This window comes from Catellatospora chokoriensis (genome assembly GCF_011297315.1).
Taxonomy (GTDB): Bacteria; Actinomycetota; Actinomycetes; order Mycobacteriales; family Micromonosporaceae; genus Catellatospora; species Catellatospora citrea.
In genome coordinates, this window is the sequence record NZ_JAAOTI010000013.1 from 114,776 (window position 1) to 172,446 (window position 57,671).

The following is a 57,671-nucleotide window of genomic DNA, read 5'->3' on the forward strand; positions in this document are numbered from 1 at the left end:
ATATCGCTTTCCATCAGCGGCGCCAGGTCGGCGGCCCGACGGGGTCGAGGTCGACTCAGTCGAGGCCGGCGAGGTGCCGGGCCTGGCTCAGCACGTCGTCCAGCATGGCGGGTGTGAGCCGCCCGGTAAAGGTGTTCTGCTGGCTGACGTGGTACGAGCCGAGCAGCGCCGGTCCCCGCTCCGAGCTGCCGGCGCCGCCCTCCGGGAGGAAGACGGCCCCGTGGCCGAATGTGGGACGCGGCACCGGCGGCTTGACGCCGTACACCGTGGACAGCGTAGGCCACCACGCCGCCCACGCGAACGCGCCGAGCGCGATCACCACGCGCAGAGTGGGCCGCAGCAGCGTGACCTCGCGATGCAGCCACGGGGCGCAGGTGTCGCGCTCGACCGGCGTCGGCTTGTTGTCCGGGGGCGCGCAGCGCACCGCCGCGGCGATCCGCACGTCGGCCAGCTCCAGCCCGTCGTCGCGAGACACGCTGGTGGGCTGGTTGGCCAGGCCCGCCCGGTGCAGCGCGGCGAACAGCACGTCGCCACTGCGGTCGCCGGTGAAGATGCGGCCGGTGCGGTTACCGCCGTGCGCGGCCGGGGCCAGCCCGAGGATGAGGATGCGGGCGTCGGCCGCGCCGAAGCCGGGGACCGGACGGCCCCAGTACACCTCGTCGCGGAACGCGGCCCGCTTGGTCGCGGCGACCTCCTCCCGCCACGCCACCAGCCGGGGGCAGCGGCGGCAGCGGGAGATCTCCGCATCGAGGGCGGCCAGCTCGGCCGCCCTCGCGGACCGCCCACGGGCCGTCCCGGCAGGCCGCCGGGACGAGCCGTCGGCCGAGGTCACAGCGTGGTACGCAGCAGCTCCACCGTGCGCGCCCAGGCGCTGGCCGCCGCCGAGGCGTTGTAGACCTCGGGCCGGTCGTCGTTGACGAACGCGTGGTGGGTGCCGGGGTAGTCGTGCACGATGCAGGTGCCGCCGGCCGCCTCGATGGCGGCCCGGGCGGTCTTGATGCCGGGGGCGGCCGAGGTGCCGTCCTCCTCGCTGCAGTGGATCATCGCGGTCTTGCCCTGGTAGTTCGACCACTGCGGAGCCATGCGCTCCCACGGCAGCGCCGGGTAGAAGCCGACCGCGGCCGTGATCTCGTCGCTGACCGTGGCGGACCACAGCGCCAGGCTGCCGCCCATGCAGAAGCCCACCGCGCCCACGCCACCGGTGGTCTCCGGGCGGCCGGCCAGGTATGACGCCGCTCCCGCGATGTCCTTCGCGGCCTGGTCCATGGCCAGGCCCATCATCAGCTTGCCGGCCTCGTCGGGCTCGGTGGTGTGCGCGCCGTGGTACAGGTCGGGCGCGAGCGCCACGAACCCGGCCTCGGCGAATCGGTCGGCCAGCGAGATGATGTGCGGGACCAGGCCCCACCACTCCTGGATCACGATGACCGCAGGTCCACTGCCGCTCTTGGGCAGCGCGAGGTAGCCCTCACTGGTCCCCCCGTTGCTGGGGTAATCCACCATTTCACCCATCGGTCGTCCTCCTGACGGTCAGTCGTCATTGGCTGGTCGCACAGTCGTGGCGTTCCGGGTAGCCAACCACACCGGACGGTACCGGGGAAGACAGCGGCGGCGTGGCGAAAGTTACGACTTATGGTCGTAACTCACCACGCCGCCGCGCAGGCCGTACACCGAGCGTGAGGTCACCTCACGTCACGGTGAGCCGGCTCACTTCTTGAGGGGCTCCAGGCACCAGCTGTCACCGGTGCCGCCCTTCTTGCCGATCCACACGATCGTGTCCCACGTGGGGTACGCCTCGCACAGCGACTGCTCCTTGGCCGTGAAGTCGGCCTCCGACACGCCGTCGATGACGCCGACGACCTTGTTGGCGGCGTCGGCCGAGGTGCAGTCGACGACCTTCGCGTCGTCGACCTTGTCGAAGGCGTTCACGCAGTCGCCGACCTTGGCGATGGCCAGGTCGCCGGACAGGTACTGCCAGGCCAGACCGCCACCGGCGACGACCGCGAGGCCGACGCCGTAGCCGAGGATCTTCTTGCCGAAGCCGGCCGCGGCCGACTTCGCCTTCGAGGGCTCCGCGGTCTCCTGCTCCTGCACCGCCGGGGTTACCTGCTCAGTCATGTAGGTCTTTCCTTCCGAGGGGTGCCCTCGTCCGGAACGAGTCGCGGCGGGGGCGTCTTCTTCTCACGTACGGTCACGGAGACCGCGTCACCTTAGCGTTAGCTGAGAGTCTTCGCGACCCCACAGGTGAGCGCCGTTCGCATGCCATCCGGACGGGCGAGCGCGACCGCCGAAACAGCATCGTGACCTCAGCCGTACAGCGACCGGCGCACCGCCACGGGCTCAGCTCTTGAGCGGTGCCAGGCACCAGACGTCGCCGTTGCCGCCCTGGCGGCCGATCCACACGATCTGATCCCACGTGGGATAGGCCTCGCACAGCGTCTGCTGCTTGGCGTCGAACTCGGACTCCCGCACGTCCTCGACGACGCCGACGACCTTGTTCGCCGCGTCCGTCGACGCGCAGTCGACGACGCGCGCGTCCTCCACCTTCGCGAAGTCGTTGACGCAGTCGCCGAGCTCCGCGTTGGCCACATCGCTGTTCACGGCGTCCACGATGTCCTTGGCGAAGCCGCCCAGCGCGTCCGGCTTGAGCGCCGCGAAGAGCCCGCCGCCGCAGCAGCACAGCAGGAGCACCGCCGCCACGACGATCGCGACGGTCCGGCCGGTCCGGCGCGGCGGGGGTCCCGGGAACGCGTACGGGGCGGGGGGCACCTGCGGGCCTGGCTGCTCGTACATGGGAGGCCTTCACGATCGAGGGGTGGGCGGTGCGGACATTGTGCCGCAGCCGCCCACCCCTCGCAGCCCCTCACCTCATCCGACGAGCTTCGGCCCTGCCGACGCGCTCGGGGACGGTGCCGCCGACGGGGACGGCACCGCCGAGCCGGACGGCGTGGGCGTGGGCGTGGCGGAAGGCGACGGCGTGCCCCAGGGCAGCGGTGCCGGCGACACCGCCACCCAGGGCAGCTGCGGCGCGCTGAGGTCGGGACAGGACGGGTACACGACCCGCCACTCCCAGCCCCGGCCGCCCCCGCCCGGACCCTCCCAGCCGAAGCGCTGCGCGCAGTAGCCGAGCACCACCGGGCTGCCGTCCTGGTCGACCAGCCGCGCGCCCTGGATGATCTGCCCGTCCGGACCCAGCACGAAGATGTCGTTGACCTGGTTGTACGGATCGTTCACCCAGGACGTGGGCGTCGACTCCTGCCAGAACGAACCCATCAGCCGGTCGTCCGCAGCGGCCCACAGTCCCAGGCCGAACACGACCACCACCGCCGTCGCCGCGCCCAGCGCCACCCGCGTCCGGCGGCGGGCCGGCGGGGCGGCGGCGGTGCGCCGGCCGAGCCAGATCGAGCCGACCACGAACGCGATCAGCACCAGCAGGCCGAGCAGGGTGCTGCCCTCGAAGCGCGGCAGCAGGCCCAGCCCGTCGCCGTCGCGCCACAGCTGCGCCACCAGCATCGCGACCAGCCAGCCGCGCAGCACCCACCAGGCCGGACGCAGCAGCGCCAGGAACTCGCCCAGGCGCTCGTAGCCGATCACCGGACCGAGCCGGCGGTCCAGCCCGTCCCAGCGCGCCCGCACCCGGGACACGGCCCGCCCCGCCCAGGCGCTCGTCCGGCTGTGGCCCCCCGGGTGGCCCAGCGTGGCGCGCAGCTCGGCGGCGTACGCGCTGGGCGGCCCGAGCCGCTCGGCCAGCGTCGCGCCGCCGCCCTCGGCCTCGATCTCGGCCGCCACCTCGGCCAGGTGCGCCGGCAGGTCTTCGAGCAGGTCGTTGCGCGCGTGCTCGGGCAGGTCGGACAGGGCCGCGCCGACCTGCGCCGCATACTGTGCGATCTCGACGTTCATGCCCTCTCCTCGCAGTGCTCGTCGACGGCATGGCCCAAGCTCATGACTCGCTCGCGGTGCTCGCTCATGCCCTCTCCTCGCGGTGCTCGCTCATGCCGGCTCCCTCAGCAGGGTGTTCATCGTGGAGGCGAACTCGCGCCAGACGTCGCCACCCTGCTTGAGCTGGGTCCGCCCGGCCGGGTTGAGCGCGTAGTACTTGCGGTGCGGGCCCTCCTCGGAGGGCACCACGTAGGTGGTGAGATAGCCGGCCGCGAACAGCCGGCGCAGGGTGCCGTAGACCGAGGCGTCGCCGATCTCGGTCAGCCCGGCGGTGCGCAGCCGGCGGAGGATGTCGTACCCGTAGCCGTCGTCGTCGCGCAGCACGGCGAGCACGGCCAGGTCGAGCACCCCCTTGAGCAGTTGGGTGGTATCCACGCTGAGCACAGTAGTGTGCGATGCGCAGTACTGCAAGCAGCGCGCTAGCTTTCGATGTGGAATGTCCTGCTCAGTGGCTGATGGAGACGGCGATGCCGTCGAGGATGTCGTGTTCGGAGACGACGATCTCGCGGAAGCCGGTCTGCCGCATGATCTCCCGCAGGATCAGCCCACCCGCGATGATCACGTCGACCCGGCCCGGATGCATCACCGGGATCGCCGCCCGCGCGTCGTGGTCCATCGCGGACAGCTGCGCGGCGAGCCGCTCGACCGTCGCCGCGGGCAGCACCGAGTGGTGGATCCGGGCGGGGTCGTAGCGGTCCAGGCCCAGCGCGATGCCGGCCAGCGTGGTGACCGTGCCCGCCACCCCGACCAGCGTGGCCGGGCCGGTGCCGACGTGGGCCAGGGCCCGCGACACGGCGGCGTCGATGTCGCGGGTCGCCGCGTCGAGCTGCGCGGGAGTCGGCGGGTCGGCGGGCAGGTGGCGCTCGGTCATGCGTACGCAGCCGATGTCCATGCTGATCGAGCTGTCCACGGCGCGATGGCCCCGGACGAACTCGGTCGAGCCGCCGCCGATGTCCACCACGAGGTAGGGGCCGGTGCCGTCCAGGCCGGTCACGGCACCGCCGAAGGACAGCGCCGCTTCCTCGGTGCCGGTGATGACCTCGGCGGGCCGGCCCAGCGTGGCGCGCACCATGTCGTGGAAGTCCGCCGCGTTCGCCGCGTCGCGGGTGGCGCTGGTGGCGACCATGCGGATGCGGGTCACCCCGTGCGACTCGATGAGCGTGCGGTACTCGTCCAGCGCGGCCCGGGTGCGCTCGATCGCGGCCGGGTCCAGGCGGCCCGTGCGGTCCACCCCCGCGCCCAGGCGCACGATGCGCATCAGGCGTTCGACGTCGCGGCCGTTCTCGGTGATCAGCAGGCGGATCGAGTTGGTGCCACAGTCGATCGCGGCGACGGCATCTCCCACGTCACCACCCTACAGGCGTTGAGAAGGTGCCCTTCCGCTACGCATAGCGATGGGAAGGTGCCCTTCCTTTCACAGGTGGAGGAGCATGCGGGTGTTGCCGAGGGTGTTGGGTTTGACGCGTTCCAGGCCCAGGAATTCGGCTACGCCCTCGTCGTAGGAGCGGAGGAGCTGCTCGTAGACGGGCGGGGGGACGGGGGCGCCATCGATCTCGGTGAAGCCGAAGGAGGCGAAGAAGCGGGTCTCGAAGGTGAGCACGAAGACGCGGCGTACGCCCAGCTCGCGGGCGTCGTCGAGGAGGGCTTCGACGATCTGGTGGCCGACGCGGCGGCCGCGCCAGGTGGCGTCCACGGCGACGGTGCGGATCTCGGCCAGGTCCTCCCAGAGCACGTGCAGCGCGCCGCAGCCGACGACCGCGCCGTCGTCGTCGACGGCCACCCGGAACTCGGGCACGTCCTCGTATATCGCGACGGTGGCCTTGCTGAGCAGGCGGCGCTCGCCGCTGTACGTGTCGATCAGCCGGCGGATGCCGCGCACGTCGGCGGTGCGGGCCTTGCGTACGGTCAGCTCACTCAACGCACGGACCCGCCGTCCACCACGGCTCGACCAGCGCGATGACCTCGTCGCCGAACGGGTTGACCCCGGGACCGGCGGCCAGCGCGTGGCCCAGGTGCACGTGCAGGCACTTCACCCGGTCGGGCATGCCGCCCGCGGAGACGTTCTCGATCTCCGGCACGTGCCCGATCGCCTCGCGGCGGGTCAGGTAGTCCTCGTGCGCCTTCAGGTAGGCCGCGCGCAGCTCCGGGTCGGTGCGCAGCTGCTCGTTCATCTCCTTCATCAGCCCGGCCGACTCCAGCCGGCTGCACTCCGCGGTCGCCCGCGGGCAGGTCAGGTAGAACAAAGTCGGGAAGGGCGTGCCGTCGGGCAGCCGGGGCACCGTCTCCACCACGTCGGGCTTGCCGCACGGGCAGCGGTGCGCCACCGCCCGGGTGCCGCGCGTGGGCCGGCCGAGCTGGGCCCGGACCGCGGCGAGATCGGACTCGGTCGCCTCCTGCCGCGTCGGCGCGGGCACGAGGTCGCGATCCATCTGTGCTCCTAGTTCTTCTGCTCCTGCTCCGGGTCCAGGCGGGTCCAGAGCTTGCCGTACCAGCTGTCGGGCTCGGCGGGCGGTGGCGGTTTCGGGGTCTGGTCCTGGTCGGTCTTGCCGTCCGGGTCCCAGATCGGCATCAGCGGGGTCTGCCCCGGGTAGACCCAGAAGAAGCGGCGGCGGACCTGAGCCTTGATGTACTCGTCGTCCTTCCACTTCTCGGCCTGCCGCTCCAGCCCCGCGATGCGCTCCTGCTGTTCGAGCTGCGACTGCCGCATCGCGTCGATCTCGGCGAGCTGGGTGAGGTAGACGCGCACCGGGTAGGCGTAGCCCAGCGCCAGCGCCGCGAGGATCACCAGCAGCGCGGTCGCCCGGCCGGTGAGGCCGTGCGGGTTCGGGGCGCTGGTGCGCTTGGCCGCTCCGGCGGCGGCGGCGCGGCGGGCGGCCGCGGGGCGGCTCAGCGAGCGGTCGCCCTCGCGGGTGCGGACGGCGGCGGTGCCGCGAGCGCCGCGGGCGCCGCCCTGGGGGCGACGCACCGGCCCCTGCCCTCCAGGCTGTCGCCGCTGCATCACCCCTCCCCCCTGCGCGATGACCGAAGCTCCCTCCACGTCGTACAGGTGGCATGAAAGGAGCTTCGATCACATGCTAGGCCCTGCGACGGGACACCGTCACGAACCCGCGCAGCCGCTCGAAATCCGGCTGTTGCTTACTTTCCCGCGGTGAACCGCGACAGAATCACTTTCCCGCGGTGAACCGCGGGAACGCGGCCGCGCCGGCGTAGCGGGCCGCGTCGGCCAGCTCCTCCTCGATGCGCAGCAGCTGGTTGTACTTGGCGACGCGGTCCGAACGGGCCGGCGCGCCGGTCTTGATCTGGCCACAGCCCATCGCGACGGCGAGGTCGGCGATGGTGGTGTCCTCGGTCTCGCCCGAGCGGTGGCTCATCATGGTGCGGAAACCGCTGCGGTGGGCCAGCTCGACGGCGTCGAACGTCTCGGTCAGCGAGCCGATCTGGTTCACCTTGACCAGCACCGCGTTGGCCGCGCTCTCGGCGATGCCGCGGGCGATGCGGGTCGGGTTGGTGACGAACAGGTCGTCACCGACGATCTGAATCTTGCCGCCGAGCTGGGCGGTCATCGCGCTCCAGCCCGCCCAGTCGTCCTCGGCCAGCGGGTCCTCGATCGACACGATTGGGTACGACTCGGCCAGCTTGGCGTAGTACGCGATCATCTCCTCGCGCGACTTCGCGACACCCTCGAAGGTGTACACGTCGTTGTCGAAGAACTCGGTCGCGGCCACGTCCAGCGCCAGCACGATGTCGCTGCCCAGGGTGTAGCCGGCGGCCTGCACGGCCTCCGCGATCAGGTCCAGCGCCGCGGCGTTGGTCGGCAGGTTCGGCGCGAAGCCGCCCTCGTCGCCCAGGCCGGTGGACAGGCCCTTCTTCTTCAGCACGCTCTTGAGCGCGTGGTAGACCTCCGCGCCGGAGCGCAGCGCCTCACGGAAGCTCGGCGCGCCGATCGGCGCGATCATGAACTCCTGGATGTCCACGTTGGAGTCGGCGTGCGCGCCGCCGTTCATGATGTTCATCATCGGCACCGGCAGCAGGTGCGCGTTCGGGCCGCCGAGGTAGCGGAACAGGCTCAGCTCCGCGCTCTTGGCGGCCGCCTTCGCGATCGCGAGCGAGACGCCCAGGATCGCGTTCGCGCCCAGCACGGACTTGTCGGGGGTGCCGTCCAGCTCCAGCATCTTCTGGTCGATGAGGCGCTGCTCGCTCGCCTCGTACCCGATGAGCTGGTCGATGATCTGGTCTTCGATGTTGGCGACGGCCTTCTCGACGCCCTTGCCCAGGTAGCGGCTCTTGTCGCCGTCGCGCAGCTCCAGTGCCTCGTAGGCGCCGGTGGAGGCGCCGGAGGGCACCGCGGCGCGGGCGATGGTGCCGTCGTCGAGACCGACCTCGACCTCGACGGTCGGATTACCGCGGGAGTCGAGGATCTCCCGGGCTACGAAGCCTTCAATGGTGGCCACGTGTGCTCCCTCGTTCGTGTGCGCTCACTGGCGTGGTCGTCGGCAATGACATCCCCTGGCCGGAGCGGCCGGTGCGTACCAGGGCAGCCTATCGACCCGTCACGGCGCCGGGGTCTTCGGCCGGTGGTCCACCACCCGCGCCCCCTCGGGCAGCGCGAAGACCGCCGCCGGGGGCGACGAGGAGACCCGGGTCAGCGCCTGGTCGACGTCCACCCCGCCGATCACGCCGGTGAAGCTGGCCAGCACACCCGCGGCGGTGACGCAGACGGTGAAGCCGCCCGCGTCGGCGTCGGTCAGCCCCGACACGTCCAGGCAGGTCGCCTGCTGTCCGGCCAGGGTGACGTCGTGCGCCTCCACCTCGGCCTGCGACTGCAGCTGTGCCGCCTGCAGCAGCTCGGTGACGATCGGTGCGGTGACCAGTCCGTGCCGGGTCACCTCGCTGTAGCCGGTGAGCGCGGCCGGGCCGGGACCGGGCAGCGGCCGGATCTGGCAGCGCGCCGGGCGCACCGCGGTCACGCAGGAGGTGTGCCCGTTCGGGTCGACCATGAGCCGCCCGCCGGGGTAGGCGTACACCGCCCGCGCCGGGCCGATCTGCTGCGAGATCTCGCCCCGCGTCCCCTCGGCCAGCAGATACTCCGCGTGGTACGGCCGCTGGGAGGCGCGCTGCAGCTGCGCCGTCATGTCCCCGAGCAGCCGGACGCGACCGGGCGCGACGCCGTCGTCGGTGATGGCCTGGCAGCCGGTGAGCACCAGCAGCGCGCCCAGCAGGGGTGCGAGCACGGCGCGGCGGAACACGGGAGGTCGCATGGCACGCGGCGTGCCGGGACGAGCCGTGTTTCGCATGGGCGACAGCCTCCCCCATCGCCCCGGTGCGGCGCAAACCCTCACAGGCCGAGCAGTGTGCGCAGGTGGCGGGGTGCGGGCGAGCCGTACGAGAGCATGCGATCGTGCCATTCCCGCGGGGTGACCCCGGCCGGCCGCAGCCGGGCGATCTCGGCCACCTCCGCCCAGCCCACGAAGTACGTCGACAGCTGTGCCGAGGACAGCAGCGCACGCCGCCACTTGCCGGCCGCCTCGCCCTCCTCCTGGAAGCCGCGCTCCAGCATGAGTGCCATGCCGTCGGCCTCGCTCAGGTCCTCGCAGTGCACGAGCTGGTCGAGGATCGCGTTGATGCTGGAGCGCAGCTGCATCTTCAGCTGCGTCGCGCGCACCGGCAGGCCGCCGTACCCGCGCTCGACCATCGCCTGCTCGGCGTAGACGGCCCAGCCCTCGATGAAGGTGCCCGAGCGGCCCAGCGCCCGCACCCGGGTGCTGCCCCGGTAGCGGCGGGCGTGCGCCAGCTGCAGGAAGTGCCCGGGCATGGCCTCGTGCACGGTGAGGTTGCGGATGGCGTGGTCGTTGTACTCGCGGTAGAACGACTCGACCCGCTGTGCGGGCCAGCCCGCCGGGGTCGGCGCGATGCAGTAGAACGTGGGCACCACCGCCGTCTCCAGCGCGCCCGGCGGGTCGCAGTAGGCCACCGCCACGCCCCGCGAGAACTCCGGCATCTCCTCGATGACCAGCGGGTCGTCGATGAGGGTGAGCAGGTCGTGCTCGCGTACGAACGCGGTCGTCTCCTCGACCGCGTGGTAGGCCAGCCCGACGATGGAGGCGTTGTCGGGGTGCTCGGCGGCGATCAGGTCCAGCGCCCGGCGCACCGTCTCGTCGTCGGCCCTGCCGCCGACCAGCTCGACGGCGACCTCGCGCAGCTCGGCGGTGACCCGCTCGACGTTGTCCTGCGCCCGCTTGAGCACCTCGGCCGCGCCCAGCTCGGTGTCCAGCGTGTGCCACAGCTTGGCCTCCCAGAGCCGGCGGCCCAGCCGCGGGTCACGGCCCTCGCCCCGCTCGGCCTGGGTGGCGCACCACGCGGCGAAGTCGTCCAGCGCCAGCACCGCCTCCGCGGCGACCAGCTGCATCTGCTCGGCCAGGCCCGGCTCCTGCAGCAGCAGCCGGGGCAGTTCCTCGCGCACCAGCGCGGCGGTGCCGGCGAACTGGCCGGCCGCGGTCTCCAGGTGGATGCGGGGCGCGTCGCGCAGCACCGTGCGTGCCGTGGCCAGCGCGTCGGGCACCTGCAGCAGCCGTCCCGCCAGCGCGTGCAGGCGCTGCTCCACCGGCGCGAACGGCCGCGCCATCAGCGCGTGCAGCAGCGCGCCCGGGTTGTGCCGCAGCGGGTTCCACTGGTGCGAGCGCACCTCGGTCAGCTCGAACAGCTGCCGGTCGACCAGCGAGCTGAGGATGGCGTGGTCGACCCGCTCCTCGTCGTCCAGCAGGTCCGCGTCCACCTGTGACAGCGCCCCGGCCGCGTCGCGCAGCATGGCGACGTCGGCGGTGGTGCCGTCGGGCGACAGGTCCGGCAGGCGGTCGTCGAAGCGGTGGTCCCCGGCCGAGGCGGCCAGCTCGGGCGACGACTCCAGCAGAGCGTCGGCGATGTGCTCCGCCAGCGGGGCGAACTCCAGCATCATCGGCTCAACGTACCCGGCGCCCTCATGGTCGCTCGACTTGCCGGGCAGGTGTGCGTATCTCGGCCGCGCTTTCGCCCACTTGCCAGGCAAGTCGGACGATCAAGCCCCACCCCTGCCGCAACTCTTGAAAAGTTGCGGTCTCCTGAAGCGGGCAAGCCGCGAGTCCTTGAGAGTTGCGCAAGGGGGCGGCGGGCCGCGACGTCGTCAGGGGGTGACGGAGGCGGCGTAGCGGTGTAGTTCCTCGCGGAGGGCGGCTTCGGCGTCGGGGTCCTCGCCCGCCGCGGCGACCAGCGCCAGCAGGCGGCCGCCGAGGGTGTCGGACGGGTCGGGCTCGGGCAGGCCGTGGCGGCGGGCGCGGGCGAGCAGCTTGGCGGCCAGCGTCAGCGAGGGCAGCGACCAGGTCACCCCGTCCAGCGGCGAGCGGGCGCCGCCCTTCTCCTCGGCCTTGACGCGCTCCCAAGTGGCGATGATCTCTTCGATGTCCTCGGTCGGGGTGTCCGCGAAGACGTGCGGGTTGCGGCGCACCATCTTCGCCACGAAGTCTCCGGCCACGTCGTCGATGGTCCAGCGCTCGTCCTCGGGCAGCTCCTGGGCCAGCTGGGCGTGGAACAGCACCTGCAGCAGCACGTCGCCCATCTCGTCGCGCACCGCCGCGTGGTCTCCGGCGACGATCGCGTCGTAGGCCTCGTACGCCTCCTCGAGCAGGTATTTCGCCAGGGTGCGGTGGGTCTGCTCGCGCCGCCACGGGTCGCTGCTCTGCAGCCGGTCGGTGACCGCCACCGCGTCGAGCAGGCGCGCCCCGGGCGGGTCCCAGGAGCCGTACATCAACTCCAGCTCGGCAAGGCCGGGTTCGCGGGCCAGCCGCAGGCCGAGCTCGCGGGCGAGGAACTCGTCGCCGCTCGGCCCGGCCAGCCACACGGCCACCGGCTGCGCGGCGTCGAGCAGGGTCGCCGCGGTCGCGTCCGGCACGACGGTGACGGTCGCGCCTGCGGCGCGCAGGGCGACGATCTGCTCGCCGTCGGCTCCGGCCAGCACGGGATGGGCCCGCACCACGTCCCACGCGGCTGCCGTGAGCAGCCCCGCGGGCATCCGGGGCGAGGTGACGAGCAGAACGATCCGGCGGGTCACCGTCAGCTGTTGGAGACGCCGGGCTCGTACTGGCCGAACGGCGCGCTGAGCACCGCCCCGCGCTCGCCGGCGCTCAGCACCGGCAGGTCCAGCGGGCGGTAGCGCGGGTTCACCGTCACGTCGGCGGACTTGGCGGCGTCGGTGAGCACCCGGTACACCGCGATCGCTCCGGCGACCTGCGGGTCGCCCGCCAGCTGCGGCTTGATCTGATCGAACGACTGCTTCGGGTCGAGCACGCCGATCTCCACGCCGTTGTCGTAGACCTTGCGGAGGTCCTCGTCCGACGGCTTCATCTGGTCCAGCGGCAGCGCCTGGACGCAGGTCTGCGACTCCTGGCGGATCGTCTCGTACTCGCTCGGGCCGGCCGCCACGGCGGGCAGCTTGATGCCCTTCTCCGCGGCGATCCGCTTGCACAGGGCGTTGTAGATGAGCAGCTGGACGACCTCGGTGCGGATGGCGGCGGTGTCACCCGGCTGGGCCGTCTGCTGGACCTTCGCGGCCTGCTCGGTGAGCTGGTCGACCTTGGCCTCGGTGAACGACTCGTCGCCGACGTATGCGGCGACGCTCGGATTCGACCGGCAGGCGGTCAGGGCCAGCAGGGCGACGGCGATGCCGGCCGCGGCGGTCAGACGGCGCACGGAATCCTCCAGTGACAGGCGCTTACGCCGCCACTCTCTCACGAACGGCGACTCGGGGAGATCTCAGGGTGGATTCAGGTGTTCGAAGGACGCGTGAACACCCTCCGACACGGCAGAATTCCGCCCGTGACGACGCAGACGCTTCCTCGTACCACCTCGGGCTGGGTGGGCCTGGCCCGCAGCGGGCCCGACGCAGCTCAGGGCCCCGCGGTGGTCGCCGCCGTCTACCGGCTCTGGCTGATCGCCTTCGCGCTGAAGATGCTGGGCTCGACCTGGGACATGTCCTGGCACTTCAAGTGGCTGCGCGACGACCTGGCCCCGCCGCACCTGCTGAACACGGCGGGCACGGTCATCGTGGTGGCCCTGGTGCTGTTCCAGGCCTACCACAACGTGGGCGTCGACAAACTCGCGAAGCGTCTGATGGTGGGCGGCACGGCGACGTTCCTGGTCGCCATCCCGATCGACATCCTCAACCACAAGATCAACGGGCTGGACATCACCGCCTGGAGCCTCAGCCACGCCCTGCTGTACCTCGGCACCGCGTTCATGCTGCTCGGCGTCGCCCGCGGCTACTGGATCTCCACCCCGCCCGGCCGCGCCCGCACCCTGATCAGCGCCGCGATCTGGGGCTTCTTCCTGGAGAACGTCCTGTTCCCCAGCCAGCACCAGGAGTACGGCGTGCTCTCGCTGGAGTCGTGGCGGGCCGGCACGCCGACCGCCGAGCCGATCCTGCTCAAGTTCGCCGCCGACCAGATCGGCCGCCCCGTCGACGACATCGCGGTGCAGGGCTTCGCGCTGCCGGTCGACGCCTGGGTCTACCCGGCCTGGATCACCGGCGCGGCCCTGCTGACCCTGGTCGCGGCCCGCGCCTTCGTGGGCGCCCGGTTCACCGCCACCGCCATCGCCGCCACCTACCTGGCCTACCGCCTGGTCGTCTGGGGCCTGCTGGCCGGGACGGGCTTCCCGAAGTCCATCCCGCCGCTGCTGCTGCTCGCCGGCGCGGTCGCCATCGACCTGGTCTTCCTCGCCTTCGCCGGCACCCGCAACCGGAAGTCCCTGATCCCGCAGCAGACCGGCCCGGAGCGCGTCGCCGTCCCGAAGGGCTCCTCCGGGCTCGGCCTGGCCCTGGTCGCCGCCGTCTTCGGCGCGGCCGTCGCCACCGCCGCCACCGCGGGGGCCACCTGGCTGCAGGACTTCTTCATCGGCGCCCCGCCGATCGACTACCCGGCCTTCGGCTACGGCTTCGCCGCCCTCGCCCTCGGCTGGGCCGCCATCGCCGCGGTCACCAGCCGCAAACCGGCCTGACCCGCACTCGCATGCCCGAAGGGGCGGCCCGGACACCGTCCAGGCCGCCCCTTCCGCGTTCCCCGGTCCTTGATCGCTCGACTTGCCAGGCAGGTGGGCGAAAGCGCGCCCAAGATACGCACAGGTGCCAGGCAAGTCGAGCGATCATGAGGCGGGCGAGGCGGCGAGGCGGGGGTCAGGCGAGCCAGTCGTGTTCCATGCGGACTCGGGCTTCGAGTTCGAGGAGGTGGCGTTTGCGGGGGAGGCCGCCGCCGAAGCCGACGAGTTTGCCGCCCGCGCCGACCACGCGGTGGCACGGGACCACCACGGCGACCGGGTTGCGGTTGCAGGCCACCCCGACCGCGCGGGCCGCGTCCGGCTCCCCCACCGCCCGCGCCACCTCGCCGTACGTGTGCGTCTCGCCGTACGGGATGCGGGACAGCTCGGCCCAGACCGCCCGCTCGAAGTCGCTGCCGCGACGCACCGACACCGGCACGGTGAACTCCACCAGCTCGCCCGCGAAGTAGGCGCGCAGCTGCCCGGCGACGTCGTCGAGCAGCGGGTCGACGTCCTGCACCACGTCGAGCGCGCCGAACTGCAGCGCGCACAGCCCGATGTCGTCGACAGCGCAGCTCAGCGGCCCGATCGGGGTGTCCACCACGGTCCAACGCACCGTCACGCCGCCTCCTCGCCGCGTCCGTCCCCGTTCGTCAGCCCCGGAAATCGCATCAGCCCAGCACGTCCTTCAGCAGCTGGGCGCACCAGTCGAGCAGCGCCTGGTCGCGCAGCGGCTCGCCGCCGACCCGGCGGGTCATCGGCGTCGGCACGCTGACCTGCGAGTTCACCGTCTTGTAGACCGAGTCGGGGTGGTAGCGCTTGAGCCGCAGTTGCTTGGAGTCGGCCAGTTCGAGCGGGCCGAAGCGCACGTGCTTGCCCTGCAGCGAGATCTCGGTCAGGCCGTACGACCGGGCCGTCATCCGCAGCTTGGCGACCGCGACCAGGTTCGCCACCGGGGCGGGCGGCTCGCCGTAGCGGTCGGTCAGCTCGGCGACGACCTCCTGCAGCGCGACCTCGTCGCGGGCCGAGGCGAGCTTGCGGTAGATCTCCAGGCGCAGCCGCTCGGAGTCGATGTAGTCGTGCGGCAGGTGCGCGTCGATCGGCAGATCGATCTTGACCTCGGGCACCTCCTCAGCCGCCGCGCCGCCACCCTTGAACTGCGCCACCGCCTCGCCGACCATGCGCACGTACAGGTCGAAGCCGACGCCCTCGATGTGGCCGGACTGCTCCCCGCCGAGCAGGTTGCCCGCGCCGCGGATCTCCAGGTCCTTCATCGCCACGTACATGCCCGCACCCAACTCGGTGTGCTGGGCGATGGTGGCCAGCCGCTCGTGCGCCTGCTCGGTGAGCGGCTTCTCCGGCGGGTAGAGGAAGTAGGCGTACGCCCGCTCGCGGCCGCGGCCCACCCGGCCCCGGATCTGGTGCAGCTGGGCCAGGCCGAGCAGGTCGGCCCGCTCCAGGATCAGCGTGTTCGCGTTCGGGATGTCGATGCCGGACTCGATGATGGTGGTGGCGACCAGGACGTCGTACTCCTTCTCCCAGAAGCCGACCATCACCTTCTCCAGCGCGTCCTCGCCCATCTGCCCGTGCGCGGCCACCACCCGGGCCTCGGGCACCAGCTCCCGGATACGGCGCACCGCCTTGTCGATCGTCTCGACCCGGTTGTGCAGGTAGAACACCTGCCCGTCGCGCAGCAGCTCGCGGTGGATCGCGGCGGCGACCTGCTTGTCGTCGTACGCCCCGACGTAGGTGAGCACCGGGTGGCGCTCCTCCGGCGGCGTGGTGATCTGGGACATCTCCCGGATGCCGGTGATCGACATCTCCAGGGTGCGCGGGATCGGCGTCGCGGACATGGTCAGCATGTCCACGTTGGTGCGCATCTCCTTGAGGCGCTCCTTGTGCTCGACACCGAAGCGCTGCTCCTCGTCGACGATGACCAGGCCGAGCTTGTTGAACCGGGTGCTCTTCTGGATCAGCCGGTGGGTGCCGATGACGATGTCGGCGCGGCCCTCGGCGGCCATGTTCAGCGTCTCCTCGGCCTCCTTCGGGGTCGCGAACCGCGACAGCTGCCGCAGCACCACCGGGAACTGCGCCATCCGCTCGGAGAACGTGTTGTAGTGCTGCTGCGCCAGCAGCGTCGTCGGCACCAGCACGGCGACCTGCTTGCCGTCCTGCACCGCCTTGAACGCCGCCCGCACCGCGATCTCGGTCTTGCCGTAGCCGACGTCGCCCGCGATCAGCCGGTCCATCGGGACCGGCTTCTCCATGTCGTACTTGACCTCCTCGATCGCGGACAGCTGGTCGGGCGTCTCCTGGTAGGGGAAGGCGTCCTCCAGCTCGCGCTGCCAGGGGGTGTCCGGGCCGAAGGCGTGGCCCGGCGCGGCCTGCCGGGCGGCGTACAGCTGGATCAGCTGCGCGGCGATCTCGCGGACCGCCTTGCGGGCCCGCGCCTTGGCCTTCTGCCAGTCCGCGCCGCCCATCTTGTGCAGCGTGGGCTGCTCGCCGCCGACGTAGCGGGAGAGCTGGTCGAGGGCGTCGGTCGGCACGAACAGCCGGTCACCCGGCTGGCCGCGCTTGCTGGCGGCGTACTCGATGACCAGGTACTCCCGGTCCGCGCCGTTGACCTTGCGCTGGACCAGCTCGACGTACTTGCCGATGCCGTGCGCCTCGTGCACCACGAAGTCGCCCGCGCGCAGCTCCAGCGGGTCGATCGTGTTACGCCGCCGCGACGGCATGCGCCCCAGCTCGCGGTTGCCGGTGCCGCGCCCGCCGGAGATCTCCGCCCCGGTCAGCACGGCGAGCTTCGCGGCCTCGTCGACCAGGCCCAGCCGCAGCCGGCCGCAGCTCACCACGACCTGGCCCGGCTCGGGCAGCTCGGCGATCTGCTCGGCGAGCGTCGCGCCGACCCCGGCATCGCGCAGCACCTCGACCGAGCGCTGCGCCGGCCCGTGGCCCTCGAAGATCAGCGCGACCCGCCAGCCCTCGGCCAGCCAGCCCTTCACGTCGGCGATCACCTTCGCGGTGTCCCCGTGGTAGACCGGCGGCTGGGTCGCCGACCAGGTCAGCACCGCGCCGGTGTCCGGGGCCACGTGCACCTCGGGGGTGTCCAGCCACGGCTCGTCGGCCGCCTTCTCGGTGGCGACCAGGCCGAACGGCGACGTCGTCCACCAGGGCAGATCCAGGGTCGCGGCGTGTCCGCGCACCTCGGCGAGGGTCTTGAACGCGGCCGCGCCGAGGTCGATCGGGGCCTTGCCGCCGACGGCGGCCGCGGCCCAGCTCGCCTCCAGGAACTCCTCCGAGGTGCGCACCAGGTCGTGGGCGCGGGTGCGGATGCGCTCCGGGTCGGCCAGCAGCACCAGCGTGTCGCCCGGCACGCAGTCCAGCAGCAGCTGCATCGAGTCCCGGCCGTGGTGCAGCGCCGGGGACAGCGACTCCATGCCCTCCACCGGGATGCCCTCGGCCAGCTTGGTCAGCATCTCCTCCAGCGCCGGGTGCTCGGCGGCGAGCTGCGCCGCGCGCTCGCGCACCTCGGGCGTGAGCAGCAGCTCCCGGCAGGGCGGGGCCCACAGCCGGTCGACCTTGGCAATGGTGCGCTGGTCGGCGACGGCGAAGGTGCGGATCTCCTCGACCTCGTCGCCCCAGAACTCCACCCGCGACGGGTGCTCGTCGGTCGGCGGGAAGATGTCCAGAATCCCGCCGCGCACCGCGAACTCGCCGCGCTTGGTGACGAGATCCACCCGGGCGTACGCCAGATCGTGCAGCGTGTGCGTCAGCTCCTCCAGCACCACCACCGTGCCCTGGCGCAGGTCGATCGGTTCCAGGTCGCCGAGGCCCTTGAGCTGGGGCTGCAACATGCTGCGCACCGGCGCGACGACCACCCGCAGCGGGCGGCCCTCGGGGTGCGCGAGCTGGCGCAGCACGGCCAGCCGCCGCCCGACGGTGTCCGAGCGCGGCGACAGCCGCTCGTGCGGCAGCGTCTCCCAGGCCGGGTACACGGCCACGGTGGCCGGATCGAGGAACTCGCCCAGCGCCTCGGCCAGGTCCTCGCCCTCGCGGCTGGTCGCGGTAACCACCAGCACGGGGCGCTGCCGGGCCGCGCTCGCCACCAGGAACGGGCGGGCCGAGGCGGGGGCGGTGAGGTCGAGTTGGGGTTCGGTGCGGGCCAGCTCGGTGGCCCGGGCCAGCGCGGGATCGGCCGACGCCGCTTGGAGGAGTCCGGTGAGGTTCACGGGTAAGCGCCTTCCCGCCCGGTAGGCACGGACCATGGGCACGCCACGGCGAAAGCCCCGCAACCAGGCAGGTACGGGGTTTCGCCGTCGAGCCTACTCCTGCCCGCCGACCGGTTTACGCGCCTGACGCGCGGCGTCCGGACCTCCGCGTCAACAGCCATGCCCGTCAGACGCGAAACCGCGCCCGTCCAGGTGCGGACAGGCGCGGTGCACGGCAGCGCCCGGCGCGGGCCGGGCGTAGCCGTCAGGCGCAGTACTTGTCGAGCTTCTCGCCGGCGGAGGTGACGGCGGCGGCGTCCATGACCTTGTCGGCGTCGTCCACCTTCACGATCTTGGCGACCTCGGCCTTGAGCGCGTCAGCGAAGCCCTTGACGTCGGCCTTGAACTGCGGGTCCTCAGCCTTGGCCCCCTCGGCCTCGATGCCGGCCGCCCACTCGGTGAAGATGCCCTGCATGACCTCGATCGAGGCCTTCTCGATCTCGGCCAGGGTCTTCTTGTCCTTGAGCGCCGTTGCCAGCGCCTCGTCGGTCTTCTTCTGCAGGGTCTCGCCGGAGAGCACGCTCTCCAGCGCAGTGCAGACAGTCTTGGTGTTGGCCGAGTAGTCCGGGGCCGGGGCCGAGGCTGCGGCCTGCGGCTCCGCCTCGGCACCGCAGGCGGCGACGGCGAGCAGCGCGCCGCTCAGGAAGACGGCCGCGAATACACGACGCATAGGGTTCCTCTTTCTTGCACGAAGCATTCGCTCGGCGACCGTGAGCGCCGGAGGCGCCCGGTCGGGGCGGGTTACGACGACGATGGTCCGGCATCACCCGGCCCGACCGGTCGCGCACCCGTTGCGGATCAGCACCGAATCCCTGACGTAGACTGCCGAACTTCAAGAACACGAGCCGTGTCGGCGGAACCGCCCGGCCGGCCGCCACCTCACTGCCAAGTTATGTAGATTGCATCTACGTAGATGCAATCTACATAACTGCGCGTCAATCGCGTTGCCTGTCTCGACCGGTCCTCTTACTGTCGTCCCATGACTGACGATCTTGACTACCTGCCTGTCGCACTGGTCACCGGTGTCGGGCGGAGCACGAACATCGGTGCGGCGGTGGCGCGCAGGCTGGTCGGCGACGGGTATCGGGTGCTGCTGACCGGCCACCCGGCGTACGACGCCGAGCAGGGGCTCTCGGGCGGCGATCCGGCCGCGCTCGCCGCCGAACTCGGCGACCACGTGCACTGGCAGCCGTTCGACCTGACGGCGCCCGGCGGGCCGGAGGCGCTGGTCGCGGCCGCCGTCGAGCGGTTCGGCGGGGTCGACACGCTGGTGTCCTGCCACACCTACTCCACGCACACGCCGCTGGGCGGGCTGGACGCCGCCGAGATCGATCGGCACCTGACCGTGAACGTGCGGGCAAACATGCTGCTGGTGCAGGCGTACGCCGCGGCGCACGACGACGCCCGGCCGGGCCGGATCGTGCTGTTCACCTCGGGGCAGCGGCTCGGGCCGATGACCGGCGAGCTGGCGTACGCCGCCGGCAAGGCCGCGATCGAGTATCTGACCCGGGACTTCTCCGTGCTGCTGGCCGGGCGTGGCATCACCGTGAACGCGGTCAACCCGGGCCCCAACGACACCGGCTGGGCGGACGCCGAGACCCACGCCTGGGTCCGCGACCGCTTCCCGACCAAACGCTGGGGCACCCCCGCCGACACGGCGAAGCTCGTCGGCTGGCTGTGCTCCCCCGACGCCGAGTGGATCACCGGCCAGATCGTCGACTCCGCCGGCGGCTGGGGCACGCACGTCGCCTGATCCGCGCCCACGGTCCGACATGATCGCTCGACTTGCCCGGCATATGGGCGGAAGCGGATGCAAGATACGCGCAGGTGCCAGGCAAGTCGAGTGATCAACGGGGGGCTGAGCTGGGGCGGGAGCCGATCGCGGAATTTGGGATGGCCCGCGTCACACCGCCGCATAGGCCACCAGGGCAGTAGCATCCACCGCAGGACAGCGCCGTCCTTCGTACCCACGGAAGGAACAGCGCGGTGAGCGAGCTGACCTATCACCCCGACGTCGACGGTGCCTCCGGCGACGCGGACGGGGCCGACGCCGCGCTGCGGGCGGACATCCGCCGGCTCGGCGGCCTGCTCGGCCAGACCCTGGCCCGCCAGGAGGGCCGCGGCCTGCTCGACCTGGTCGAAGAGGTGCGCGCGCTGGTGCGCAGCGACGCCGACACCGCCGCCGTGAAGCTCGGCAGCCTCGACGTGTCGACCGCGACGCTGCTGGCGCGGGCCTTCTCCACCTACTTCCACCTGGCCAACATCACCGAGCAGGTGCACCGGGCCCGCGAACTGCGCCGCCGCCGCGCCGTGCACGGCGGCTGGCTGGACTCCACCGCCAAGCTGATCGCCGAGCGCAACGTGCCCGCCAGCGAGATCGCGGCGGCCGCCCGGCGGCTGGCGATCCGGCCGGTGTTCACCGCGCACCCGACCGAGGCGGCCCGCCGCTCCATCCTGACCAAGCTGCGCGGCGTCGCCGACCAGCTCGACGGCGAGTTCGCCGCGTCCGCGCTGTACGGCGAGACCGCGCTCAACGACCGCCGCCTGTCGGAGCTGCTGGACCTGCTGTGGCAGACCGACGAGCTGCGCCTGGACCGGCCGGACCCGACCGACGAGGCCCGCAACGCCGTCTACTACCTGCGCGACCTCTACGACGACGCGGCCCCGCAGGTGCTCGACGACCTCGCCGAGACGCTCAAGCGGCTGGGCGTGGACACCGCGCCGACCACCCGCCCGCTGACCTTCGGCACCTGGATCGGCGGCGACCGCGACGGCAACCCGTACGTCACCCCGACGGTCACCCGCGACGTGCTGCTGCTGCAGCACGAGCACGGCATCCGGGCGGTGGAGAACGCGCTGGAGCACCTGATCAACGAGGTGTCGGTGTCGCGCCGGCTGCGCGGGGTGTCCCTGGACCTGTCCGCCAGCCTGGCCAAGGACCTCGACGCGCTGGGCGAGGTCAACGAGCGCTTCCGCCGCGTCAACGCCGAGGAGCCGTACCGGCTCAAGGCCCGCTGCATCCGGGCGAAGCTCGCCAACACCCGGGCCCGGCTGGCGCAGGGCACCGAGCACGTGCCCGGCCGCGACTACCGCGGCACCCGCGACCTGGTCGCCGACCTGGAGCTGATGCGGGCCTCGCTGGCCCGCAACGCCGGGCAGCTCACCGCGGTCGGCCGGCTCGCCTCGGTGATCCGCACGGTCAGCGCGTTCGGCCTGCACCTGGCGACGATGGACGTGCGCGAGCACGCCGACGCGCACCACGCGGTGCTGGCGCAGCTCTACACCCAGGTCGGCGAGGTCACCAACTACGCCTCGCTGGGCCGGGCCGAGCGCATCGCGCTGCTGGCCAAGGAGCTGACCGGGCGGCGGCCGCTGTCGAGCGCGGACAGCCCGCTGACCGACTCGGCCCGCAAGACCTACGACGTGTTCGGCACCATCCGCGCCGCGCAGGAGCGCTTCGGCGAAGACGTCGTCGAGTCGTACATCGTCTCGATGACGCGCGGGGTGGACGACGTGCTCGCGGCGGCGGTGCTGGCGCGCGAGGCGGGGCTGGTCGACCCGCACGCGCCGCGTGCCTCGATCGGCTTCGTGCCGCTGCTGGAGACGGTCGCCGAGCTGCGGGCCGGTGGCCAGATCCTGGACGAGCTGCTCAGCCTGGCCCCGTACCGGGCGCTGGTGCGGGCGCGCGGCGACGTGCAGGAGGTGATGCTGGGCTACTCCGACTCCAACAAGGAGGCCGGCATCACCACCAGCCAGTGGGCCATCCACAAGGCGCAGCGCGCGCTGCGCGACATCGCCGCCAAGCACGGCGTGCGGCTGCGGCTGTTCCACGGCCGGGGCGGCACGGTCGGCCGCGGCGGCGGCCCCACCCACGAGGCGATCCTGGCCCAGCCGTACGGCACGCTCGACGGCGCGATCAAGGTCACCGAGCAGGGCGAGGTCATCTCCGACAAGTACACGCTGCCCGCGCTGGCCCGGGAGAACCTGGAGCTGACCGTGGCCGCGGTGCTGCAGGCGACGCTGCTGCACACCACCCCCCGCCAGCCCGACGAGGCGCTGGCCAAGTGGGACAGCTCGATGACCGTCGTCTCCGACGCGGCCTTCGTGAAGTACCGCGAGCTGGTGGAGAACCCGCAGCTGCCGGAGTACTTCTGGGCGGCGACGCCGACCGAGCTGCTGGGCGCGCTGAACATCGGCTCCCGCCCGGCCAAGCGGCCCGACTCCGGCGCGGGCCTGGGCGGCCTGCGCGCCATCCCGTGGGTGTTCGGCTGGACCCAGTCCCGCCAGATCGTGCCGGGCTGGTTCGGCGTCGGCACCGGCCTGCGCGCCGCCCGCGAGGCCGGCCTGGGCGACGACCTGCGGGAGATGTTCGAGCGCTGGCACTTCTTCGGGACGTTCCTGTCCAACGTGGAGATGATGCTGGCCAAGACCGACCTCACCATCGCCCGCGGCTACGTGCAGACGCTGGTGCCCGAACCGCTGCTGCCCATCTTCGACACCATCGAGGCCGAGTACGAGCGCAGCGTGGCCGAGGTGCTCGCGATCACCGGCGAGTCCGCGCTGCTGGAGTCGCAGCCGGTGCTGCACCGCACGCTCGGGGTGCGCGACTCCTACCTGGAGCCGCTGCACCACCTGCAGGTGGCGCTGCTGCGGCAGTACCGCGACGCCGGGCTGGCCGGCCGGGCCGGGGTCACCGCACCGGGCAGCCGCCGCGCGCCCACCACCGATCCGACGCTGGAACGAGCATTGCTCACGACCGTCAACGGCATCGCGGCCGGGATGCGCAACACGGGCTGATCGTGCCGAATGTTTCGGCGAAGTTGCGCCTACCGGACATATTGGTGGGCGTTACTTCGCCGAAACCGCGGCACGATCTCATCATGGGCATGATGCACTCGACCGCAGTGCGCGCTGCTGCCACACTTGTCACCTGTCGGTCATGGGCGACAGCGGAGCGTCGCGATTGCGGTGCCGGCTCTCGGGGGAGGCAGGAGCAGACGTGAGCGAGCGGAGCGAACGGGTGATCGGCGACGAGGCGCTGCGTGGCGCCCCCACGTGGACCCCCAACCCGACCGAGCTGTCCGACCTCGAATTGCTGCTGGCCGGGGCATACGCGCCACTCGGCGGTTTCCTGGGCCGCGACGACCTCCGGTCGGTGGCCGCGACCTCCCGGCTCGTCGACGGCCGCCCCTGGCCGCTGCGGGTGAAGCTGGAGGTGCCGGCCGGGATGCTGGACGGCATCGAGGTCGCCGAGGCCCCGCCGCTGGTGCTGACCGACGCCGAGGGCGCGCCCGTCGCGCGGCTCGACGTCGCCGAGGTGTGGCCGACCCGCGAGGGCTGGTGCGGCGTCGCCGGACCGGTCACCCGGTACGGCGACGGCGGGCGGGCCCCGTTCGACCGGCTGCGGCTGCCCACCGACCACGTCCGTGCGCAGCTGACCGCGCAGCGCGTGCTCGGCTACTTCGCCGACCGGCCGCTGCACCGCCCGCAGCTCGCCCAGCTCAACCACGCCGCGCGCCAGCTCAACGCGCAGCTCGTGGTGCTGGTGCCGGTCGGCCACCCCGGCCCGGACGGGCTGACCTCCGAGTCGCTCGTGCGCTGCGTGCTGGCCGCGCGCGACCGGATGAACGAGCCCGTGATCGTGGCCATTCCACTGACCGGCCGGGGCGACGAGGTCACCGACACCCTGATCCGGGCCCGGGTCGCCGCCGCTTACGGCGTCACCCACCTGCTCGGCACCGCCACCACCATGTCCGGCGGCGGGCCGCGCGTGCTGATCCCGCGCGAGCTCGTCTACGACAGCCGCGACGGCCAGTGGCGCGACCGCGACGAGGTCCCCGAGCGGTTCGAGCGCATCGCGCTCACCGACGAGGAGATCGCCGGGCTGCTCGACGACGGCCTGCCCCTGCCCGAGTGGCACACCCCGCCCGCGGTGGCCCGCGAGCTGTCCAAGGCCCGCCCGCCCCGCCGCCAGCGCGGCGTGGTGCTGTTCTTCACCGGCTTCAGCGGCTCCGGCAAGTCCACGGTGGCCCGCGGCGTGGCCGACGCGCTGCTGGAGACCGGCGAGCGCAGCCTGACCGTGCTCGACGGCGACGTGGTGCGCCGCGAGCTGAGCGCCGGGCTCGGCTTCAGCAAGGCCGACCGCGACCTCAACATCCGCCGCATCGGCTGGGTCGCCGCGGAGACGGCCCGCCACGGCGGCATGGCCATCTGCTGCCCGATCGCGCCGTACGCCAGCGCTCGCGCCAACGCCCGCGCCATGGCCACCGCCGCCGGCGCCGACTTCGTGCTGGTGCACGTGGCCACCCCGATCGAGGTGTGCGAGCAGCGCGACCGCAAGGGCCTCTATGCCCGCGCCCGCGCCGGGCAGATCACCGGGATGACCGGGATCGACGACCCGTACGAGGTGCCCACCGACGCCGAGCTGGTGCTCGACACCTCCGCGGGCTCCATCGACGACGCCGTCGACACCGTGCTGGTGTACCTGGGCGAAGAGGGCTGGATCAACCCCCGCAGCTGAACAGCGCGACGGCCCGCCATTGCGGCGGGCCGTCGCGGTCTGCGCTCAGTACGCCGGGCCGGTCACGATGTCGAAGGCCGGGTGCCGGCTGAACTGCTGGAACGAGGACAGCCCGGTCGTGGTCATGTCGATCATCGAGCTGCGACCCTCCTCGGCGGCCGGCGACTCGAAGTAGACCAGCGCCTTCAGCCGCGGGAACAGCTCCAGTTGCAGCCGGGCCGAGTCGAAGAACCTCGCCTGGTGCTGCGGGTTGGACCGGGAGTGCCACACCCCCCACTCGCCGAGCATCAGCGGCTTGTCCGGGAAGGACGTCGCGGCCCAGTTGTAGAAGCCCGGCCAGTCCTTGCGGCTGCCCGACTTGCGGTTCATCATCTCCGCGAAGTCGCCGTAGCCGTAGCCCGGGTCGCTGTAGGCGTACGTGTCCCAGGCGACCCAGTCCACCACGTCGTCACCGGGGTACAGGTCCTCGAACCAGCTCTTGACGTTCCACGGCACGAAGGCCATGTAACACATCACCGAGACCAGGTTGCTCACCCCGCGAGCGCGCAGCCCGGTGACGACGTGCCGGAAGGCCGCGGCGTAGTCCTGCGCGGTCATCCCGGAGCCCGGACGCGGGTTGACGTCGTTCTCCGGCTCGTGGTTCATCGTGAAGAAGAACTGGTCCGGCAGCGAGCCGCGGATGTGCACGGCCAGCCGGTCCAGGTAGGCCTCGGTGCGTCCGTCGCCGCGGGCGATGCCGGCCCAGCTGACCCCCTGCGGCTTCCAGTTGAGGAACAGCACCCGCTTGTGCGCCGGGTCCCTGACCAGGGACAGCTCGTCCGCGGTGGGGAACAGCGAGGTGCCCCGGTGGTACGCGTGGTAGACGACCTGCTGGCGGTTGGTGCGCCGCTCGAACTCGTACAGCGCCTGGATGCGGTTCTGCGAGGTGTGCGCGCCCGGCGCGACGCCCCAGAGCGCCCCGCAGGTGGGCACCAGCGCCTGCCCGATGACGCAGTCCACCGGCAGGTTCGGGTCGGTCGACGGCGAGGGCGAGGCCGGTGGCACGGCCGGGCCCGCGCTCGGGTCGGTGGACGGCGGAGCACTCGGCTCGGTCGTGGGCGGCGCGCTCGGGTCGGTGACCGGCGGCAGGCTCGGGTCCGTGCCGGGCGGCAGGCTCGGATCCGTGGCCGGCGGCTGGCCCGGGTCGGTCGTGGGCGGCGCGCTCGGGTCGGTGACCGGCGGCAGTTCCGGGTCGGTCACTGGCGGCAGGCTCGGGTCGGTCACCGGCGGCTCGGTCGGCTCGCTGACCGGCGGAACGCCGGGGCTGGGCTCCGGGCCCGGCTGGGTGCCGGGATCAGGCTGGCCGGGACCGGGGTCGGGGCCGGGAGCAGGACCGGGCTCGGTGCCGGGGTCAGGGCTCGGCGTGGTGCCGGGATCGGGGTCCGCGCTCGGCTCGGAGCTCGGTTCGGGACCGGTGCTCGGTTCGGTGCCGGGCCCGGGTTCCGTGCCCGGGTCGCCGGGCGGTGTGCCCGGGTCGGAGCTGGGCTCGGTGGCCGGGTCCGGGTCGGCGCTCGGCTCGGTGGCCGGGTCCGGGCTGGGCTGCTGGCCGGGTTCGGTGCTCGGGCCGGGCTCGGTCGAGGGGCTCGGGTCGCCGGGCAGGCCGGGGTCGACCGGCGCGTCGCTCGGGTCCGGCAGGCTCGGCTCGGGGTCGGGTTCGTAGACCGGGTCGGTGGCGTAGGTGCCGGTCGGCACGGGGCTCGGGTCGGTCACCGGGCCGGCCGGGATCGACGGCGCGGGCGCGGTGGACGGCACGGGCGTCGCGCTCGGGTCGAACGTCGTGCCCGGCCACGGGGTGACGGTGGGCTCCGGCTCAGGCGTCCCGGACGGGCTCGGCGCGATCGTGGGCCAGTCGACCGGCGGTGGCAGGGTCGGCGAGGCCGGCTCGTTCCATTCGAAGGTGATGGTCGGCGGGCCGGTGGTGGTGCTCTCGGTTCCCGCTTCGCCGGCCACGAACTGGGCGGCCTCGGTGCCACTGGGCGCGGTGATCGCGAAGGCGTACCGGCCGGAGCGGCGGACGACCCGGGTGACGTCGAAGGCGACCGCGCGGTCGAAGCGGCCCGGCGCGACGCTGGCCACCACGTTGCCCAGCCGGGGCGCGGTGGCGGCGGTGAGGGTGCCCTCCCGCCAGCGGGTGTCCGGGACGCTGGTCAGCTCGACCAGCCGCGGCAACGGGCCGCTGTGCCGGCCGAGCCAGAGCCAGACCTTCTTCGGCTGGCGGCCGGTCGGCAGCTCGACGTCGAACTTGAGGTAGCTGACCGCGGCGCCGCCGCCCACCCCGCCCGCGGTGAGGGTGAGCCGGCTGCCCGCGGTGACCCCGGGTTCGGTGCTCATCGTGTAGGAGTCCTCGGACACGGTGACCCGCGTCGGCGGCGCGGACAGCCGTCCTGCCACCAGGCCCAGCAGCACGGCCGAGGCCAGCGTGGACATGGTGACGGTGACCGCGATCCCGAAACGCGTCCTGTTCATCAGGTCGCCCCTTCCCCCGAAAGCAGGCACTCAGATTTCTGTCCGTTTCTGCGTACCCTCAGGGGCATCATAACCGTTGTGTCTTGTTTGCGAGCTTTTCGCCGAAGAACGCGCTTACTGACGCTTGATTCCTCATAGTGCCTCTCACCTGCATCAACAGTAGTTCGGGGCGTATCGGCCGATATGCCTAGTTACGTCGTTACCGCCGGACCGTTGACCTCACCGGACGCAACAACGCCGGAGAAGGGCCACACGCCGTGGACGCGACATACGCCGGGCCACCCCCCTCGTCGTACGACATGAGCGACTACCTGGGTTTGATCGCCCGTCACTGGTGGATCGCCGTCCTGCTGACACTGGCAGGCACCGCCGCGGGCGCGGCGTACAACGAATCACTGCCGCGCGAGTACGTCTCCACGGCTTCGGTGCTGGTGCGACCAGCCGGCCTGGACGCCAACGTCTCCGGCGGGCGCACCCGCGACGAGATCAACCTGGACACCGAGGCGCAGCTCATGCGCTCCACCGCCGTGGTCGCCGGGGCGGCCAAGGTGCTCCAGCGGGAGGACGTCGACGTGCTCGCGGGGGCGGTCTCGGTCGAGGTGCCGCCGAACACCGCCGTGCTCCAGATCAAGTACGCCGCGTCGGCGCCCGAGGAGGCGCAGGCCGGGGCCAAGGCGTTCGCGCAGTCCTACCTGGCCAACCGCGAAGGCAACGCCAAGGCGGAGCTGGAGCGGCAGGCCGCGGCGTTGCGCGACAAGATCAAGGACCTCACCGAGGACCTCACGAAGATCAACGGCAAGCTGTCCGGCGCCAGTCCGAAGAGCTCGAACTACGCCACCCTGGACAGCCAGCGCGACACCACGGTGACCCAGATCAACCAGCTCAACAACAAGGTGAACCAGCTGGCCACCGAGACCGTCAGCGCCGGCACCGTGATCCGCGAGGCCCGCGTGCCGAGCCGGCCCGTGAAGCCGACGGCGGCCGTCAACTACGCCGCGGGCGCGCTGCTCGGGCTGCTGGCCGGGCTCGGCGTGGCGGCCCTGCGCGAGCGGCTCGACCGGCGCGTGCGGGGCGGGCGCGACCTGGTCCGCAGCGGCGTGGCGGTGCTCGGCGCGGTGCCCGGCAAGGGTGCCGGCTGCACCGAGATCTTCACCCCGTTCAGCCCCGGCGGACGCGCGTTCAACCGGCTGCGCAACGAGGTCGTCGCGGCGTTCCGCCCCGGCGAGCAGGTCGTCGTGGTCACCGGGGCCAGCCGCGGCCCGTCCGCGACCCTGGTGGCCGCCAACCTCGCCGCGGCGCTGTCGCGCACCGGCGCGGAGGTCGTGCTCATCGGCGCACAGCTGCCCGATTCGCTGACCGAGGCCGCGCCGCTGGCCCGGCTCGTCGGCGTCGCGCCGACCCCGGGACTGTCCGAGGTGCTGGCCGGCCGGGTCAGCCTGGCCGAATCGACGCAGCGCGCCGCGCGTACGCCCTCGCTGCACGTCATCACCACCGGCGGCACCGCCACCGCGGCGGGCATGCTTCAGTCGCACGCGCTTCGCGACATCATCACCACGCTGCGCGCCCACGCCGACTACCTGGTGGTCGAGGCCCCCTCCACCTCCGCCAGCGCCGACGCGCAGAGCCTGGCCAGCCTCGCCGACGCCGCGATCCTCGCGGTGGAGACCCGGCGCACCAGCCGCCCCGAGGTCGCCGACGCCGCCGAGCAGCTGCGCAGGGTCGGCACTCCCCTGCTGGGCGGCGTGATGATGCCGCGGCTGCCGCACCGGGCCCGCCGCACCGCAGCCGGCGCCGACGGCGAGACCGCGCCCGTCGAGCCGGCCGGCCGGCCGCTGCTCGGCGACGACGAGGAGCCGGTCGACGCGGTCGCGAACGGGCACAAGCCGCACGCCGACGAGCAGACCATCATGCTGGCCCCGCTGGACGCCTCGGCCCTGACCGAGCTGGACGAGGCCCACCTGCAATGAGCCTCGCCCTCCGGGCCGGCGTTTCGGACGGCGTCACCGCGCCCGCCACCGCGACGGCCCACCCCCGGCTGCTGTTCGGGCCCGCCTGGCCGCTGACCTCGCTGCTCGCGCTCTACCCGCTGTGGTGGGCGCTCGGCCTCGGCGTGCTGATCTTCCCGCTCATGGCGGTGCCGATGGCCTGGCAGCTCTACCGGCGGCACGCGCAGGGCCTGCCGGTCCGGCTGCCGCCCGCGTTCTGGATCTGGCTGGCCTTCTGCGCGGTCACGGTGGTCGGCTTCGGCGTGCTCGACGTGGACCCCGCGGGCACCGTGAGCGCCGAATTCGGCGAGCGGATCACCGCGCCCGTCTACAAGCTGACCCAGCATCTCGCCCTGACCGTGCTGCTGGTGTACGCGGGCAACCTGTCCACGGCCGTGCTGCCGCAGCGGCGGCTGGTCAACCTGCTCGGCTGGCTGTTCGCGGTCACCGTGGCCGGCGGCCTGCTCGGGACCTTCGCCGGGCACTTCGAGTTCACCTCGCCGGTGGAGCTGCTGCTGCCGGACGGGGTCCGCGGCAAGGGCTTCGTGAAGTCGCTGGTCCACCCGTACGCCGCGCAGATCATGGATCTGGTCGGCGACCCGCTGCCCCGCCCGGCCGCGCCGTGGGGCTACACCAACACCTGGGGCAACAACTTCTGCCTGCTCGTGGTGTGGTTCGTGGCGGCCGTGTTCGCGTACCCGAGCCGGCCGCGCACCCGGGTGCTGGCCGTCGGCCTGCTCGCCGTCTCGGTGGTGCCGGTGGTCCACTCGCTGAACCGGGGGTTGTGGATCGGCCTCGGCGCGACGGCCGTCTTCATCGCGGTGCGCCAGGCCCTCGCCGGGCGGCTGCGGGCCCTGGTCGCCCTGGGCGTGGTGCTGGCCGGGCTGGCCGTCGCGCTGGCCGTCACCCCGCTCGGCGGGGTCATCGAGCGCCGCCTCGACAACGGCAAGTCCAACGGGGTGCGCATGTTCCTCACCGAGCGGGCCGTGTCGGGCGTCGCCGAGTCGCCGGTGCTCGGCTTCGGCTCGACGCGCAGCACCCAGGGCGGGCGGCAGTCGATCGCGGTGGGCGAGTCGGCGGCCTGCGAGCGCTGCGGCAACTTCACCGTCGGCGGCAACGGCCAGCTGTGGCAGCTGCTGTACGCGCACGGCCTGGCCGGCACGCTGACCTACTTCGGCTTCTTCGGGTACGCGCTGTGGCGTTTCCGCCGCGACCGCTCCGCGATCGGGCTGGCCGCGTCGGCCGCGATCGCGGGCTCGTTCCTCGCCGCGCTCTGGTACAACTCGCTCGTCACGCCGCTGGCCTTCACCTTCCTCGGATATGTGGTGCTGTGGCGCAACTCCCGCTTCCAGATCGCGCCCAGCTCCGTTGAGCCCGTGGGACATAACGGACACCAGCGGAGGAACTGACGTGCGAAGCAGCGAGCGCGAAGACGGGCAGACCCCGTGACGGCGATCGACACGGCCGCGGGGCAGGTCGCCACCGGCGACGCGCAGCTGCGCGGGCAGTATCTGCGCGAAGTGCTGGAGCTGCTCTACCCGGGCTGCTCCACCCGCGCCGAGGGCCGCCGCGTGGTCGAGTACCTCGCGATCCCGGACGCCCGGCGGTGCAAGCTGCTGGTGCCCGCCGGCTCGCGCCGCGTCGCCGCCGCCGCGGTGCGCCGCTTCAGCGAGCCGCAGGGCAGGCTGGGCCGGCTCAAGCGCGACGCCGTCGCCATGGCGCTGCAGTCCGGCGCATGGTCGGCGCTGGTCCGCGACCGGGTCCGGCTGACCTCGCCGGACGGCGCGACGGACACCGTCGACCACTTCCTGTCCACGGCGCTGGGCATTCCGTTGCAGGTCAGCATCCATATCGGACCCGCGCGGGCCAACCGCAAGCCGGTCCTGCAGCTGCTCGACCCGCGGGGCGGCACCATCGGGTTCGCCAAGTTCGGGGTCGGGCCGCTCACCCGGCGGCTGGTGCGCGCCGAGACCGCGGCCCTGTCCGCGCTGTCCCACGTGCGGCTGCCCGGCATCGTGGTGCCGAGCATCCTGCACGCCGGCCAGTGGCGGGGCATGCAGGTGCTGGTGCAGTCCGCACTGCCGGTGTGGGAGCCGCGGGTGGCGCTGTCCGGCGTCCGGTTGCAGCGCGCCATGGCCGAGGTCGCCGGCGCCTGCGGACTCACCCAGGGCTGGCTGGCCACCAGCCCGTACTGGGCGGACCTGCGCAACCGGCTGTGCCAGCTCGTCGCCGACACGCCCGAGGGCTCGGGCCGGGCCGCGACCGAGGTCTCGCAGCTGTTCGAGGCCGCGCGCACGCTGGTCGAGCACGCCGCCGAGCTGAACCTGCGCTACGGCGCGTGGCACGGCGACTGGGCACCCTGGAACATGGCCAACGTCGCCGGAGCACTGCTGATCTGGGACTGGGAACGCTTCACTCCCGGCGTCCCGCTCGGCTTCGACGCCGTCCACTTCGAGCTGCAGCGGCAGATCCAGGACGGGGTCGACGCGCAGACCGCGGTCGAGTCCACCGTACGGCAGGCATCGGCGCTGCTCGCCCCGTTCGACGTGGCGCCCGGCAGCGCCGAGATCGTCGCGCTGCTGTACCTGGTGGACCTCGCCACGCGATACCTCAGCGACCGCCAGGCCGAAGCCGGGGCCCGCCTCGGCGTCACCGGCACCTGGCTGCTGCCGGTCCTGATCCGCAAGGTCCGGTCCCTCTAGATGATCCCCGTTCCGGATTCCGTGCGGTCGACGTCGCCTCGGCGGCGCCCACTGCACGAGGTCCGGTGCAGCCCCCGCGCCGACCCGCCCATGGAGAGCCAGTGAAGACGTCGAACGTGCCCGAGTCGGTCAAGCGGGTGGTCCACATCGGCTCCCGCTCGGTCGGCTGGATGACCTCGGGCGCGCGCATGCTGCCGTCGTTCCTGATCTGCGGCGGCCAGCGGTGCGGCACCACCTCGCTGTACCGGGCGCTCGCCGCGCACCCCGCGGTGCTCAAGGCGGTGCTGCACAAGGGCGTGCACTACTTCGACACCAGCTACCACCGCGGCCGGGCCTGGTATCAGGGCCACTTCCCGTTGCGCCGCACCGCAGCCCGCATCGAGCGGGAACTCGGCGTGCCGCCGCAGACCTTCGAGTCCAGCCCGTACTACCTCTACCACCCGCACGCGGGCGCGCGCATCGCCCGCGACCTGCCCGACGTCAAACTGATCGTGCTGGTCCGCGACCCGGTGGAGCGGGCCTACTCCCAGCACGCGCACGAGGTCGCGCGGGGCTTCGAGACCGTAACCGACTTCGCGCAGGCGCTCGATCTGGAACCGGCCCGGCTGCGCGGGCAGCGGGAGCGGCTGCTGGCCGACCAGCACGCCTACTCCTTCTCGCACCAGCACCACGGCTACCGCTCGCGCGGCGAGTACGCCGTCTACCTGCGGCGGCTGGCCGGGCAGGTGGGGCGCGACCGGATCCTGGTGGTGGAGAGCGAGCGCTTCTTCGCCGACCCCCGACCGGCCTACGACGAGGTGCTCGCGTTCCTCGGCCTGCCGCAGCTGAGCTACCCCGAGTTCGAGCAGCACAACGCCCGGCCCCGCAGCGCGCCCATGCCGGCCCGGCTGCGCGCAGAGCTGACCGCCCACTACGCGCCGCACGATGCCGAACTGGCCACCTGGCTGGGACGCACGCCGAGCTGGCGCGCATGAGGGCGCGCTGGGTCCTGTCGCCGCACGGCGCCGGCGGACGCGGCGCACCCGCCGGGGCACCGGCCCGCCCCCGTCGCGGGGGCAGGCCGTGACCGGCCGGCTGACCGCGCCGCCCGGCGCGAACGTCTCCCACCGGACGGTCCCGCCCCAGGCCGCGGCCGGGCCGGTGACGGACCGTGCGGCCACGGAGATGTCCGGGTTCGCCCGGGGCGGGGTCGCCAACCTCGCGGGCGCGGCGCTGGCCGCGGTGGCCGGGGTCGGTGTCACCTGGCTGGTCGCGCGCGGGCTGGGCCCGGCCGCGGCGGGCTCCTTCTTCGCCGCCACCTCGGCGTTCGTGCTGGTCGGCGGCGTCGCTCGGCTGGGCACGACGACGGCGCTGGTCTACTGGCCGGCCCGGCTGCGGGCCCAGGGCCGGCCCGAACTGATCGGGCCGTGCCTGCGCAGCGGGCTCGTTCCGGTCGCGGTGCTCGGCCTCGCGCTGGGCGTCGCGGTATGGCTCACCGCCGCGCACTTCGTGCCCGAGTACGCCGGCCCGCTCACCATGCTCGCCCTGTTCCTGCCGGTGGCGGCGCTGTCGGAGGCGCTGCTCGCGGCGACCCGCGGCTACCGCATGATGCGGCCGACCGTGCTGCTCGAAAAGATCATGCGGCCCGCCACCCAGCTGCTGTGCGTGGGCTCGCTGGCCGTGCTGGCCCTGTCCGACATCATCTCGCCGCCGTCCACCTGGGCACTGGCCTGGGTGCTGCCGTACGTGCCCGGGGCCGCGATCGCCGGCTTCCTGGTGTGGCGGCGCTGGCACTCCGAGCCGACGCTGACCCGCCCCGACCGTTTGGCCGCCCGGATCGAGGGCCGCACCGTGGGCCGCGCGTTCTGGCGCTACACCGCCCCCCGCGCGCTGGCCAACGCCGCGCAGACCGCGTTGCAGCGGGTCGACGTGCTCATGGTCGCCGGGCTGGCCGGGCTCGCCCCGGCTGCCGCGTACGCCGTCGCGGGCCGCTTCGTCGTGCTCGGCCAGCTCGCCAACGGCTCGATCGCGCAGGTGGTGCAGCCCCGCCTCGCCGAGACGCTGTCGGTCGGCGACCGGGAGGGCGCGCTGCGCCTCTACCAGACGGCCACCGCCTGGCTCGTGATGATCAGCTGGCCGTTGCACCTCATCGTGGCCTGCTACGCCGACCTGTACCTGGGGCTGTTCGGCGCGTCCTACACCTCGGCCGCTCCCGCGGTGCGGGTGCTGGCGGCGGCGATGCTGATCAGCACCGGCTGCGGGATGGTCGACATGGTGCTGTCCATGGCGGGGCGCACCACCTGGAACCTGATGAACGTGCTGCTGGCCCTGGTCACCATGGTCGCCATCGACCTGGTCGCGATCCCCCGGCTCGGCGTGGTGGGCGCCGCGATCGGCCTGGCCGCCGCGGTCGCGGTGAACAACCTGCTGCCGCTCGCCCAGCTCGCCACCTCGCTGCGGCTGCACCCGTTCGGTTCCGGCACGCGCACCGCGATGGCGCTGGCCGCCGGCAGTTTCGGCGTGCTGCCCTGGCTGGTGCGCCTGGTGGTGCCGAGCCAGCCGGTCGGCGCGGGCGCCGCCCTGGTGCTGGCCGCCGGCGTCTACATCGGCGGGCTGCGCCGCTTCCAGGACCGGCTGGGCATCCCGGCTCTGCTCGCCGCGGCAAGACCCGGCCGCCGCAACAACAAGGCCGCTCCGCAGGGGTAGCGGAGCGAGAGCACCGACAGCACCACTCAGAGAAGAAAAGGAACACGAACCGCATGCGCGCCGACTACACCGAGATCTTCCAGGACGAGGCGACGGTCGAGAAGTACGAGCACGTCGTATACGCCCCGGACAGCTACGCCTCGGCGATAAATCGGCGCCAACGCGCCTACCTGCGCCGACTCGCCAAACGGGCGTTCCCCTACCGCCGCCCGGTGCAGCACGACTTCGCCTGCGGCACCGGCCGGGCCATCCGGATCCTGCACGGCCTGGTCCGCGGCGCGCACGGCTACGACACGTCGGCGGCGATGCTGGCCAAGGCCGAGGAGGTCGGCGCGTACGCCGAACTGCACCACGTGGCCGCCGAGGGGGAGGTGCCCGACCCCGCGCCGACCGAGGTCCCGGCCCTGGTCACCATCTTCCGGCTGCTGCTCAACGTGGACAACGACGTGCGCGAGCGGGCCATCGCGTTCTCCGCGAAGGTGCTGCCCAACTACGACGCGGGCCTGCTCGTGGTGGAGAACCACGGCAACCGGCACTCGCTGCGCCACCTGCGCCACGCCCGGCACACCGGCTCGCCCTGGTTCGCCGAACTCGACCACACCGAGGTCGCCGAACTGCTCGACCGGCACGGCTTCACCATCGTCGAGCAGCGCGGCTTCGCCCTGTTCACGCAGGGCTGGTACGGCAGGCGCGGGCTGCGCACGCTGGCCCGGCTCGTCGACGACTTCGTCGCCCGCACCGGCTGGGGCGGCACCTGGGCCGTGAACGTGCTGTACGTCGCCCGCCGCACCCGGCCCGTCGACTGACATGGTCCGCCTGCTGCGGATCCTGACCGGGGTGGCCGCCGTCGCCACGCTCGCCACGTGCGGCTCCCCTCCCCCGGCGGACCGCGGCATCGCGGTGTCCCCGCCGCCCGGCTCCCCCGTCGCGCCCGCCGCGGCGGGCGGGCCGGTCGCCGCTCCCGCGACCGGCGCGCTGCTGGGCGCCTGGGTCCGCCCCGACAGCCTCACCCAGGCCGGGCGGATCACCGGTGTCGCCGAGTTCGAGCAGGAGCTGGGGCGGCGGCTCGACGTCGTCAACACGTACCGCCGCCTGCGCGAGGAGTTCGGCACCAGCTCGGACCGGACGTTCCTGGAGTCCGGGGCGACGCTGATGTTCAGCTGGACCGGCGGGCCGAGCGCCGAGGTGGTCCTGGGCGACCACGACGACGAGATCCGCGAGCACGCCCGCCAGGCACGCGACCTGGACGTGCCGGTGCTGCTGCGGCTGCGCTGGGAGATGGACCGGCCGAACCTGCTCGCCGAGGTCGGCTCGCCCGAGGAGTACGTCGCCGCATGGCGGCACACCCGCGCCCTGTTCGCGGCCGAGGGCGCCGACAACGTGTCCTGGGTGTGGTGCCCCACCGAGGAGGGCTTCGCGGCGGGCCGTGCCCAGGACTTCTACCCCGGCGACGACCAGGTCGACTGGACCTGCGTCGACGCGTACGCCGGCTCCGAGCTGATCCCCCTGGGCAGGCTGCTGGAACCGTTCCTGCGCTGGGCCGCCGCCCGCCCGCACCCCATCATGATCGGCGAGTACGGCGTCTCCCGCGCCTGGACCGCCGCCCAGCGCGCCGCCTGGCTGCGCGACGCCACCACCGTCTTCCGCCGCAACACCCAGATCAAGGCGGTCCTCTACTTCGAGTCCAACCCCGACAACCGCACCCCGGCCGGCGAGTTCGCGCTCCGCCCCGACCCCGCCCCCCTCGCCGCCTTCCGCACCACCGCCCACGACCCCCACTTCCGCCGCTGACGGCCCCGCCTCACCTGCGGCGGAGGGCGGCGCCTGCCAGCAGGCGGGCGGCGTACGGGAGGTCGTGGACGAGGTAGCGGCCCGCGAGGCGGCCGGGTTCCTGGGCCAGGCGGTGGGCCCATTCGAGACCGCTGCGCTGCATCCAGATCGGGGCGCGGTGCAGTTCGCCGGCGACGAAGCCGATGGCCGCGCCGCAGCCGATGAACCAGGTGAAGGGCAGCTCGGCGCGCAGGTCGGAGATGACGCGCTCCTGCTTGGGGAAGCCCAGGCCGACGAAGACGAAGTCGGGTTTGGCCTCGATGACGTCGGTGTACACCTGCGCACACTGGTCCGGGTCCAGGTCGAAGCCGAACGGCGGGGCGACCTGGCCGGCGATGCGCAGCCCGGGGCAGCCGGCAGCCAGCACGGACGCGGCCTTGACCGCGCCGTCGGTGCCGGTCTCGTCCGGAGGCGTGCCGCCGAGCAGGTACACCGAGCGGCCGGCGCGGCCGAGGGCGGCGGACAGGCTCCAGATGAGACCGGAGCCGGTCACCCGTTCGGGTAGCGGGGTCCGGGACAGCTTGCTGGCCCAGACCAGTGGCATGCCGTCGGCGACGACCATGGTCGCGTCCTCGAGGAAGCCGCGGATCTCGGCGGCGCGCGCACTGCGGCCGGAGGCCAGCCGCATGATGTCGACGTTCGGGGTGAGGATGCGGCCCCCGTCGCCGCGCTCGAGGGCGGCGATCACTCTTTCGGCTACCGCCTCCTCGGTGACGGCGTCGAACCAGGTGCCGGCGAGGTGGACCTTCCGTCCATAAATTGTCCCCGTAAAAGCCATGAATTCAGACAATACAGACCAATAACTCCGTTCGGTCGTTATACCGCACGGGGCGCGTCGCGGACCGGCACGCCGCAGTGGGGGATGTATGACGACCAGGGTTCTATTCGTCGGTGGGCTCGGCCGCAGCGGCACGACCCTGATCGAGCGCGTGCTCGGCGAGCTGCCCGGCGTGTGCGCCCTGGGCGAGATCGTCCACCTATGGCAGCGGGATCTGCGCGACGACGAGCGCTGCGGCTGCGGTGAGCGGTTCAGCGGCTGCGACTTCTGGCAGCGGGTCGGCGTCGCGGCCTTCGGCGGCTGGCACCGGGTGGACGTGCACCGCATCCTGGCGCTGCGTGACCTGGTCGAGCGCACCCGGCACATCCCCCGGCTGGCCGGGTCGAGCCGACTGGCCAAGGACTTCACCGCGCTGGTCACCGAGTACGCCGACTACTACGGGCGGATCTACGCCGCGGCCGCCGAGGTGTCCGGGGCACGTATCGTGATCGACTCGTCCAAGCACAGCGCGCTGGCGCACTGCCTGCGCTGGTCGGACGCGGTGGACCTGCGGGTGCTGCACGTGGTGCGCGACGCCCGCGGGGTGGCCTACTCGTGGACCAAGACGGTCGCCCGCCCGGAGACCGACGGCGCCGAGGAGATGACGCGCTACGCCCCCACCCGCAGCGCACTGCTGTGGAACGCGCACAACGCCGCCTTCGGGCTGCTGCGCCGGCGCGGCATCGCCGTGCGCCGGGTGCGCTACGAGGAGTTCCTGGCCCGGCCCCGCAACAGCGTGCAGCGCATCGCCGCGTTCATGGGGCTGGACCCGTCCGTGATGGACCTGGGCTTCGTCTCCGACGACGCCGTCGAGCTGTCCCAAGGCCACAGCGCCGCGGGCAACCCGATGCGGTTCACGGTCGGGCGCATCGAGTTGCGCCGCGACGACGCCTGGCGCCGGCAGCTGCCGCCGCGCCAGCGCGCCCTGGTCGGGGCCGTGTGCGCGCCGCTGCTGCGGGCGTACGGCTACCCGCTGAGCAGCACCGCTGAGATCGTGGGAGCGCACCGATGAAGCACAAGGTCAACACCGGCAGGTTCGACGGCACCCGCGGCGCCCGGCCGGTCGCCGCGGGCAGCATGACGGCAGGCCAGCCGGCGGCAGGCGGCACGCGAGCAGCCCGGCCGGCGGCAGGCGGCGTGGCCGTGGACACCACCTCGGCGGAGCGCCGCGAGTGGCCGGCGGTCGGCGTGGTCATCCCCACCCGCAACCGCCCGGAGCTGCTGCGCAAGGCCCTCGACGCGGTACGCGCGCAGGACTACCCCGGCCCGCTGCGGGTCATCGTGGTATTCGACCAGGCCGAGCCCGACCTGCAGCTGGCCACCGCCGACCACCGGCCGGTGCTGGTGCTGGCCAACTGGCGGCAGGTGGGCCTGGCCGGGGCCCGCAACACGGGCATCTCGGCGCTGGACACCGAGCTGGTGGCGTTCTGCGACGACGACGACGTCTGGCACCCGAGCAAGCTGCGCCGCCAGGTCGACGCCCTGGTGCGCACACCGGACGCGGAGTTCGCGACGTGTGCGATCGAGGTGGAGTTCGAGGGTGTCGGGCACCCGCGGCTGGCCGGCACCGACGCGGTGACCGTCGAGCACCTGGCCCGCTCCCGGATGTCGATGCTGCACTCGTCGGGTTTCCTGGCCCGGCGCGAGGCGCTGCTGGAGTCCGGCGTCATCGGCCCGGTCTCCGAGGACGCCCCCGGCAGCCAGAACGAGGACTGGGACCTGCTGCTGCGGGCCGCCCGCCGGCACCCGATCGTGCACGTCGACGAGCCGCTGGTGCGGGTGCTCTGGGGCCGCAGCAGCTTCTACACGTACGAGTACTCCACCAAGATCTCTTCGCTGCGCTGGATGATGGCCCGCCACCCGGAGATCTCCGGCTGCCGGCCGGGCGCGGCCCGGGTCTACGGCCAGCTGGCCTGCTGGTCGGCGGCGGCCGGGGACAAGCGGCAGGCCTGGCGCTGGACCCGCGAGACGGTTCGCAACAACTGGCGCGAGCCGCGCGCCGCGATCGCGCTGGCGGCCCTCACCGGGGCGGTCAAGGTCGAGACGGTGCTGACCGCGCTGCACCGGCGCGGGCACGGCATCTGAACGCGTTCGCACACTCACACCTGCACCGATCACCACGTTCCACCGTTGCCCGTGCGCGTCCGCGTACGATACGGTGTTGAACCTTGTTGGATTTCGGTGACTTAGGCTCCCCCGGGAGCCGGCAGGTGAGGAGACGGGATGCTCGCCCCGCAACGCCAGCAGGCGATCCTCGCCCAGGTGCGCCGCTCCGGCGGGGTGCGCGTGGCCGACCTCGTCGCCGAACTCGGCGTATCCGACATGACCATCCGCCGCGACCTCGAAGTGCTCGCCGAGCGCGGCCTCGTCGTCAAGGTGCACGGCGGGGCGACCGCGCCCCCCTCCGGCGTGGCCGACGAGCCCGGCTTCGCGGCGAAAGCAGAACGCCAGCGCACGGAGAAGGCCAAGCTCGCCGAGGCCGCCGCCGCCCACGTGGCCCCCGGCAGCGCCATCGCGCTCTCCGCGGGCACCACCACGGTGCGGCTGGCCCAGCGCCTGGTCGAGATCCCCGGGCTGACCGTGGTGACCAACTCCATCCCGGTCGCCGACGTCTTCTACCGCTCGGGCCGCCCCGACCAGACCGTGGTGCTCACCGGCGGCACCCGCACCCCGTCCGACGCGCTGGTCGGCCCGATCGCCGTCGCCTCGCTGCGCGACCTGCACGTCGACCAGCTGTTCCTGGGGGTGCACGGGCTCAGTGTCGAGGCCGGGCTGACCACGCCGAACCTGCTCGAAGCCGAGACCAACCGGGCCCTGATCGCGGCCACCCGCCGCCTGGTCGTGCTCGCCGACCACACCAAGTGGGAGACGCTCGGCATCGCGTCGATCGTCCCGCTCAGCGCCGTCGACCTGCTCATCACCGACGCCGAACCGCCGGTGGACGTCACCGAGCTCACCGTTGTGGAGATCACCCCATGAAACGCACCAGCACCACGATGGCCGACGGCCGTGAACTGATCTACTTCGACGAGCACGACGACGCCGTACGCGCGATGGTCGACGACCGCGAGCTGCCCCCGCCGCCCGCGCCGGCCGAGTTGCGCTTCGACCCGCTCACCGAGGACTGGGTCGCCGTCGCCGCGCACCGGCAGACCCGCACCTTCCTGCCGCCCACCGAGGAGTGCCCGCTCTGCCCGACGAAGGGCGCGTTCCTGACCGAGGTGCCCGCCGACGACTACGACGTGGTCGTGTTCGAGAACCGGTTCCCGTCGTTCTCCGGCGACGCCGGGCGCTGCGAGGTCGTCGTCTTCTCGCCGCAGCACGACGCGTCGTTCAAGGACCTGCCCGTGTCGCGGGTGCGCACCGTGCTGCGCGCGATGGCCGACCGCACCGCCGACCTGTCCGCCCAGCCGGGCGTCGAGCAGGTGTTCTGCTTCGAGAACCGGGGCGTCGAGATCGGCGTGACGCTGCACCACCCGCACGGGCAGATCTACGCGTACCCGTACGTCACCCCGGTGACCCGCCGCTACCTGGAGGCGGCGCGCCGGTTCCAGGACTCCCACGGCGGCAACCTCTACGCCGACCTGCTGGCCCGTGAGCGGGCGGACGGCTCGCGGGTCGTCGCGTCGAACGAGCTGTGGACCGCGTTCGTGCCGTACGCGGCCCGCTGGCCGTACGAGATCCACCTCGCCCCGCACCGGCAGGTCCCCGACCTGGCCGCGCTCACCGAGGCGGAGCTGGACGCGTGCGCGCCGCTCTGGTCGGAGCTCACCCAGCGGCTCGACGGGCTGTTCGACGTGGCCATGCCGTACATCGCCGGCTGGCACCAGGCCCCCGTGCACGCCGACCGCGACCTCGGCTACCTGCACCTGCGCCTGATCAGCTCCCGGCGCGCGCCGGGCAAGCTGAAGTACCTGGCCGGGTCGGAGTCGGCGATGGGCGCGTGGGTCAACGACATCGCGCCGGAGCAGGCGGCTGCTGCGCTCAGGGCGGTTTCCCTCTAAGTTCGTACATGTGAACGACACCAAGGTCCGCGAAGTCGAGGTCGAGGTCGAACCCGGCGTCCGGCTCCGCCTGCGCCACCGCGCCGCGACCGGACGCGGTGCCTCAGCAGCCGAGCCGACGCCGTTCCTGCTGGTCCACGGGTTGTCGTCGAACGCCAGGCTGTGGGACGAGGTGGCCGCCGCACTGGCCACGGCCGGGCATCCGAGCTGGGCGGTGGACCTGCGCGCGCACGGCGAGTCCGCCGCGCCGGAGTCCGGATACGACACCGGCACCGCCGCCGCCGACCTGGCCGCCGTCATCACCGTGCTGGGCCTGCGCAAACCGGTGGTGGCGGGCCAGTCGTGGGGCGGCAACGTGGTGGTCCGGCTGGCCGCCAAGCACCCCGAACTGCCCGGCGCGCTCGGGCTGGTCGACGGCGGCTGGATCGACCTGCACGCCGCCTTCCCCGACTGGCAGACCTGCGAGCGGGCACTGCGCCCGCAGGACATCGACGGCAGGCCCGCCGCCGCCATGCGGCAGTGGCTGGCCTCGGCCCACCCCGACTGGTCGGACACGGCCCGGGAGGCGACGCTGGCGAACATGCGGATCCGCGCCGACGGCACCGTGGCGCGGCGCCTGAGCATCCCGCACCACCTGGAGATCCTCCGCTCGATGTGGGACGGGCCGCCCGGCCCCGACCTGCCGCTGGTCGCCGTGCCCGCGCTGCTGCTGCCCGCACTGGGCCCGCAGGACGAACGCGCCGACACGGTGCGCCGGGCCGCGGCGGCGCTGCCCGACGCGACCGTGCGCTGGTATCCCGGCGCCGACCACGACCTGCACGCCCAGCACCCGGACAGCATCGCCGCCGACCTGCTCACCCTGGCCGCCCGATGACCCGCCGCGATCGCGGCAGACCCGCTCACCATGACCGGTCGGCGACGCATCCGGGTGGGCGCCACCCCACCCACCTGGCGACCCGGCGATCGACGCGGCTCCCGGCCAACCCCCGCGACCGGCGCAAGGAGGCGACGTGACGAAACTGCTCGTGGTCATGGGGTCCGGCGAGACCACCCCCACCATGATCAAGCCGCACCGGCAGTTCTTCGACGCGCTGCGCGGGCAAGCGCGGGCGGCCCTGCTGGACACGCCGTACGGGTTCCAGCTCAACGCGGACGAGATCAGCGCACGCGCGGTGGGCTACTTCGCGCAGAGCGTCGGGCGTGCCGTGGACGTGGTCTCCTGGCGCCGCACCCCCGCGCCCGGCCTCGACCGCGAACGCGCGCTGGCCGCCCTGCGCGGCGCGAACTGGATCTTCGCGGGGCCGGGCTCGCCGACGTACGCCCTGCGCCAGTGGCGCGACACCGAGCTGCCGTCCCTGCTCGTCCAGGCCGAGGTGCTCGTCTTCGCCAGCGCCGCCGCGCTCACCCTCGGCTCGCACACCATCCCCGTGTACGAGATCTACAAGGCTGGCGCCGACCCGCGCTGGGAGCCCGGCCTGAACCTGTTCGAGCAGCTCACCGGCGTGCCGGCGGTGGTCATCCCGCACTACGACAACGCCGAGGGCGGGCACCACGACACCCGCTTCTGCTACCTCGGCGAACCCCGCCTGGCCCACCTGGAACGCGAACTCCCCGACGGCACGGTGATCATCGGCGTCGACGAGCACACCGCCCTGGTCTGCGACCTCGACGCCCGCACCGCCACCGTCCTCGGCAACGGCACCGTCACCCTCCGCCACCGCGGCCGCAGCACCTCCTACCCCTCCGGCACCGTCCTCCCCCTCCCCACCGAAGAAAGGAAGGGCACCTTCTTAACGGAATACGTAGCGGAAGGGCACCTTCTTAACGCCGACGGCGCAGCGGGCGAGGCTGCGGCAGGCAGCGGCGACGGCGGCGGGCCCGAGGGCCGGGCGGGCGGCGGGCTCGCGGCCCGGCGGGGCGCGGCCACGCTGCGGGAGGCGGCCGACGAGGCCGAGGCGCTGTTCTCCACGGCGCTGGCCGAGCGGGATGCGGACGGCTGCGTCGCGGCGGTGCTGGAACTGGAGCAGGCGATCACCGACTGGGGCGCGGACACGCTCACCTCGGACTCCGGCGAGCACGCGCACGGCCTGCTCCGCGGCATGATCGTGCGGCTCGGCGCGCTCGCCGGCACCGCTGACCCGACACCCCTGCTCACGCCGCTGGTGCAGGCGTTGATCGGGATCCGGGAGAAGGCTCGCGAGCAGCGCGACTGGGCGGCCGCCGACCACGTACGCGACGCGCTGGCCGCCGCCTCCGTCGAGTTGCGCGACACCCCGGACGGCCCCGTCTGGCTCCGCACCCCCTAGCCGGCACGGCGCCGGACGGCCACGGCCGGGTGCGCGTGGCGCGCAAAAACAGTGCCGACCCGCGGACTGCGGGTCGGCACTGTTTGGGAAGGGACTTTCAGGCGGGATTCTTCTGCTGTTTCACCTGGTCAAACGATCGCAGGCAAGGCAGGAGACGGCTCCCGGCGAAAATCAGGCACCGAGGCGGCGGGCCAGGTTGGTGTCGAGGGTGTTCATGAACTCCTCGGTGGTCTGCCACGGCGCGTCGCGCGAGATCAGCAGCGCGAGGTCCTTGGTCATCGCGCCGCCCTCGACGGTCTCGATGATGACCTGCTCCAGCGTGTCGGCGAAGTTGGTGACCGCCGGGGTGCCGTCCAGCTTGCCGCGGTGCGCGAGGCCACGGGTCCAGGCGAAGATCGACGCGATCGGGTTGGTCGACGTCTTCTCGCCCTTCTGCCACTGGCGGTAGTGCCGGGTGACGGTGCCGTGCGCGGCCTCGGCCTCGACGGTCTTGCCGTCGGGCGTCATCAGCACGGAGGTCATCAGGCCGAGCGAGCCGAAGCCCTGCGCCACGGTGTCGGACTGCACGTCACCGTCGTAGTTCTTGCAGGCCCAGACGAAGCCGCCCTCCCACTTCATGGCCGCGGCGACCATGTCGTCGATGAGGCGGTGCTCGTAGGAGATGCCGGCGGCCTCGAAGTCGGCCTTGAACTCGTTCTCGAAGACCTCGGCGAAGATGTCCTTGAACCGGCCGTCGTACGCCTTGAGAATGGTGTTCTTGGTCGACAGGTAGACCGGGTAGTTGCGGTCCAGGCCGTACCGCAGCGAGGCGCGCGCGAAGTCGCGGATCGACTCGTCGAAGTTGTACATGCCCATGGCGACGCCGCCGTCGGGGAAGTCGGCGACGGTCAGCTCCATCGGCTCCGAGCCGTCGGCCGGCTGGTACGTGATGGTGACCTTGCCCGGGCCGGGGACCACGAAGTCGGTGGCCTTGTACTGGTCGCCGTGGGCGTGACGGCCGATGACGATCGGCTTGGTCCAGCCCGGCACCAGGCGCGGCACGTTGCTCATGATGATCGGCTCGCGGAACACGACGCCGCCGAGGATGTTGCGGATGGTGCCGTTCGGCGACTTCCACATCTTCTTCAGGCCGAACTCCGCGACGCGGGCCTCGTCCGGGGTGATGGTGGCGCACTTGACGCCCACGCCGTGCCGCTTGATGGCGTTCGCGGAGTCGATCGTCACCTGGTCGTCGGTGGCGTCGCGGTGCTCCATGCCCAGGTCGTAGTACTCCAGCTCCACGTCGAGGTAGGGCAGGATCAGCTGCTCCCGGATCTGCTTCCAGATGATCCGGGTCATCTCGTCGCCGTCGAGCTCGACGACCGGGTTGTTTACCTTGATCTTCGCCATCGCGAGGGCGCTCCTTAAAACCTTCGGCGTCCGGCGCGGAAGGCCGGGCGGCGGTCTCGTTTAGCAGTACGAGCGTACTGCCAGATGGAGCTGCCGCAACCGCCAGGGTGCCGTGCCCCTTGTCACGGCCCTCGGATGACAAACGAAGATCGCTGTTTCGGGTCAGAAACTGCGCCGGGGACTGCAGTTCTCGACCGGAAACAGCGATCTTGTAGCCGAACGGGCGCGGTCAGCTCCAGGTGATCTCGCCGCGGCCGGCTTCCTGGAGGGCGGCCTTGATCTGCGAGAAGGGCTTGCTGCCCAGGAACCCCTTCGGGTTCATCGGGCTCGGGTGCCCGGCCTCCAGCACGACGTGCTGCGGGTTGCGCACCAGGACGGCCTTCTTGCGGGCGTAGGACCCCCACAGCACGAAGACCACGCGGTACGGCGAGTCGTTCACGGCCTTGATCGCGGCGTCGGTGAACGCCTCCCAGCCCTGGTTGGCGTGGCTGTTCGGGGTGCCCGAGCGCACGGTGAGCACCGCGTTGAGCATCAGCACGCCCTGGGCGGCCCAGCCGGTGAGGTCGCCGTTGCGCGGCGGCTCGACGCCCAGGTCGTCCTTGAGCTCCTTGTACACGTTGCGCAGGCTGGGTGGCACGGTCACGCCGGGGCGGACGCTGAAGCTCAGGCCGTGCGCCTGGCCGGGCTTGAAGTAGGGGTCCTGCCCCAGGATGAGCACCCGGGTGTGCGCGGGCGAGGTCAGCCGGAACGCCGTGAACAGGTCCTCCTGCGGCGGGAAGACCGGACCGGCGGCGTATTCGGCCTCCACGAAGGAGGACAGCTTCGCCGTGGCGTCGAGGTCCAGGTGCGGCTTCATCACGTCGCGCCACTCAGCGGGCAGCAGTTCGAGCAGGTCCAATGCCATGCCGGACACCTTAACGCCCACATCCGACACCCGCGCGCGCAAGCCCGCACGCGTCAAGAAGGGCACCTTCTACATCGCATGGCGAGGTGAAGGTGCCCTTCTTCTGGCTCAGAGGCCGGCTACGTCGGCCTGCTTGGCGCGGACGGCCTCGGCTGCCTCGTTGAGGCCGGCGAGCTCCGACTCGGTGAGGTCGGTGATGACGACCCTGCGGGCGCCGGTGGCGCCGATCTCGGCCTCGACGCCCAGGTAGACGCCGGAGATGCCGTACTCGCCGTCGACCCACGCGCAGACCGGCATGACCTCGCCGGAGTCCTCCGCCACGGCCTTGGCCATGCGGGCGGCGGCGGCCGACGGGGCGTAGTACGCCGAGCCGGTCTTCAGCAGCGCCACGACCTCGGCGCCGCCGTTGCGGGTGCGGGTGACCAGCTCCTCGATCTTGTCAGCGGGCAGCAGGTCGGACAGCGGCTTGCCGTCGACGGTGCAGCGCGAGGGCACCGGCACCATGGTGTCGCCGTGCGAGCCCAGGGTCAGCGTCTTCACCGAGCCGACCGGAACGTTCAGCTCCTCGGCCACGAAGTGCGTGAAGCGGGCGGTGTCCAGCATGCCGGCCTGGCCGATGACCCGGTTCTTCGGGAACTGGGTGGCGATCTGGGCCAGCGCGGTCATCTCGTCGAGCGGGTTGGACACCACGATGACGACGGCATTGGGCGCGTGCTTGGCGACCTGCTCGGCCACCCCGCGGACGATCTTGGCGTTGACACCGAGCAGGTCCATGCGGCTCATGCCGGGCTTGCGCGGCAGGCCGGCGGTGATCACGACGATGTCGGAGCCGGCGATGGCCTCGTAGCCCGAGCCGTCGACACCCGTGGTGGCCCCGACGACCTTGGTCTCGAAGCCCTCGATGGAGCGGGACTGGTTGAGGTCCAGGGCGAGACCCTCGGGCTTGCCCTCGATGATGTCGGTCAGCACGACGGTCTCGAAGACGTCGTACTCGGCGAGGCGCTGCGCGGTGGTCGAGCCGTAGAAACCGGCGCCGACGACGGTGACCTTCTTGCCCATTGGCACATACTCCCTGCTGGCGGATGTCTGGTGGTAACCAGCACAGCCCTGTGACGAAGGTGTAACGATCCGCACCATAGTCCGCACCGTCTATCGACGGCCTGTCGGGTGCGGCCGATGTGGGCTAGAGCGCGGACTCGGCCTTCTCGACCACGTTGGTCAGCAGCATGGCGCGGGTCATCGGCCCTACCCCGCCCGGGTTCGGCGACACGAACCCGGCCACGTCGAAGACGCCCGCATGCACGTCACCGACGATGTGTTTCTTCCCGTCCGGGCCCTCCACCCGCGACACGCCGACGTCGAGCACGGCCGCGCCGGGGCGGACCAGGTCCGCGGTGATGATGCCGGGCACCCCCGCCGCGGCCACCACGATGTCGGCCCGCCGGGTGTGCGCGGCCAGGTCCTTGGTGCCGGTATGGCAGAGGGTCACCGTGGCGTTCTCGGTGCGCCGGGTGAGCAGCAGGCCCAGCGGGCGGCCCACGGTGACGCCGCGGCCGACGACGCAGACCTCGGCGCCCGAGATCGGCACGTGGTGTCGGCGCAGCAGCTCGACGATGCCGCGCGGGGTGCACGGCAACGGTGCGGGCACGCCCAGCACCAGCCGGCCGAGATTGATCGGGTGCAGCCCGTCGGCGTCCTTCTCCGGGTCGATCAGCTCCAGCACCCGCTGCTCGTCCAAACCCTTGGGCAGTGGCAACTGGACGATGTAGCCGGTGCACGCGGGGTCGGCGTTCAGCTCGGCGACGGCACGCTCCACATCGGCCTGGCTCGCGTCGGCGGGCAGGTCATGGCGCAGCGAGGCGATGCCGACCTCGGCGCAGTCGCGGTGCTTGCCGTTGACGTACCACCGCGAGCCGGGGTCGTCGCCGACCAGCACCGTGCCCAGACCCGGGGTGATGCCGCGGGCGTGCAGCGCGGCCACCCGCGTCCGCAGATCCGCCTTGATCGCCGCCGCGGTCTCGGTGCCGTTGAGGATCGTCGCCGTCATGCCGTCGATCCTGCCATCCCCGCTTCGATCACCCGAAACCAGGACATCCGTTGCCGACCGTCCGGCTCGCGGCCCGAGCGGACCGTTCATGATCGACCGACTTGCCGGGCAATGGGGCGTATGCGCCGTGGCGATACGCCCGTTTGCCAGGCAAATTCGAGGATCATGACGCGCTGGGGGCTAGCGGCTGCGATGACCGCCGTCGATCATTTGGCCCCTTAGCTGCGCAACTAACTGTGGGTAACAGTGGGATAGATCACCGCGTGGCCTTGGTTGCAGGATCTTCCAGCATCCGGGACGCCATAACGGGTTAAATCGGGCTGCCGACCGTCCCACTATGTGACCGGCGACTATTGCCCTGGTCACGTTCCGAATCGGGCATACTGACTTAGTTCCGCTCATATGGCAGGCGGCTCTCTAATACCAGAATCTGGACGCGATCCGCAAGTACTCCACCCGTAGACTGTTGCGAATCTGCAACTCGTGGGTTTGGTGCCAAGCCCGGCTTCGTCCTACCTTTGCCGGACGTTGCACTGCGTGACAACGGCTGGTCAGCCTGCCGTTGTGAGGTGTGACGTAGGAGATGAGGAGGCTCAATGCAGGTCCGTAGGCTCGCAGCCTGGGCTGCTCTCCCGCTCGCTGTCACTCTGGGCCTGTCGGCCTGTGGCAAGAGCGGTGGCAGCGACTCGGGTGGCGCCAACCCCAATGGTGTGGTTTCCATCGGCATCGCCGAACCGAAGCACCTGATCCCGTCCAACACCTCGGAGACCAGTGGCTCCCAGGTGCTGGCGGCGCTGTTCGCCCCCCTGGTGGACTTCGACGAGGCCAACAAGCCCTTCGAGGTGGCCGCGCAGGAGATCAGCACCACCGACAACAAGACCTGGACGATCAAGCTGAAGGACGGCTGGACGTTCCACAACGGCGAGCCGGTCACCGCCGACAGCTACATCAACGCCTGGAACTACGCGGCCTACGGCCCGAACGCCCAGGACAACAACTACTTCTTCGACAAGGTCGAGGGTTACAAGGACCTCAACCCCGCCGACGCGAAGGCCACCCCCACGGCGACCACCCTCACCGGTCTCAAGAAGGTCGACGACAAGACCTTCACCGTGACCCTGAGCGCGCCGTTCAGCGAGTTCAAGTCGCAGCTGGGCTACACCGCGTACTACCCCCTGCCGAACTCCGCGTTCGAGAGCGTCACCGCCTCGCCGCTGGTGATCGCCAAGGCTTACGAGGACGCCCCCGTCGGCAACGGCCCGTTCAAGATCAAGGGCACCTGGCAGCACGACGCCCAGGTCGAGGTCGAGAAGTTCGACGGCTTCGCCGGCACCAAGCCGAGCATCGGCGGCGCCCTGTTCAAGATCTACCAGAACAGCGACGCCGAGTACGCCGACCTCCAGGCCAACAACCTGGACGTGGTGAAGCAGATCCCGACCGCCGCGCTGTCCACGGCGCAGGGCGACCTGGGTGACCGCTACCAGACGAGCCCGGCGTCGACGCTGCAGGTGCTCGCGTTCCCGACCTTCGACAAGCGCTTCGCCAAGCCGGAGGTCCGCAAGGCCATCTCCATGGCGATCGACCGCGAGGAGATCGCGAACAAGGTCTTCCAGGGTTCGCAGAAGGCCGCCTACTCCTTCGTCTCCCCGGTCGTCGCGGGTTACCGCGACAAGACCTGTGGTGCGGCGTGCGAGTTCAACGCGACCGAGGCCAAGAAGCTCTACACGGAGAACGACGGCCCGAAGTCGATCAACATCACGTACAACGCCGACGGTGGCCACCAGGAGTGGGTCGACGCGACCTGCAACCAGCTCAAGGCCAACCTGGGCGTCGAGTGCGTGGGCACCCCCGAGGCCAAGTTCGCCGACCTGCTGACCAAGGCCAAGGCGAAGAAGGAAATCGGCATGTTCCGCATGGGCTGGGTCATGGACTACCCGTCCATGGAGAACTACCTCGGCCCGCTGTACTCCACCGGTGGTTCCTCGAACTACTACGGCTACAGCAACCCCACCTTCGACAACCTGCTGAAGGAGGGTTCGGCGGCGCCGACCCAGGAAGAGGCGATCAAGAAGTACCAGCAGGCCGAGGACATCCTCGCCCAGGAGATGCCGGTCCTTCCGCTGCGCTTCGGCCAGAACGTCTTCGGTTCCTCGACCAAGGTCAAGGACGTTCACATCGACCTGTTCAACCGGGTCGACCTCAACAAGATCCAGATTGTCAGCTGAAGTCTGACGGTCGACTGACGGTGGTGGTGCCGGTCCCCTGGGCCGGCACCACCACCGCGCCCTGACCCCTCGCCCCCGGCGATCCCCGACCGGACCAGGCGCACCACCACCACGTCGACCGCGGCCCCATGGTACGAAGAACACGGATATTTCGTGCCAATCGGGCTGCCTGGTGAGAGAAGAAATCGACGATGTTCCGCTATCTTGTGCGGCGCTTCCTCCAGATGATCATGGTGTTCATCGCGACCACACTCATCGTGTACTCGCTGATGTACCTGACCGGAGGCGACCCCATCCAGGCCCTGGCCGGCGAGAAGCCGGTCACCGACCTGCAGCGCGCCCAGCTGACCGTGAAGTACGGACTGGACCAGCCGTTCCTGGTCCGGTACTGGAACTACCTGACCGACCTGCTGCACGGTGACTTCGGCACCACGCTGACCGGACGTCCCATCAAGGACATCCTGCTGGACGCCTGGCCGGTCACCATGCAGCTCGCGCTCATCGCCATCCTGGTCACGATCATCTTCGGCGTGACCGCCGGCGTCATCGCGGGCATCCGGCGCGGCAGCATCTTCGACAACGCGACCCTGGTCCTGACGCTGATCGTGATCGGCATCCCGTCGGTCGTGCTCGCGCCGCTGGCGCAGTACCTCTTCACCATCCAGTGGAAGCTCTTCCCCACCACGGCCAGCGGCAGCCCGACCTGGTACGAGCTGGTGCTGCCCGGCGTCGTGCTGGGATCGCTGTCGGTGGCCACCGCGATGCGGCTGACCCGCGCCTCGGTCAGCGAGAACCTGCGCGCCGACTTCGTGCGTACCGCCCGCTCCAAGGGCATGCCCGGCCGCCGGGTGATCGGCATCCACGTGCTGCGCAACTCGCTGATCCCGATCGTGACCTTCCTCGGCGTCGAGCTCGGCAGCCTGATGGCCGGCGCGATCGTCACCGAGAGCGTCTTCAACGTCCCCGGCGTCGGCTTCCAGCTGTCCCGCGCGCTGAAGACCGAGGACACCCCGCTGGTCATCGGCATCGTCAGCGTGCTGGTGATCGTCTTCCTGGTGGCCAACCTGATCGTCGACCTGCTCTACGCGGTGCTCGACCCGCGCATCCGGTACGAGTAAGAGGTTCCTGACATGACCGACTTCGAGTCCGTGGCCGCGACCGAGCTGCACACGGCTACCCCCGGACCGGCCGGCGATCCGAACGCGCCCGGCCAGCCGCACACCCTTGAGGTGTCCAAGCCCCGCAGCGCCAGCGCGGACGCCTGGCGCGAGCTGCGCCGCCGTCCGCTGTTCTGGGTCGCGCTCGTGATCGTCGCGCTGATCCTGCTGATCGCCGCCTTCCCGTCGCTGTTCACCTCGGCCGACCCGGCCACGTGCGCGCTGCGCAACCGCATGGGCGCACCGTCCGGCGCGGCCATCTTCGGGTACGACGTGCAGGGCTGCGACGTGTTCGCCAAGGCCATCTACGGCACCAAGAACTCGCTGCTGGTCGGCACCGGCGCAGCGCTGCTCGCCGGGCTCCTCGGCATGGCGCTGGGCATCACCTCCGGCTACTTCGGCGGCTGGTGGGACGGGGTCGTCTCCCGGATCATCGACATCGTGCTCGGCCTGCCGCTGCTGCTGGCCGGCATCGTGTTCATGAAGCGGGTCACCAACGCGGGCGGCGGCCAGACCGCCATCCTGCTCGCGCTGATCGCCATCCTCGGCCTGCTCGGCTGGACCACGGCGGCCCGCGTCATCCGCTCCTCCGTGATCACCGCCAAGCAGCAGGACTACGTGCACGCCGCGAAGATGCTGGGCGCGGGCAGCGGCCGCATCATGTGGCGGCACATCCTGCCGAACTCGCTGGCGCCGTTCATCGTGATCATCACGATGGCGCTGGGCTCGTTCATCGCCGCCGAGGCGACGCTGTCCTTCCTGGGTATCGGCCTGCGGCCGCCGGCCCAGTCCTGGGGCATCGAGATCTCGACCGCCCGGCTCTACATGCGGGAGAACGCCGTCCCGCTGATCGTGCCGTCGACGTTCCTGGCGCTGACCGTGCTCGCCTTCATCATCCTGGGCGACGCGATCCGCGAAGCCTTCGACCCGAAGCTGCGGTGACAACATGACCGACATCCACGTCAGCTCCTCTCCCGCCACCGGCGGCAGCGGTCGTCACCTGCTCGAGGTGAAGGACCTCTACGTCGAGTTCCACACCCGCGACGGCGTCGCCCGCGTGATCAACGGCGTCTCGTACCACCTCGACCCGGGCGAGACCCTGGCCGTGCTGGGCGAGTCGGGCTCCGGCAAGTCGGTGACCGCGCAGGCGATCATGGGCATCCTGGACATGCCCCCGGCGAAGATCCCCGGCGGCCAGATCCTCTACAAGGGCGAGAACCTCCTCGCCATGTCGGAGGAGAAGCGCCGGCAGGTGCGCGGCAAGGAGATCTCCATGATCTTCCAGGACGCGCTGTCGGCCCTGAACCCGGTCTTCCCGGTGGGCTGGCAGATCTCCGAGACGCTGCGCACCCGTGCCGGCATGTCCCGCAAGGACGGGCTGAAGCGGGCCGTCGAACTGATGGACCTGGTCAAGATCCCGGCCGCCAAGGCCAGGATCAAGGACTACCCCCACCAGTTCTCCGGCGGTATGCGCCAGCGCGTCATGATCGCGATGTCGCTGGCCATGGACCCCAAGGTCCTCATCGCGGACGAGCCGACCACCGCGCTCGACGTGACCGTGCAGGCCCAGATCATGGACCTGCTCGGGGACCTGCGCCGCGACCTCGACATGGGCCTGATCCTGATCACGCACGACCTGGGCGTGGTCGCCGACGTCGCGGACCGCATCGCGGTCATGTACGCGGGCCGCATCGTCGAGCACGCGGACGTGCGCAGCGTCTACAAGCACCCGGCGCACCCGTACACCGAGGGCCTGCTCGACTCGATCCCGCGGCTGGACTCCAAGGGCACCGAGCTGGCCACGATCAAGGGCCTGCCGCCGAACCTGATGCGCCCGCCGACGGGCTGCGCGTTCCACCCGCGCTGCAAGTACGCCAAGGCGGTCTGCACCACCGAGACACCCCGCTCGCTGGACCTCGGCCACGGCCGGACCAGCGCGTGCCACTTCGCTAAGGAGATGCTCGATGGCACACTCCGCTGATAACGTCGCGGCCTCCCGGCCCGCCGGCGAGCCGCTGCTGCGGGTCGAGAACCTGGTCAAGCACTTCCCGATCACCCAGGGCATCCTCTTCAAGAAGAAGGTCGGCGCGGTCAAGGCGGTCGACGGGGTCAGCTTCGAGCTGCACCGCGGCGAGACGCTGGGCATCGTGGGCGAGTCGGGCTGCGGCAAGTCGACGCTGGCCAAGCTGCTGATGCGGCTGGAGACGCCGACCGCGGGCCGGGCCATGCTCAAGGGCAAGGACATCTTCAAGGTGTCCGGCTCCGAGCTGCGCCGCATGCGCCGCAACATCCAGATGGTGATGCAGGACCCGTACACCTCGCTGAACCCGCGGATGACCGTCGGCGACATCATCGGCGAGCCGTACGAGATCCACACCGAGGTGGCGCCGAAGGGCGACCGCCAGCGCCGGGTGCAGGAACTGCTGGAGCTCGTGGGCCTCAACCCCGAGCACATCAACCGCTACCCGCACCAGTTCTCCGGCGGACAGCGCCAGCGCATCGGCATCGCCCGCGCGCTGGCCCTCAAGCCCGAGATCATCGTCTGCGACGAGCCGGTGTCCGCGCTGGACGTGTCGATCCAGGCCCAGGTCATCAACCTGCTGGAGAAGCTGCAGGGCGAGCTGGACCTGTCCTACATCTTCATCGCGCACGACCTGTCCGTGGTGCGGCACATCTCCGACCGGGTCGGCGTCATGTACCTCGGCAAGATGGTCGAGGTCGGCACCGACGCGGAGATCTACGAGCGGCCGACCCACCCGTACACCCAGGCACTGCTGTCGGCGGTGCCGGTGCCGGACCCGGACGCCCGCGCCCACCGCGACGTGATCCGGCTCGTCGGCGACGTGCCGTCCCCGGCCAACCCGCCGTCGGGCTGCCGGTTCCGCACCCGGTGCTGGAAGGCACAGGAGCGCTGCTCGGTGGAGGAGCCCCTGCTCATCCGCCGCGGCGTGGACCCGCACCCGAGCGCGTGCCACTTCGCGGAGCTGCGCCAGGTTGTCGGCTGACCCAGCCGCCACCCGCAAGAGCCGAAACGAAGGAAGGGCGCCTTCTCAACTCGTTGAGAAGGCGCCCTTCCTTCTTGCGCTCAGTGGGCGAAGTGGCGGGAGCCGGTCAGGTAGAGGGTGATGCCGGCGGCCTTCGCCGCGGCGATGACCTCCTCGTCGCGGATCGAGCCGCCCGGCTGCACCACCGCGGTCACGCCCGCGTCCAGCAGGATCTGCAGGCCGTCGGCGAACGGGAAGAACGCGTCCGAGGCGGCCACCGAGCCGCGGGCCCGGTCGCCGGCCCGGGAGACCGCCAGGCGGCACGAGTCGACCCGGTTGACCTGGCCCATGCCCACGCCCACGCTGGCACCGTCCTTGGCCAGCAGGATCGCGTTGGACTTGACGGCCCGGATCGCCCCCCAGGCGAACTCGAGGTCGTCGAGCTGCTCGGCCGTGGCGGGCTCGCCCGTGGCCAGCCGCCAGTTGGCCGCGTCGTCGCCCGGCGCGCCGAAGTCGTCACGGGTCTGCACCAGCATGCCGCCGGACACCTGCCGCAGCTCGACCTTGTTCGGCCGGAACGCCGGGGCGAGCAGCACGCGCAGGTTCTTCTTCGCGGTGAGGATCTCCACCGCCTCCGGCGCGTACGCGGGGGCCACCACGACCTCGGTGAAGATCTCGGCGATCTGCTTGGCCAGCTCCGCGGTCACCTCGCCGTTGACCGCGATGATGCCGCCGTACGCCGAGACCGGGTCACACGCGTGCGCCTTGGCGTGCGCGTCGGCCACCGAGACCGTGGAGATCGCGATGCCGCACGGGTTGGCGTGCTTGATGACCGCGACCGCGTGCACCCCCTCGAAGTCGTGCACGGTGCGCCAGGCGGCGTCGGCGTCGATGTAGTTGTTGTAGGACATCTCCTTGCCGCCGAGCTGCTGCGCGCGGGCCAGGCCGGGCGCGGCGGACGGGTCGATGTACAGCGCCGCCGCCTGGTGCGGGTTCTCGCCGTAGCGCAGCACGTTGCTGCGCCACAGGCCGAGCCCGGCGTACTCCGGCCAGGCGAAGCCCTCGGCCGGAGCCGGGGCCAGCTCCTGGGCGCACCAGTTCGCCACCGCGATGTCGTAGTCGGCGATGTCGGCGAAGGCGCGCGCGGCCAGTGCGCGGCGCTCGCCGAGCGAGAAACCGCCGGACTCCAGTGCCGCGGCGATCAGGTGGTAGTCGGCCGGCGAGGTGACCACCGCGACGTTGGCGTGGTTCTTGGCCGCCGCGCGCACCATGGCCGGACCGCCGATGTCGATCTTCTCGATGCACTCGTCAGTCGAGGCGCCCGACGCCACCGTCTCGGAGAACGGGTACAGGTTCGACACCAGCAGGTCGAACGGCTCGATGTCGAGCTCAGTGAGCTGCGCGCGGTGCGTGTCGAGGCGCACGTCGGCCAGCAGGCCCGCGTGCACCCGGGGGTGCAGCGTCTTGACCCGCCCGTCCAGGGTCTCCGGGAAGCCGGTCAGCTCCTCGACCCGGGTCACCGGCGAGCCGGTGGTCTCGATCTGCTGCGCCGTGCTGCCGGTCGAGACGATCTCGACCCCGTGCCGCCGCAGCGTCGCGGCGAGGGCCTCCAGCCCGGTCTTGTCCCACACGCTGATCAGCGCGCGTCGAATGGGCTTGCGCTCACCCGTGGTCATGCCTTCTCCTCGCTCCGCTCGTCGGCGGCATGAGCCACCAGCCTTATGGTTCGCTCGCCAGGCTCGCTCACACCTTCTCCTCGCTCCGCTCGTCGGCGGCATGAGCCACCAGCCTGATGATTCGCTCGCCAGGCTCGCTCACACCTTCTCCTCGCTACGTTCAGGGCCGGCCTGAGCTGCCGACCCCGTGGTCCGCTCGCCGCACGCTGTCGCGTCCGTCCCCGGCCGTCGCGGCGCGGGAGCACGGTCGATCAGCCGACGATCACTTTCCTGCCGTTGACGGTCCAGCCGTGGCGCGCCATCCGGCCGACGTACTCGACCAGCTGCCCGCGCTCGGCGTCCTTGATGCGCTCGGAGAGGGTGTCCTCGGTGTCGTCGTCGAGCACCGGCACCGCGACCTGCGCGATGATCGGCCCGGTGTCCACGCCGCCGTCCACGAAGTGCAGCGTCGCGCCGGCCAGCTTCACCCCGTACTCGACGGCGTCGCGCGGGCCGTGCATGCCGGGGAACGCCGGCAGCAGCGCGTTGTGGGTGTTGACATAACGTCCGCCGAACCGGTCCAGGAACGCCTTGCCCACCAGCTTGAGGAAGCCCGCGCCGATCACCAGGTCGGGCTGGTGCGCCGCGGTCAGGTCGGTGAACGTTTCGTCCCAGTCCTGCCGGGTAGCGAAGTCCGGGACCCGGGCGACGAAGGTGGGCACTCCCGCGGCCTCGGCACGGGCCAGGCCCGCGATGCCGTGGCGGTCCGCGCCGACGCCGACGACGGCCGCCCCGTATGCGGGGTCGGCGCAGGCATCGAGCAGAGCTTGGAGGTTGGTACCGGAACCGGAGACCAGGACGACGAGGCGAGCGGTCACCTCTGCACCCTATCGGGCAGCCTCGGCGCTGCTCGCGTCGGGTGCGGCGGGCACTTACGGCGTTTTGCCCGACAAACCCGCAAATAAAGTAGATATTGGGCGAAGAACTGCATTCCAGAACGTGCCGACCCCGCCCGGCCAGCCGGGTGCCGTCACCCCGCACGCTCTGCCGAACGCGAGGAGCCGATCTTGACGCAACCGCCGAAGCCACCGGAGACGCCGGAGGAGCCGCCGTCGTGGCCGCCGCAGCCGCCGTCGCGCGAGGAGCAGCCGCCCGCTCCGCCCTCGCCCGATGTGCCGCCGCCGCCGAGCGAGCCGGTTCCCGCACCCCCCGAAGGCGCGACCTGGTCACCCGAGTCTGAGCCGGCCTCCGCGGCTGCCGGCCATGAGCCGGAACCGCCGGCCGGCCGGGAGCCGCCGTCCGTGCCCGAACCAACCGCGCCGTCCACCGGCGCACCGGGCACCGCCGGCGGGGTCTGGCCGGAGCCGCCGGCCGCCCCGGAGCCGCCGACCAGCGTGGACAACCCGTTCAACCCGCCGCCCGCGCCGGAGTTCGCGCCGCCGGTCGCCATGAGCGACCCGACCGCGCCCACCCCGCCGACGCCGCCGGTCCCGCCCTCCCCGCCCACGCCGCCCGGCCCGCCCCCACCGATGCCGCCGGTGCCCCCGCCGCCGTCGGTCGGGGCGAGCACGCCCACGCCGCCGGGCTGGCCCGAGCCCGCGGAACAGCCGTACCCGGCGTCCGCGCCGCCTCCCCCGCCGGTGGCCGGCCCTTACGGCTCGGGCGGCGGGACGGTGTACGGCTCGTCCGGCAC

Annotated in this window: 49 protein-coding genes (1 of these 49 cut by a window edge); 23 read left to right on the top strand and 26 right to left on the bottom strand. The window is 71.9% G+C overall.

What is annotated here, in order from left to right; translation table 11 throughout:
• Positions 1–55 precede the first annotated feature (55 nt).
• The 15 genes from HAV39_RS20595 to HAV39_RS20665 all read right to left on the bottom strand — a co-directional run bounded on the left by HAV39_RS20595 (position 56) and on the right by HAV39_RS20665 (position 12,654).
• On the bottom strand, positions 56–832 hold the full coding sequence (locus tag HAV39_RS20595; RefSeq protein WP_191840823.1) for a uracil-DNA glycosylase: 777 nt from the start codon (positions 830–832) through the stop codon (positions 56–58).
• The gene (locus tag HAV39_RS20600; RefSeq protein ID WP_191840824.1) at positions 829–1,509 is read right to left on the bottom strand and encodes a dienelactone hydrolase family protein; all 681 of its coding nucleotides are present in this window, start codon (positions 1,507–1,509) and stop codon (positions 829–831) included. Before HAV39_RS20600 ends, HAV39_RS20595 begins: the two co-directional genes overlap by 4 nt.
• A 195-nt stretch (positions 1,510–1,704) precedes the next feature.
• Entirely contained in the window at positions 1,705–2,115 is a 411-nt protein-coding gene (locus HAV39_RS20605; RefSeq protein WP_191840825.1) for an LppU/SCO3897 family protein, read from the bottom strand.
• A 222-nt stretch (positions 2,116–2,337) separates the two neighbouring features.
• Positions 2,338–2,790 carry an LppU/SCO3897 family protein gene (locus HAV39_RS20610; RefSeq protein WP_191840826.1) on the bottom strand — a complete coding sequence of 151 codons (453 nt, stop codon included), beginning with the start codon at positions 2,788–2,790 and terminating at the stop codon, positions 2,338–2,340.
• Between the two features lie 75 nt (positions 2,791–2,865).
• On the bottom strand, positions 2,866–3,897 hold the full coding sequence (locus tag HAV39_RS20615; protein WP_191840827.1) for an HAAS signaling domain-containing protein: 1,032 nt from the start codon (positions 3,895–3,897) through the stop codon (positions 2,866–2,868).
• Positions 3,898–3,987: 90 nt separating this feature from the next.
• On the bottom strand, positions 3,988–4,311 hold the full coding sequence (locus HAV39_RS20620) for a PadR family transcriptional regulator (protein WP_155374211.1): 324 nt from the start codon (positions 4,309–4,311) through the stop codon (positions 3,988–3,990).
• A gap of 70 nt (positions 4,312–4,381) precedes the next feature.
• The gene (locus tag HAV39_RS20625) at positions 4,382–5,281 is read right to left on the bottom strand and encodes a Ppx/GppA phosphatase family protein (protein ID WP_239120437.1); all 900 of its coding nucleotides are present in this window, start codon (positions 5,279–5,281) and stop codon (positions 4,382–4,384) included.
• A 69-nt stretch (positions 5,282–5,350) separates the two neighbouring features.
• A complete protein-coding gene (locus HAV39_RS20630) occupies positions 5,351–5,854 on the bottom strand; it encodes an amino-acid N-acetyltransferase (RefSeq protein WP_191840828.1) in 504 nt (167 codons plus the stop codon).
• Complete coding sequence (locus tag HAV39_RS20635; protein ID WP_155391474.1) at positions 5,847–6,365, bottom strand: DUF501 domain-containing protein; 519 nt, start codon at positions 6,363–6,365, stop codon at positions 5,847–5,849. The genes HAV39_RS20630 and HAV39_RS20635 overlap by 8 nt, the downstream gene beginning before the upstream one ends.
• A gap of 8 nt (positions 6,366–6,373) precedes the next feature.
• Complete coding sequence (locus HAV39_RS20640) at positions 6,374–6,901, bottom strand: FtsB family cell division protein (RefSeq protein ID WP_239120436.1); 528 nt, start codon at positions 6,899–6,901, stop codon at positions 6,374–6,376.
• 199 nt (positions 6,902–7,100) lie between these two features.
• Positions 7,101–8,387, bottom strand: coding sequence for a phosphopyruvate hydratase (eno, locus tag HAV39_RS20645; protein ID WP_120316992.1), 1,287 nt, complete (start codon positions 8,385–8,387; stop codon positions 7,101–7,103).
• 99 nt (positions 8,388–8,486) lie between these two features.
• Positions 8,487–9,194 (bottom strand): hypothetical protein, encoded by a 708-nt coding sequence (locus tag HAV39_RS20650; RefSeq protein ID WP_191840829.1) that lies wholly within the window; start codon positions 9,192–9,194, stop codon positions 8,487–8,489.
• Between the two features lie 77 nt (positions 9,195–9,271).
• A complete protein-coding gene (locus tag HAV39_RS20655) occupies positions 9,272–10,885 on the bottom strand; it encodes a DUF885 domain-containing protein (RefSeq protein ID WP_191840930.1) in 1,614 nt (537 codons plus the stop codon).
• 207 nt (positions 10,886–11,092) lie between these two features.
• Positions 11,093–12,016: a nucleoside triphosphate pyrophosphohydrolase gene (locus HAV39_RS20660; protein ID WP_191840830.1), complete on the bottom strand. Its 924-nt coding sequence runs from the start codon at positions 12,014–12,016 to the stop codon at positions 11,093–11,095.
• A gap of 2 nt (positions 12,017–12,018) precedes the next feature.
• Complete coding sequence (locus tag HAV39_RS20665) at positions 12,019–12,654, bottom strand: hypothetical protein (protein WP_191840831.1); 636 nt, start codon at positions 12,652–12,654, stop codon at positions 12,019–12,021.
• Between the two features lie 126 nt (positions 12,655–12,780).
• On the opposite strand from HAV39_RS20665, the gene HAV39_RS20670 reads away from it, so the two are divergent.
• Positions 12,781–13,959, top strand: a complete 1,179-nt coding sequence (locus HAV39_RS20670; protein ID WP_191840832.1) for a hypothetical protein — start codon at positions 12,781–12,783, stop codon at positions 13,957–13,959.
• Positions 13,960–14,134: 175 nt separating this feature from the next.
• On the opposite strand, the gene HAV39_RS20675 is transcribed toward HAV39_RS20670, so the two are convergent.
• The 3 genes from HAV39_RS20675 to HAV39_RS20685 all read right to left on the bottom strand — a co-directional run bounded on the left by HAV39_RS20675 (position 14,135) and on the right by HAV39_RS20685 (position 18,933).
• A complete protein-coding gene (locus HAV39_RS20675; protein WP_191840931.1) occupies positions 14,135–14,611 on the bottom strand; it encodes a methylated-DNA--[protein]-cysteine S-methyltransferase in 477 nt (158 codons plus the stop codon).
• Between the two features lie 55 nt (positions 14,612–14,666).
• The gene (mfd, locus tag HAV39_RS20680; protein ID WP_191840833.1) at positions 14,667–18,260 is read right to left on the bottom strand and encodes a transcription-repair coupling factor; all 3,594 of its coding nucleotides are present in this window, start codon (positions 18,258–18,260) and stop codon (positions 14,667–14,669) included.
• Between the two features lie 208 nt (positions 18,261–18,468).
• The gene (locus HAV39_RS20685) at positions 18,469–18,933 is read right to left on the bottom strand and encodes a hypothetical protein (protein WP_191840834.1); all 465 of its coding nucleotides are present in this window, start codon (positions 18,931–18,933) and stop codon (positions 18,469–18,471) included.
• A gap of 309 nt (positions 18,934–19,242) precedes the next feature.
• Between HAV39_RS20685 and HAV39_RS20690 the strand changes: the two genes are divergently transcribed.
• The 3 genes from HAV39_RS20690 (at position 19,243) to cysC (ending at position 24,783) form a co-directional block, all read left to right on the top strand.
• Positions 19,243–20,016 carry an SDR family oxidoreductase gene (locus HAV39_RS20690; RefSeq protein ID WP_191840835.1) on the top strand — a complete coding sequence of 258 codons (774 nt, stop codon included), beginning with the start codon at positions 19,243–19,245 and terminating at the stop codon, positions 20,014–20,016.
• A gap of 233 nt (positions 20,017–20,249) precedes the next feature.
• Complete coding sequence (ppc, locus tag HAV39_RS20695; RefSeq protein WP_373311685.1) at positions 20,250–23,060, top strand: phosphoenolpyruvate carboxylase; 2,811 nt, start codon at positions 20,250–20,252, stop codon at positions 23,058–23,060.
• A 202-nt stretch (positions 23,061–23,262) separates the two neighbouring features.
• Positions 23,263–24,783, top strand: a complete 1,521-nt coding sequence (cysC, locus tag HAV39_RS20700) for an adenylyl-sulfate kinase (RefSeq protein WP_239120435.1) — start codon at positions 23,263–23,265, stop codon at positions 24,781–24,783.
• A gap of 45 nt (positions 24,784–24,828) precedes the next feature.
• On the opposite strand, the gene HAV39_RS20705 is transcribed toward cysC, so the two are convergent.
• Positions 24,829–27,288, bottom strand: a complete 2,460-nt coding sequence (locus HAV39_RS20705; RefSeq protein WP_191840837.1) for a CBM96 family carbohydrate-binding protein — start codon at positions 27,286–27,288, stop codon at positions 24,829–24,831.
• A 257-nt stretch (positions 27,289–27,545) separates the two neighbouring features.
• Here HAV39_RS20705 and HAV39_RS20710 point away from each other — a divergent pair, with 257 nt between their 5' ends.
• From HAV39_RS20710 to HAV39_RS20740, 7 genes are all read left to right on the top strand, one after another.
• The gene (locus HAV39_RS20710) at positions 27,546–29,255 is read left to right on the top strand and encodes a Wzz/FepE/Etk N-terminal domain-containing protein (protein ID WP_239120434.1); all 1,710 of its coding nucleotides are present in this window, start codon (positions 27,546–27,548) and stop codon (positions 29,253–29,255) included.
• Positions 29,252–30,682, top strand: coding sequence for an O-antigen ligase family protein (locus HAV39_RS20715; RefSeq protein WP_191840838.1), 1,431 nt, complete (start codon positions 29,252–29,254; stop codon positions 30,680–30,682). Before HAV39_RS20710 ends, HAV39_RS20715 begins: the two co-directional genes overlap by 4 nt.
• Before the next feature lie 36 nt (positions 30,683–30,718).
• A complete protein-coding gene (locus HAV39_RS20720; RefSeq protein ID WP_191840839.1) occupies positions 30,719–31,975 on the top strand; it encodes a hypothetical protein in 1,257 nt (418 codons plus the stop codon).
• Positions 31,976–32,076: 101 nt separating this feature from the next.
• Positions 32,077–32,949 carry a sulfotransferase domain-containing protein gene (locus tag HAV39_RS20725; RefSeq protein ID WP_239120433.1) on the top strand — a complete coding sequence of 291 codons (873 nt, stop codon included), beginning with the start codon at positions 32,077–32,079 and terminating at the stop codon, positions 32,947–32,949.
• An 88-nt stretch (positions 32,950–33,037) separates the two neighbouring features.
• Positions 33,038–34,660, top strand: a complete 1,623-nt coding sequence (locus HAV39_RS20730) for a lipopolysaccharide biosynthesis protein (protein WP_239120432.1) — start codon at positions 33,038–33,040, stop codon at positions 34,658–34,660.
• A gap of 53 nt (positions 34,661–34,713) precedes the next feature.
• Complete coding sequence (locus HAV39_RS20735; protein WP_120317004.1) at positions 34,714–35,466, top strand: class I SAM-dependent methyltransferase; 753 nt, start codon at positions 34,714–34,716, stop codon at positions 35,464–35,466.
• Between the two features lies 1 nt (position 35,467).
• Positions 35,468–36,451 (top strand): glycoside hydrolase family 26 protein, encoded by a 984-nt coding sequence (locus HAV39_RS20740; protein WP_191840840.1) that lies wholly within the window; start codon positions 35,468–35,470, stop codon positions 36,449–36,451.
• A gap of 10 nt (positions 36,452–36,461) precedes the next feature.
• Here HAV39_RS20740 and HAV39_RS20745 read toward each other — a convergent pair whose 3' ends face one another.
• Positions 36,462–37,268, bottom strand: coding sequence for a WecB/TagA/CpsF family glycosyltransferase (locus tag HAV39_RS20745; protein ID WP_191840841.1), 807 nt, complete (start codon positions 37,266–37,268; stop codon positions 36,462–36,464).
• Positions 37,269–37,356: 88 nt separating this feature from the next.
• Between HAV39_RS20745 and HAV39_RS20750 the strand changes: the two genes are divergently transcribed.
• The 6 genes from HAV39_RS20750 (at position 37,357) to HAV39_RS20775 (ending at position 43,617) form a co-directional block, all read left to right on the top strand.
• Positions 37,357–38,319, top strand: coding sequence for a sulfotransferase (locus HAV39_RS20750; RefSeq protein WP_191840842.1), 963 nt, complete (start codon positions 37,357–37,359; stop codon positions 38,317–38,319).
• The gene (locus tag HAV39_RS20755) at positions 38,316–39,392 is read left to right on the top strand and encodes a glycosyltransferase family 2 protein (RefSeq protein WP_239120431.1); all 1,077 of its coding nucleotides are present in this window, start codon (positions 38,316–38,318) and stop codon (positions 39,390–39,392) included. The genes HAV39_RS20750 and HAV39_RS20755 overlap by 4 nt, the downstream gene beginning before the upstream one ends.
• 138 nt (positions 39,393–39,530) lie before the next feature.
• A complete protein-coding gene (locus HAV39_RS20760; protein ID WP_120317008.1) occupies positions 39,531–40,286 on the top strand; it encodes a DeoR/GlpR family DNA-binding transcription regulator in 756 nt (251 codons plus the stop codon).
• A complete protein-coding gene (gene galT / locus HAV39_RS20765; protein WP_191840843.1) occupies positions 40,283–41,311 on the top strand; it encodes a galactose-1-phosphate uridylyltransferase in 1,029 nt (342 codons plus the stop codon). The genes HAV39_RS20760 and galT overlap by 4 nt, the downstream gene beginning before the upstream one ends.
• A 10-nt stretch (positions 41,312–41,321) precedes the next feature.
• Entirely contained in the window at positions 41,322–42,185 is an 864-nt protein-coding gene (locus tag HAV39_RS20770) for an alpha/beta fold hydrolase (RefSeq protein WP_191840844.1), read from the top strand.
• A 136-nt stretch (positions 42,186–42,321) separates the two neighbouring features.
• Positions 42,322–43,617, top strand: a complete 1,296-nt coding sequence (locus HAV39_RS20775; protein ID WP_191840845.1) for a CysS/YqeB C-terminal domain-containing protein — start codon at positions 42,322–42,324, stop codon at positions 43,615–43,617.
• Between the two features lie 171 nt (positions 43,618–43,788).
• Here the strand turns inward: HAV39_RS20775 and HAV39_RS20780 are convergent, their stop codons facing one another.
• The 4 genes from HAV39_RS20780 to HAV39_RS20795 form a co-directional block, all read right to left on the bottom strand.
• Entirely contained in the window at positions 43,789–45,006 is a 1,218-nt protein-coding gene (locus tag HAV39_RS20780) for an NADP-dependent isocitrate dehydrogenase (protein ID WP_191840846.1), read from the bottom strand.
• 229 nt (positions 45,007–45,235) lie between these two features.
• The gene (locus HAV39_RS20785; RefSeq protein ID WP_191840847.1) at positions 45,236–45,910 is read right to left on the bottom strand and encodes a uracil-DNA glycosylase; all 675 of its coding nucleotides are present in this window, start codon (positions 45,908–45,910) and stop codon (positions 45,236–45,238) included.
• 108 nt (positions 45,911–46,018) lie between these two features.
• Positions 46,019–46,969 carry a malate dehydrogenase gene (gene mdh / locus HAV39_RS20790; protein WP_191840848.1) on the bottom strand — a complete coding sequence of 317 codons (951 nt, stop codon included), beginning with the start codon at positions 46,967–46,969 and terminating at the stop codon, positions 46,019–46,021.
• A 124-nt stretch (positions 46,970–47,093) separates the two neighbouring features.
• Positions 47,094–47,957 carry a bifunctional methylenetetrahydrofolate dehydrogenase/methenyltetrahydrofolate cyclohydrolase gene (locus HAV39_RS20795; protein ID WP_191840849.1) on the bottom strand — a complete coding sequence of 288 codons (864 nt, stop codon included), beginning with the start codon at positions 47,955–47,957 and terminating at the stop codon, positions 47,094–47,096.
• A gap of 596 nt (positions 47,958–48,553) precedes the next feature.
• Between HAV39_RS20795 and HAV39_RS20800 the strand changes: the two genes are divergently transcribed.
• The 5 genes from HAV39_RS20800 (at position 48,554) to HAV39_RS20820 (ending at position 54,344) form a co-directional block, all read left to right on the top strand.
• On the top strand, positions 48,554–50,182 hold the full coding sequence (locus HAV39_RS20800) for a peptide ABC transporter substrate-binding protein (protein WP_120317031.1): 1,629 nt from the start codon (positions 48,554–48,556) through the stop codon (positions 50,180–50,182).
• Between the two features lie 191 nt (positions 50,183–50,373).
• Positions 50,374–51,300 carry an ABC transporter permease gene (locus HAV39_RS20805; protein ID WP_120317032.1) on the top strand — a complete coding sequence of 309 codons (927 nt, stop codon included), beginning with the start codon at positions 50,374–50,376 and terminating at the stop codon, positions 51,298–51,300.
• A 12-nt stretch (positions 51,301–51,312) separates the two neighbouring features.
• A complete protein-coding gene (locus HAV39_RS20810; protein WP_120317033.1) occupies positions 51,313–52,281 on the top strand; it encodes an ABC transporter permease in 969 nt (322 codons plus the stop codon).
• Positions 52,282–52,285: 4 nt separating this feature from the next.
• Positions 52,286–53,320: an ABC transporter ATP-binding protein gene (locus tag HAV39_RS20815; RefSeq protein ID WP_191840850.1), complete on the top strand. Its 1,035-nt coding sequence runs from the start codon at positions 52,286–52,288 to the stop codon at positions 53,318–53,320.
• A complete protein-coding gene (locus HAV39_RS20820) occupies positions 53,304–54,344 on the top strand; it encodes an ABC transporter ATP-binding protein (RefSeq protein ID WP_191840851.1) in 1,041 nt (346 codons plus the stop codon). Before HAV39_RS20815 ends, HAV39_RS20820 begins: the two co-directional genes overlap by 17 nt.
• An 80-nt stretch (positions 54,345–54,424) precedes the next feature.
• On the opposite strand, the gene purH is transcribed toward HAV39_RS20820, so the two are convergent.
• Both purH and purN read right to left on the bottom strand, forming a co-directional pair.
• Positions 54,425–55,999 carry a bifunctional phosphoribosylaminoimidazolecarboxamide formyltransferase/IMP cyclohydrolase gene (purH, locus tag HAV39_RS20825; RefSeq protein ID WP_191840852.1) on the bottom strand — a complete coding sequence of 525 codons (1,575 nt, stop codon included), beginning with the start codon at positions 55,997–55,999 and terminating at the stop codon, positions 54,425–54,427.
• A gap of 251 nt (positions 56,000–56,250) precedes the next feature.
• Positions 56,251–56,856, bottom strand: coding sequence for a phosphoribosylglycinamide formyltransferase (gene purN / locus HAV39_RS20830; protein ID WP_191840853.1), 606 nt, complete (start codon positions 56,854–56,856; stop codon positions 56,251–56,253).
• Positions 56,857–57,279: 423 nt separating this feature from the next.
• Here purN and HAV39_RS20835 point away from each other — a divergent pair, with 423 nt between their 5' ends.
• Positions 57,280–57,671, top strand: the 5' portion of a protein-coding gene (locus HAV39_RS20835; RefSeq protein ID WP_191840854.1) for a hypothetical protein. 382 nt of this gene lie beyond the right edge of the window; only the first 392 of its 774 coding nucleotides appear in the window; it begins with the start codon at positions 57,280–57,282; the stop codon falls past the right edge of the window.

Bases quoted from the DNA above. Each gene is read 5' to 3' on its own strand.
- HAV39_RS20610 (WP_191840826.1), bottom strand. From the start codon at position 2,790: ATGTACGAGCAGCCAGGCCCGCAGGTGCCCCCCGCCCCGTACGCGTTC.
- HAV39_RS20715 (WP_191840838.1), top strand. From the start codon at position 29,252: ATGAGCCTCGCCCTCCGGGCCGGCGTTTCGGACGGCGTCACCGCGCCC.
- HAV39_RS20650 (WP_191840829.1), bottom strand. From the start codon at position 9,194: ATGCGACCTCCCGTGTTCCGCCGCGCCGTGCTCGCACCCCTGCTGGGC.
- HAV39_RS20815 (WP_191840850.1), top strand. From the start codon at position 52,286: ATGACCGACATCCACGTCAGCTCCTCTCCCGCCACCGGCGGCAGCGGT.
- HAV39_RS20635 (WP_155391474.1), bottom strand. From the start codon at position 6,365: ATGGATCGCGACCTCGTGCCCGCGCCGACGCGGCAGGAGGCGACCGAG.
- HAV39_RS20785 (WP_191840847.1), bottom strand. From the start codon at position 45,910: ATGGCATTGGACCTGCTCGAACTGCTGCCCGCTGAGTGGCGCGACGTG.
- HAV39_RS20655 (WP_191840930.1), bottom strand. From the start codon at position 10,885: ATGCTGGAGTTCGCCCCGCTGGCGGAGCACATCGCCGACGCTCTGCTG.
- HAV39_RS20605 (WP_191840825.1), bottom strand. From the start codon at position 2,115: ATGACTGAGCAGGTAACCCCGGCGGTGCAGGAGCAGGAGACCGCGGAG.
- HAV39_RS20745 (WP_191840841.1), bottom strand. From the start codon at position 37,268: ATGGCTTTTACGGGGACAATTTATGGACGGAAGGTCCACCTCGCCGGC.
- mdh (WP_191840848.1), bottom strand. From the start codon at position 46,969: ATGGGCAAGAAGGTCACCGTCGTCGGCGCCGGTTTCTACGGCTCGACC.
- HAV39_RS20760 (WP_120317008.1), top strand. From the start codon at position 39,531: ATGCTCGCCCCGCAACGCCAGCAGGCGATCCTCGCCCAGGTGCGCCGC.
- HAV39_RS20690 (WP_191840835.1), top strand. From the start codon at position 19,243: ATGACTGACGATCTTGACTACCTGCCTGTCGCACTGGTCACCGGTGTC.
- HAV39_RS20780 (WP_191840846.1), bottom strand. From the start codon at position 45,006: ATGGCGAAGATCAAGGTAAACAACCCGGTCGTCGAGCTCGACGGCGAC.
- HAV39_RS20705 (WP_191840837.1), bottom strand. From the start codon at position 27,288: ATGAACAGGACGCGTTTCGGGATCGCGGTCACCGTCACCATGTCCACG.
- galT (WP_191840843.1), top strand. From the start codon at position 40,283: ATGAAACGCACCAGCACCACGATGGCCGACGGCCGTGAACTGATCTAC.
- purH (WP_191840852.1), bottom strand. From the start codon at position 55,999: ATGACCACGGGTGAGCGCAAGCCCATTCGACGCGCGCTGATCAGCGTG.
- HAV39_RS20685 (WP_191840834.1), bottom strand. From the start codon at position 18,933: ATGCGTCGTGTATTCGCGGCCGTCTTCCTGAGCGGCGCGCTGCTCGCC.
- HAV39_RS20795 (WP_191840849.1), bottom strand. From the start codon at position 47,957: ATGACGGCGACGATCCTCAACGGCACCGAGACCGCGGCGGCGATCAAG.
- HAV39_RS20810 (WP_120317033.1), top strand. From the start codon at position 51,313: ATGACCGACTTCGAGTCCGTGGCCGCGACCGAGCTGCACACGGCTACC.
- HAV39_RS20800 (WP_120317031.1), top strand. From the start codon at position 48,554: ATGCAGGTCCGTAGGCTCGCAGCCTGGGCTGCTCTCCCGCTCGCTGTC.
- mfd (WP_191840833.1), bottom strand. From the start codon at position 18,260: ATGGTCCGTGCCTACCGGGCGGGAAGGCGCTTACCCGTGAACCTCACC.
- HAV39_RS20805 (WP_120317032.1), top strand. From the start codon at position 50,374: ATGTTCCGCTATCTTGTGCGGCGCTTCCTCCAGATGATCATGGTGTTC.
- HAV39_RS20755 (WP_239120431.1), top strand. From the start codon at position 38,316: ATGAAGCACAAGGTCAACACCGGCAGGTTCGACGGCACCCGCGGCGCC.
- HAV39_RS20750 (WP_191840842.1), top strand. From the start codon at position 37,357: ATGACGACCAGGGTTCTATTCGTCGGTGGGCTCGGCCGCAGCGGCACG.
- HAV39_RS20740 (WP_191840840.1), top strand. From the start codon at position 35,468: ATGGTCCGCCTGCTGCGGATCCTGACCGGGGTGGCCGCCGTCGCCACG.
- HAV39_RS20600 (WP_191840824.1), bottom strand. From the start codon at position 1,509: ATGGGTGAAATGGTGGATTACCCCAGCAACGGGGGGACCAGTGAGGGC.
- HAV39_RS20615 (WP_191840827.1), bottom strand. From the start codon at position 3,897: ATGAACGTCGAGATCGCACAGTATGCGGCGCAGGTCGGCGCGGCCCTG.
- HAV39_RS20820 (WP_191840851.1), top strand. From the start codon at position 53,304: ATGGCACACTCCGCTGATAACGTCGCGGCCTCCCGGCCCGCCGGCGAG.
- HAV39_RS20735 (WP_120317004.1), top strand. From the start codon at position 34,714: ATGCGCGCCGACTACACCGAGATCTTCCAGGACGAGGCGACGGTCGAG.